Genomic DNA, 57671 nt, shown 5'->3' with positions numbered 1-57671 from the left:
GCCGAGGTTGGAGGTCATCACGATCACGGTGTTGCGGAAGTCCACCGTGCGCCCCTGGCCATCGGTCAGGCGCCCGTCGTCGAGCACCTGCAGCAGGATGTTGAACACGTCCGGGTGCGCCTTCTCGACCTCGTCGAGCAGGATCACGCTGTAGGGCCGGCGCCGCACCGCCTCGGTGAGGTAGCCGCCCTCCTCGTAGCCGACATAGCCCGGGGGCGCACCGACCAGCCGCGAGACGGCGTGCTTCTCCATGAACTCGCTCATGTCGATGCGCACCATCGCGTCGCTCGAATCGAACAGGAACTCGGCCAGCGCCTTGCACAGCTCGGTCTTGCCCACGCCGGTGGGGCCGAGGAACAGGAACGAGCCGCTGGGACGGTCGGGATCCGAGAGGCCCGCGCGCGAGCGGCGTACCGCGTCGGACACCACCTTGATCGCCTCCTCCTGGCCGACCACGCGCGCGTGCAGCGCCTCCTCCATCTTGAGCAGCTTCTCGCGCTCGCCCTCGAGCATCTTGCTGACCGGAATGCCGGTCCAGCGCGCGACCACCTGCGCGATCTCCTCGGCCGTCACCCGGTCCTGCAGTAGCTGGAAGCCGCTGGTCTCGGCCTCCTGCGCGGCCTTGAGCTGCTTCTCCAGCTCCGGCAGCGTGCCGTACTGGATCTCGCTCATCTTCGCGTAATCCTGCTGGCGCTGCGCGGCCTCGAGCTGCAGGCGCGCCTGCTCGATCTGCTCCTTGATCCTGGTCGCGCCCTGCACCGTGGCCTTCTCGGCCTTCCAGATCTCCTCGAGGTCGTTGTACTCGCGCTCCAGGCCTTCGATCTCGGTCTCGAGGTCGGCCAGGCGCTGCTTCGACTCGGCGTCCTTCTCCTTCTTCAGCGCCTCGCGCTGGATCTTGAGCTGGATCAGGCGGCGCTCCTTGCGGTCGAGGTCCTCGGGCTTGGAGTCGATCTCCATGCGGATGCGGCTGGCCGCCTCGTCCATCAGGTCGATGGCCTTGTCCGGCAGCTGGCGGTCGGCGATGTAGCGGTTGGACAGCGTGGCCGCGGCGACGATGGCCGGGTCGGTGATCTCCACGCCATGGTGCACGGCATAGCGCTCCTTCAGGCCGCGCAGGATGGCGATGGTGTCCTCCACCGTCGGCTCGCCCACGAACACCTTCTGGAAGCGGCGCTCCAGGGCCGCGTCCTTCTCCACGTACTTGCGGTACTCGTCGAGTGTGGTCGCACCGATGCAGTGCAGCTCGCCGCGCGCCAGCGCCGGCTTGAGCATGTTGCCCGCGTCCATGGCGCCATCGGCCTTGCCGGCGCCGACCATGGTGTGCAGCTCGTCGATGAACAGGATGATCTGGCCCTCGTTCTTGGCCAGGTCGTTGAGCACGCCCTTGAGGCGCTCCTCGAACTCGCCGCGGAACTTGGCGCCGGCGATCAGCGCGCCCATGTCCAGCGACAGCACGCGCTTGCCGCGCAGGCCCTCGGGCACCTCGCCATTGACGATGCGCTGGGCCAGGCCTTCGGCGATGGCGGTCTTGCCCACGCCGGGCTCGCCGATCAGCACCGGGTTGTTCTTGGTGCGCCGCTGCAGCACCTGGATGGTGCGGCGGATTTCCTCGTCGCGGCCGATCACCGGATCGAGCTTGCCGCTCTCCGCGCGCGCGGTCAGGTCGATGGTGTATTTCTCCAGCGCCTGGCGCGATTCCTCGGCGTTCTCGTCCTGCACGCGCTCGCCGCCGCGGACCTTGTCGATCGCCGCTTCCAGGGTCTGCTTCGACGCGCCCGCGGCCTTGAGCGCGCGCCCGGCCTCGCCGCTGTCCTCCAGCGCGGCGAGCAGGAACAGTTCCGAGGCGATGAAGGCATCGCCGCGCTGCTGGGCCAGCTTGTCGGTCACGTTGAGCAGGCGCATCAGGTCGTTGCCGACCGAGAGCTGGCCGGCCTGGCCGGTCACCTTCGGCAGCTTCTCCAGCGCCTCGCCCAGCCGCTCGCGCAGCAGCGGCACGTTGACCCCGGCCTGGGACAGCAGCGGACGGGTGCCGCCGCCCTGCTGGTCGATCAGGGCCACCAGCAGGTGCACCGGCTCGATGAAGTTGTGGTCGCGGCCCACGGCCAGGGACTGCGCGTCCTGCAGGGCCGCGGTGAAGCGGGAAGTGAGTTTGTCCATCCGCATGGGGAGTTTCCTCAAGGGAAATGGCCGGCCACGCCGGCGATGTCTCCCAGATGCGGGTGGACGGCGGGGATACAAGCCTGTCGGTGCGCGCCCACATCCCCCGGGGGCGGCGCCTGCCCGGCTTGCGGGGAGGGCCGCGCCCGGATCGCCGGCCGCGATGATGCCGTCAGCCGTCCGGCGACGCGGCCCGCGGATGCGCCGCGTCGGCGGCGCGGCTCAGGCCGGCTCCAGCCAGCCGGCGTAGCGGATGACGCGGCCGGCCAGCGGCAGCGTGGCCTCGACCTCGAACCGGTAGCGCTCGTCCTGCTCGTACTCGCGGCAACGCACGCCGTCGAACAGCGAGGCCGGCAGCGGCAGCAGCCCGAACACGCGCACGCCCGCCACCGTCCACCAGATCGCGCCATCGTTGGCGTGCAGGGCGAAGCGGAACTGCAGTGGCCCCAGGCGCTCGCGCAGCAGGCCATCGCGCAGCACCAGGGTCGAGGTCATGCGCGCAGCGCCGAACACGCGGCGCCAGGCTTCGCGGCGCGGTCCGCAGTCGAAGTCGACCACGGTCGCCACATCGCTGCCTGCGGCCGGCAGTCCCGCGCTCCATGCGTACAGCCGGGCCAGCGGGTTGCGCCCGCGTTCGATCGTCGCGCGACCGGCGTAGCGGAAGCGCCCTTGCGCCGCGTGCAGCCTGCGCAGGCTCTGCGGCAGGCGGAAGAACGCGGCGCCGAGCGCCTGTTGGAACACGGAGGGCTGCATGCACGGGATCGGGAGGACGGGGCGCAAAGGATAGCCGCTGCCGCATGCCCGCCAGACCCGTCGGCCGCTACGTCGGGTCTGCGGTCGCGGGATCCCGGCGCTGCAGCGACAGCGCTCCCAGCAGCAGCGCCAGCGCGGCATAGCCGCCGGCCAACTGCCAGGCGATCACCGCCCGCAGGCCCTCCAGGGTCCACGGCAGGTAGATACCGCCGCGCGGATCGACCGAATGGATCACGCCGAACAGGGTCAGCGCCGCGCACAGCAGCAGCACGCCTGCGGCCGCCCGCATCCTCCCCTCGATCATCGCCACCAGCAGGGCCGCCCACAGCATCGCAGTGATGATGAAGCCGTTGCCCAGGGTGACCAGGGCCGCGAGTTCCGGCAGCCCGTGCGCGCCGGTCTCGGCGTACAGCGCGGCGAAGCGGTCCGGCGCGATCCAGGCCGGGTTGCCGAGCTTGATGGCCAGCAGGTAGGCCAGCGAGGGCAGGAAGGCCAACGCCACCGCCGGGGCATGGCGCCCAGGGGTGGCATGGAAGGCCTGGACGGTGATGCCGATGCCCACATAGACGATGATCGGCGCCAGCACCGCCAGCGGCAGCCACTGCACCAGTCCCGCGACCAGGCCCAGCATCCCGCCGAGGCCGACGAACAGGCCGGTCAGCAGCGTGTAGCCGCTGCGCGCACCCATCTGCTTGTAGGCCGGCTGGCCGATGTAGGGCGTGGTCTGGGCCACGCCGCCGCAGACGCCGGCCACCAGGGTCGAGAGGGCCTCGACCAGCAGCACGTCGCGGGTACGGTAATCGTCGCCGGCCGCGCGCGCGCTCTCGCTGACGTTGATGCCGCCCACCACCATCAGCAGGCCGAAGGGCAGCAGCAGCGGCAGATAGGGCACGGTCGCCGGCAGTCCCTCGACAAAGCCGAGCGAAGGCAGCGGCAGCCGCGGCGAGGCGCGCACCGGTTCGGGTAGGGCGAAGCCCGGCACGCCGAGTCCCGCGATGCCGAGCGCGTAGTACAGCAGCGTGCCGACCAGAAAGGCGAGCAGCACGCCCGGGATCCGCAGCGGCAGCGGCCCGCGCGCCACCAGCGCGTACAGCAGCAGGCCGAACGTCACCAGCCCGACCACCGGATGGCGCAACAGTTCGACCAGCGGCAGGAAGCCCAGCAGCGCCAGCGCCGCGCCACCGATCGAACCCAGCAGCGCCGCCCGCGGCAGCACCCGCGTGATCCAGTCGCCGGCGAACGACAGCGCCGTCTTGAGCAGGCCCATCACCACCAGCGAAGCCATGCCCAGCTGCCAGGTGGCGATCGCGGCGGACTGCTCGTCCATCCCGCCCGTCTTGAACGCGACGAAGGCCGGGCCCAGCACCAGCAGCGCCATGCCGATGCTGGTCGGCGCATCCAGGCCGAGCGGCATCGCGGTCACGTCCTCGCGCCCGGTGCGCTGCGCCAGGCGCCGCGCCATCCAGGTATAGGCCAGGTTGCCGAGCAGCACGCCCAGCGCCGTGCCCGGGAACATGCGCGTGAACACCACCTCGGCCGGGAAGCCGAAGATGCCCACCAGGGCCATGGCGATGAAGCCCAGGATCGACAGGTTGTCGACCACCAGGCCGAAGAAGCCGTTGAGGTCGCCGGGGACGAACCACGGCTGGTGGCGGGAATGCAGGGTCTGGGTCATGCCTTGGGATGCTCGGGCGCAGGCGAGGGGATCCGGCCGCCCGTCCCTGGCAGTCGCTGGAAGCTGTCGGGCGTCGCCGCGCCCCCCGGCGCAGGGCGGCGAGGCGACGCGGCGTGCCGTCAGAACCTGGCCGTGAACTCCACGCCCAGCGTGCGCGGCTCGTTGAGGAAGCCGGTGAGATTGTTGAAGTCGATGCCGCCGACCACGCGCAGCTGGTCGGTAATGTTGCGACCGAACAGCGCCACTTCGCGATCGCCATCGGCCCAGTTGTAGCCCAGGCGCAGGCCGCCCTCCAGGCTCGACTTGCCGGTGAACTCCGGCGATTCGTAGAGGAAGAAGTTCACCTCGCTGCGGTAGGCCCAGTCGGTGAACACGAAGAACTCGCCCTGCCCCACCGGCACGCCCCAGCGCGCGGTCAGGTTGTGCACCCACTTGGGCGACTGCGGCAGCGCGTTGCCGTCGATGTAGTAGCGACCGGTCGGCTGGCCGTTGCCGTCGAGCACCGGCGGATCGGTGACCGTGCACTGCGCGCAACCGGCCACCGAGAGGTTGACATCCTCGATCTCGGTGTCGTTGTAGCTGCTGCCCAGGGTCAGCAGCAGCGAATCGGTCAGCCAGGCTTCCAGGTCGAGCTCCACGCCCTGGCCGCTGGTGCGGTCGGCGTTGAGCAGGGTGGCGATATTGGCGCCGCCGCCGACCGCGATGATCTGCTGGTCGTCCACCTCGTAGCGGAATACGTTCAGCCCCAGGCGCGCACGGCGATCCCACAGGTCGGCCTTGATGCCGGCCTCGAACGAGATCACGTCTTCCGAGCTCGCCGTGGTCACGCCGCCATTGGACGCGGACGGATCGGCGAACAGCAGTCGGCCCTGGATCGACGGGGCGCGGAAGCCGGTCGCCACGCGCGCGTACAGGTTCACCGCGTCGGTGGCTTCGTACACGCCGCTCAGGTCCCAGCTCACGTTGCTGTCGTCGACCGAGACGTTGTACGGCCCGCCCACCGGCGCGCCGAAGGGCGCGCCTTCGAACACGGTGGCGCTGAATTCCTTCTCGTCGTTGGTGTAACGCAGGCCGCCGCGCAGCTTGAACTGTTCCGTCGCCGCGAACTCGCCCGAGGCGAACACCGCCCAGGCCTTGTTGCGCTGGGTCTGCACCGCATACCCGGCGCGCGGGTTGCCGGGCGTCAGCGAATCGTAGTTGAAGCTGTCGACGGTCAGGTCCTCGTCGAACCAGAACAGGCCGGCCTGCCACTCGAAGCGGTTGCCGGTGTCGGATTCGATGCGGAATTCCTGGGTGATCTGGCGATGGTCCGGCAGGCCGTCGGCGGATTCGGAGGCGAACGGGATGATGCCCGGGCCGGTCAGCTCCGGCGGCAGGAATACCGCACCGTAGCCACCGTCGATATCGCCGCGGTTGATCGTCTCCACCGTCTCGTAGCCGGTGATCGAATACAGGTTGTAGTCGCCCAGGTCCCAGCGCAGGCGGGCGCTGCCGCCCTGGCTGTCGAGTTCGGAGAAGTTCTGCCCGTCGATGGCCACCCGGTCGCGGTCGAAGCCCGGCACCAGGTCGTTCGTGCCCGGCTGGATGATATTGGCGCGGAACACGCGCGCGGTGCCGTTGAGGTGGCGGCCATGCAGGTTGAACAACGCCTCGAAATCATCGCCCTCGTACAGGAACTGCACGCGCGCGGCGGATTCGTCGAAGCCTTCCAGGCCATCGTTGGCCGCCCCCGGATGGGTGTTCTCCACCGAGTCTTCGCGGCGCTGGTACAGCGCCGACACGCGGAACGACCAGCGGTCGGTCAGCGCCCCGCCATACGCCCCCTCCAGGTTCCACAGGCCGTCGGTGCCGGCTGCCAGGCGCGTGTATCCGCCGGCCTCCTGCGAGGGCCTGGCCGATTCGAACTTCACCACGCCGGCCGGGCTGTTGCGCCCGAACAGAGTCCCCTGCGGGCCGCGCAGCACCTCGATGCGCTCCAGGTCGAACACCGGGAAGCCCTTGAGGATGGGGTTTTCCTGCACCACGTCGTCGTAGACCAGCGACACCGGCTGCGATGCGTTGAGGTCGAAGTCGGTATTGCCCAGGCCGCGGATATAGAAGCGCGGGAAGGCGCGCCCGAACGAGGACTCGATGTTGAGGCTGGGCACGCGCCCGGACAGGAAGCGCACATCGCCCGCGCCCGAGGCCAGTACGCCGAGCTTCTCGCCCGACAGCGTGCTGATCGAGACCGGCACGTCCTGGATGTTTTCGACCCGGCGCTGCGCGGTCACTTCCAGCGCGTCCAGGGTCACCGCGTCCTGGGCCTGGGCGACCAGGGGCAAGGCCAGCGCGAGCGCCAGGAGGCTGGGACGATGGCGACGGAGCATGAAGCTGCGGGAGAGGGAGGTCATGGCGCTGGCCAGCTGGAGGAAGTAAGGAGAGTAAGCCGAGGGGCGCGTCGGCGCCCGGCCGGCCGGATCAGAACGAGACTGTGACCGGCTGGCGCGACCACAGCACCGACTGGTGGCCGTGGGCCTGCTTCCATGCCAGGCGGATGGCCTCGATGTCGGCGCTGCGCTGCGGGCTGTCCTCGTGCAGGATCACCAGGACCTTGGACTGCAGCCGGTTGGGTTCGGGATTGCCGCGGAACAGCCACTGCCCGTAGCCGTCGAGCACGGTCAAGCCATCGGGGAACCGCGGCGTCACCTCCCGATCGAGGAAGTCCCGCCACTGCGCCTCGCCGATCGCCTCGACCGCAGGGTCGATATTGGCCTTGCCGACGCCGAAGTACAGCTCGCTGCGCACCCAGCCCTGCGCCTGCGCCGGCCGCGCCGCGTCGCCATGCAGGCTGGAGGTGGCGGAAGCCGGATCCGCGTCCGGCGTACTCGCGCAGGCGACCAGCAGCGCGCACAACAGCAGGGACAGGGGAACTCGCATACCGGGGCGGCTCGGCGCGGGCGGGGCAGCGTCCTCGCTGCCTGGCGTCGTGGGCAAATAACCTTCAGTCATGAGTCGATGCGGATTGGCGATGCGCCCGGCATATCCGGAGCGGGTGGGACTTTCATACCATATCTCTTCATCCGGATGGATAGGGAGGTTCACCGGCTCGATCTTTGTCCCGGAGCACCTCCATGTCCCTGCACTACCGCCTTCCCCTGGCCGCAGCCATCGGCCTGGCCCTGTCCGCGACCGCCCTGGCCCAGGAGGCCGTCACCACCCTCGACCAGGTGATCGTCACCGGCACCCGCGCCAGCGACCGCACGGCGCTGGAGTCCACTTCGCCTGTCGATGTCCTGAGCGCCGAAGACCTGCGCCGCGCCGGCGCGGCCAACGGCGAACTCGGCAGCGCCCTGCAGGCCCTGCTGCCCTCGTTCAACTTCCCGCGCCAGTCCAACTCCGGTGGTGCCGACCACGTGCGCGCCGCGCAGCTGCGCGGCCTCGCGCCCGACCAGGTGCTGGTGCTGGTCAACGGCAAGCGCCGCCACACCTCGGCCCTGGTCAGCACCGGCAGCAAGATCGGACGCGGCACCACCCCGGTCGACTTCAACGCCATCCCGGTGTCGGCGATCAAGCGCATCGAAGTGCTGCGCGACGGCGCCGGCGCGCAGTACGGCTCCGACGCGGTGGCCGGGGTGATCAACGTGATCCTCGACGACGGCGCCTACGGCGGCGCCATCGAAGCCAGCTACGGCCTGCACCACACCGAGGTCGAGCCCATCGGCCAGACCCTCACCGACGGCCAGACCGCGCAGCTCAGCGGCAAGGTGGGCACCGCCCTGGGCGAGGACGGTTTCCTGCGCGTGGGCGTGGAGTTCAAGGAGCGCTCGGGCACCAACCGTGCCGGCTTCGACCAGGTCCCGCCGTGGGACCAGAGCCCGCCCAACCTGGCCGTACAGGGCCAGCGCAACTACCACCTGGGCGATGGCGATTCGCGCGATATCAACGCCTGGTTCCACAGCGAAGTGGCGCTGGGCGAGGCGTCGACGTTCTACGCCTTCGGCACGTACAACCAGCGCGATACCGAAGGCGCGAACTACTTCCGCTATCCCGACAGCGCCGCAAACTGGCCCGAGGTGTACCCCGACGGCTTCCGTCCGGTCTCGATCGGCGAGAACCTCGATGCCGCCCTGGTCGCCGGCGTGCGCGCGCAACGCGGGGAGTGGGACCTCGACGCGAGCGTGAACCACGGTCGCAACGAGTTCACCTACCGGCTGCGCGACTCGATCAACAGTTCGCTGGGCCCGTCCAGCCCCACCAGCTTCCACACCGGCGACTACGCTTTCTCGCAGACGCTCGCCAATCTCGACCTCAGCCGCGGCTTCGCGCGCCGCGACCAGCTGCACACTCTCGCCCTGGGCGCGGAGTATCGGGTGGAGCGGTACGAGACCGGTGCCGGCGACCCGGCCAGCTATGCCGTGGGCCCCTACGGCGACCGGCCCGCCGGCTCGCAGGCAGGCGGCGGCCTGACCCCGCAGGACCAAGCCGACCTCGACCGGAGCGTGGCCAGCGTCTACGCCAGCGTGGCCAGCAGCATCGGCGAACGCCTGACCACTGACGTGGCCGTGCGCTACGAGGACTACGAGGATTTCGGCGGCGAACTCACCGGCAAGCTGGCCGCACGCTATGCGTTCGGCCCGGGCTTCGCCCTGCGCGGCGCGGTGTCGAACAACTTCCGCGCGCCGTCGCTGGCGCAGGTGGGCTATGAATCGACCAGCACCGGCTACAACGCCGCCGGCCAGATCGTCGAAGGCCGCCTGCTGTCGGTGAACAACCCGATCGCGCGCGCGCTCGGCGCCACCAACCTCGATCCGGAGCAGTCGGTCAACCTGAGCCTGGGCTTCACCAGCCGCATCGGCGAGCGCTTCGACCTGTCCTTCGACCTGTTCCAGATCAGCATCGACGACCGCATCGCCCTGTCCGAGGCGATCACCGGCCAGGCGCTGACCGACTTCGTCGACGCCAACTTCGACGTCGCCCGCATCCAGAGCGCGCAGTTCTTCGTCAACGCCGCCGACACCCGCACGCGCGGCGCCGAAGTGGTCGGCAACTGGCGCGACGCGCTTGCCGGCGGCCAGCTGCTGCTCACCGGCACCTGGAGCTACGCCAAGACCGAGCTGGAGAACGTCGTCGCCACCCCGGCCCAGCTGGCCGCGCTGGATCCGGGCTACATCCTGTTCGGCGTCGAGGAGAGCAACACCATCACCGACGCCGCGCCGCGTACCCGTGCCCAGTTCAGCGCCAACTGGAACAACGACCGCTGGAACCTGCTCGCGCGCGTGCAGCGCCACGGCAGCGCCAAGCGCGTCTTCAACTTCGGCGGCGGTTTCGAGCCCGAACAGGTCTACGGCGCCGAGTTCCAGCTCGATGCGGAGATCGAGTACCGGTTCGGACAACGCTGGGCCGTGGCGCTGGGCGGACAGAACCTGACGGACGAATATCCCGACCGCTCCAACGAAGATATCCATTACTTCGGCAACCTGCCCTACGACGTGCTGTCGCCGATCGGCAGCAACGGTGCGTACTACTACACGCGCCTGCGCTACGCGTTCTGAGGCAGTGCGTCTGCCCGCCGCCGCTCCGGGCGGTGGCGGGCAGGCCCCGGGTGGATGCGGTGTCGCGACCGTCCCGGCGTCGGTGATGGGCCGCCACCCATCCCTCGAGCGAACCCCCATTGCGGACGCAGTTGGCGTCAGCGCGCTGGTTCGAGCCAGGCGACCGTCGCGATGCGCCCGCTGCGGCCATCGCGGCGATGCGAGAAGAACCGGTCCGGCGACGAGATCGTGCAGGCCGCGCCGCCGTGGATGTCCTGCGGCCGCATGCCGGCCGCCACCAGCCGCCGCCTGGCCAGGGCGGGGAGGTCGGCCAGCCAGTGGCCCTCGCGGGACGGCACGAACGCCGCAGCCGCGCCTGCATCCCGGCCCAAGAAGGCATCGAATACATCGCGTCCCACTTCGTAGCGCGCGGGACCCGCGCAGGGACCGATCCAGGCCAGCACCTCCGCCGGACGCGTGCGCATCGCCGCCAGCGTGGCCTCCAGCATGCCTTGCGACAGGCCTGGCCAGCCGGCGTGCGCCGCGGCGATCTCGCCGCCGTCGCGCGCGGCGAACACCACCGGCAGGCAGTCGGCGGTGAGGATGGCCAGCACCACATGGGGCACCGAAGTGACCGCGGCATCGGCCTCGGGCTCTTCGTCGCCCGGGCCGGCGGCCGTTGCGGCCTGCGGAGCGCCTGCCTGGGCGGCGGCGCCCGGGTTCGCCCCGGCCGGCCGCGATCCTGCCTCGTCGATCCGCAACACGCCCGTCCCGTGCACCTGGCGCAGCCAGTGCGGCCAGGACGGCAGCCCGAAGCGCTCGACCAGCTCCGCACGGTTGCGCGCCACGACCCCAGGATCGTCGCCTGCGGCGCCGCGGAAATTGCCCAGGTTGAAGGTATCGAACGGCGCCGCCGACGCGCCCGCGCCGTAGCGCAGGGTGGTGAACGCGCGCACGTTCGCGGGAAACGGCGCGGCCGCCGGGACGCGGTCGCTCACCGGCGTGGGCGCCCGGCCTCGGCCTGCGTGGCCGCATCCACGCGCAGGGCCGCCATCAGTTGCAGCATGTCGCCGGGCACCGGCGCACTGCAGCGCACCGGCTCGCCGTGGGCCGGGTGCGCGAACTCCAGCGTCTCGGCATGCAGGGCCTGGCGCCGGAAGCCGCGCAGCACCGCCACCAGGTCGTCCGACGCGCCCTTGGGCAGCTTGAGCGGCCCGCCGTACAGCGGATCGCCGACGATGGGATGGCGCACATGGGTCATGTGCACGCGGATCTGGTGGGTGCGCCCGGTCTCGAGCCGGCACTCCAGCGCGGTATGCGCCCGGAAGCGTTCGCGCAGACGGTAATGGGTCACCGCCTCGCGGCCGTCCTCCCGCACCGCCATGCGTACCCGGTCGCGGGGATGGCGGTCGATCGGCGCATCGACCGTACCGCCGGCCACCAGCGCGCCGGTGACCACCGCCAGGTACTGGCGATGCACGCCGCGCGCCGACAGCTGCTCCACCAGCGCGGTCTGCGCCTGCAGGGTGCGCGCCACCACCATGACGCCCGAGGTGTCCTTGTCGAGCCGGTGCACCACCCCCGCCCGCGGCACGCTGGCCAGCTCCGGATGGCGGTGCAGTAGCGCGTTGACCAGGGTGCCGTCGGGGTTGCCCGCGCCCGGATGCACCACCAGGCCGGCAGGCTTGTCGATCACCAGGACCTCGTCGTCCTCGTACAGCACCTGCAGCGGGATGTCCTGCGGCTCGGCGCGGGTCTCCTCCTCCAGCCGCGCGCGCAGGCTGACCTGCTCGCCACCGCGCACCGGGTCGCGCGGCCGCGGCTCCCGGCCGTCGAGCAGCACGTCGCCGGAGCGGATCCAGGCGGTCAGGCGCGAACGCGAGAACTCGGGGAACAGCTCGGCCAGGACCGCGTCGAAGCGGCGCCCGGCGGCGGTTTCGGGGACGCGGGCCTCGCGTGGCGGGGTGTCGGCGGGACCGGGATCGGACATGGACGGCTGCGATTCAGGCGATGGACCCGGCGGACCGGGACGGGCTGGTATTATCCGCCCTTCGTGCCTTGCCTGCCCCGGTGCCCATGACCGTCCGCCTGTCTCCGTTCCACCGCACCGTGCTGCTGCTGCTCGTGATCGTCATGACCGCCTCCGGCTGCGCGCGACTGAAGGGCGCGTTCAAGGACGAGGACGAGAACGAGGGCGTCCCGGTCGAGGAGCTCTACGACAAGGGCCAGGGCCAGATGCGCAACGGCAACTGGTCCGGCGCCGCCGTCACCTACCGCCGCCTGCTGGCCCAGTACCCGTACGGCCCGTATACCGAGCAGGCGTTGATGGAAACCGCCTACGCGCAGTTCAAGATGGGCAACAACGAGGAGGCGATCTCCACCATCGACCGCTTCCTGCGCACCTACCCCACGCACAAGAACACGCCGTACATGTACTACTTGCGCGGCCTGGTGAACGCCAACCGCGACACGGTGTTCCTGCAGCGTGTGTGGAAGCTCGACGCCAGCCGGCGCGACCTGGCCACGCCCAACCAGGCCTATTCGGACTTCAACACCCTGATCGAGCGCTATCCCGGCAGCCGCTATGCCGACGATGCCCGGCAGCGGATGGTGGCGCTGCGCAACATGTTCGCCCGCCACGAGATCGAGACGGCGCTGTACTACCTGCGCCGCGACGCCTGGGTGGCCGCGGCCGACCGCGCGACCTACCTGCTGGAAACCTACCCGCAGAGCGAGTTCCAGAACGACGCCGTGGCGGTGCTCGCCGCCGCCTATACCGAGCTGGGCAACGAGACCCTGGCCGCCGACGCGCGCCGCGTGCTGCAGCAGAACGACCCCAGCCACCCCTTCCTCAGCGGCGACTGGCCGAACTATCCCTGGAACATCCGCAAGCTCAACCCCTTCGCGGGCGAAAAGTCGGCGGTGGACAACGACGACCGCGAGCGCGACTGAAACCCGCTGGTGCCGATCGCGCAGACGCCGCCTCCGGGCGGCGTTTTCGCATGCGGCCTGCGGAGCTGGGCTCCGCACGCGGGGTACGCGAGCACGCCGGCATGCCGCCGCCGGGTCGCGTCAACATCGCTGATCCCGGCACGGGCGCTGGCCCGCGCGATGGCGCCGGCGGCGAGGCCAGCGCCGGAAACATGCGGCCCGCGGTTGCGGGCACCGGCCGGCTACTGGCTGGCCGCCGCCTCCCAGTCGAAGCCGCTCAGCCGCGCCAGGCGTTCGGGCGTCAGCACCTCCACGTGGTGCTGGCGCTCGATCACCCAGGTCGGATAGCCGCCCACCCCGGCGCTCAGGCATTCGAACGCGACGCCGCCGTTGCGGCCATTGGGCGAACATTCCACATAGGGCAGGTGCCGCGCCGCCGCGCCGAACGCGTTCTTCTGCTCGTTGCAGACCGGGCACCAGGAGGCGCCGTAGAACTTCGCACCCGATTGCGAGAGATGCTCGGCCAGCGCGCGCAGCCGCGGCTCCTCGCGTCGTTCCAGCAGACCCATGGCCGAGAGCTGCAGCACGGCCAGCAGCCCCAGCGCCAGCAGCGCGTTGCCCAGCCACCAGGTCGGCCAGGGCGTGCCCGGCGCCGCGTCGGGACGGGCGAGGTGCACCAGCACGAAGATCGCCAGCATGAGCGCGAGCGATGCCAGGCACCACGCGCAGACCGCCTGCAGCACGACGAGGCCGGCCACGGTGAGGTACACGCTGATCGCCAGCCCGAGGAAGGACAGGCGCCACAGGCGTCGCCAGCGCTGCAGCCTCGGCCCCGGCCGCCAGGCCGTCCACGCCAGCGCCGCATACAGTGCAAACCCCCACAGCGCGATGGGCAAGCCGAGAAAGCGCGACCAGCGGCTGCCCTGCACGACCTCGCAACCCGAGCCCTGTGCGCAGAACGCCGGACTGCCTCCGCCCCAGCCTGTCCAGGCCAACCAGGCGGTCAGCAGCAACCCGGCAACGGTGAGCACGCGCAGCGCCAGTCCGGTCCGGGACAAGGCCTCCGCCGGCGCCGGGCCCGCGGATGTGGAAGCCGCCGCGTCGCCGCGGCGCGCATCCGGCCTGCGGCGCTTGCCGCTGGATTTCCTGCTCATGCCCTGTGGCCCCCGGCTGCTGTGCGTCGCGCATTATGCAGTGGGGTGGACGCCGGGCGCCTCCTATGCGGGATACCGGTTGCTGATCGGGTACCGGCGCTCGCGGCCGAAGGCCCGTCGCGACACCTTCGGCCCGGGTGCGGCCTGGTGGCGCTTCCACTCGCTGATCCGCACCAGGCGCAGCACGCGGTCGACCGTGGCGGCATCGAAGCCGGCGCCCACGATCTCGTCGCGCGACTGCTCCTGGTCCACGTAGCGGCGCAGGATCGCGTCGAGCACGTCGTAAGGCGGCAGGGAATCCTGGTCGAGCTGGTTGTCGCGCAGCTCGGCCGAGGGCGCGCGCGAAATCACGTCTGGCGGGATCACCGGCGCCCCGCCCACCGTATTGCGCCACCGCGCCAGCCCGTACACCTCGGTCTTGTACAGGTCCTTGATCGGCGCGTAGCCGCCGCACATGTCGCCGTAGATCGTGGCGTAGCCCACCGCGTACTCGCTCTTGTTGCCGGTGGTGAGCAGCAGGCCGCCGAACTTGTTGGACAGGGCCATCAGCAGCGCCCCCCGCGCGCGCGACTGCAGGTTCTCCTCGGTCGCGTCCACGGCCTGGCCGGCGAACCGTTCCGACAGCGCATCGAGGAAGCCCTGGAACGGCTGCTCGATCGGGAGCGTCAGCAGTTCCACGCCCAGCGCATCGCATTGCTCCTGGGCCAGATCGTTGGACAGGCCGGCGGTGTAGCGCGAGGGCATGCGCACGGCGGTAACGTCGCCCGCGCCGAGCGCATCGACCGCGAGCGCCAGCACGATCGACGAATCGATGCCGCCCGACAGCCCCAGCCACACCTTCTGGAAGCCATTCTTGCCGCAGTAGTCGCGGATGCCCCGCACCACCGCGCGCCAGGCCAGCGCGTCCATGCTTTCGTCGCCGTCGTCCATCCACAGCACTGGCGAAAAGCGGCGCGCGGCGACGTCGTAGTCCACCACCAGCCACTGGTCGGTGAACGCGGCCGCGGCCGGATGCACCGTGCCGTCAGCATCGGCCACCAGCGAGGAGCCGTCGAACACCAGCGAGTCCTGGCCACCAACCACGTTGAGGTAGGCGATCGCCGCGCCCGTCTCGCGCGTGCGCTCGGCCAGCATCGCATCGCGCCGCGCATGCTTGCCGCGCTCGAACGGCGAAGCGTTGGCGACCAGGACCAGCTGCGCGCCGGCGCGCACCGTGTCGGCCATCGGCTCGGGGAACCAGGCGTCCTCGCAGATGAGCACGCCCACCGGCACGCCCTTCACTTTGGTCACGCAGCTGCCGCCGTCCGGATCGACCTGGAAGTAGCGGCGCTCGTCGAACACATCGTGGTTCGGCAGCTCGCGCTTGCGGTAGGTCGCCTCGATCCGGCCCTCGCGCAGGACGCTGGCGGCGTTGTACTGGATGCTGCCCAGGGTTTCCGGCCAGCCCACCACCGCGACGATGCCGGTGGCGGACCTCGCGATCTCGTGCATCGCCCGTTCGCAGTCGGCCAGGAACGAAGGGCGCATCAGCAGGTCCTCGGGCGGATAGCCGCTGATCGCCAGCTCCGGGAACAGCACGATGTCGGCGCCGTACTCGTCCCGCGCCTCGGCGACCATCGCCGCGATGCGCGCGGTGTTGCCCGCAACGTCGCCGACCGGGAAGTCGAACTGGGCCATGGCGATGCGGAGGGTGTCGGTCATGTCAGATTCCAGAGATGAGCATGTCGAGTGCCGCCATGATCGCGGCACGTTCATGCGAAAGGTCAGTAACGTCGCTCCCGAATCCCCTGATCGACATGCCGGAGGCCTGGGCGGTCAACATGACGTAATCGGCCGCCTCGACCCGGAGCATCGGCATCAGGCCTGCGAGACGCTTGCCCTCGAACGCGTCAGCTGGCGCCAGCGGCACCATGATCCGGGAACCGAGGCCCTCGATCAGGTCGCTCTGCACATTCAGCAGATAGGGGTAGGCCGCCCTGCTGGCGGCATTTGGATTCGGATAGACGCAGAACTGGCGCATCAGAACGAGCGCACGTGGTCGCCGAAGACGCCTTGCTCGTCGATATGCGCGTTGTAGGCGGCAATCGCTTCCCGGTTTTCCGCCAGCCACTGCTCGCGCTTGCGCACGCGCACTTCCGCTTCCAGCGCCTTTTCGAGCGTCGCCGACAGGTTGATCCCGAGGACCCTGGCCTCGTCCAGCAAGCCCTGGTTGACGCTCACGTTCGTGGCCCGTTTGCCATAGCCGGCGTAGTCTTCACGGATGCGCATGATGGACCTCCCGTCGATGCGCATTGATCATGCGCATCCCGCGGCTCAGTGTCAATCGGCGGGCGCCGGGTCCCCAACGCAGAAGGCCGCCCGAAGGCGGCCTCCCATGAACACCGGTAAAGCGGCAACTCAGCCGTTGAGACGCTTCGCGATCGCCGCGCCCAGGTCGCCCGGGGACTTCACCGTGGTCACGCCCGCCTTCTCCAGCGCGGCGAACTTGCCCTCGGCCGTGCCCGAACCGCCCGAGGCGATCGCACCGGCGTGGCCCATGCGCTTGCCCTTGGGGGCCGAGGCGCCGGCGATGAAGCCGACCACCGGCTTGGTCACGTGCTTGGCGATGTACTCGGCCGCCTCCTCCTCGGCCGAACCGCCGATCTCGCCGACCAGGATGATGCCCTCGGTCTGCGGGTCGCCCTGGAACAGCTTCAGCGCGTCGATGAAGTTGGTGCCGTTGATCGGGTCGCCGCCGATGCCGATGCAGGTCGACTGGCCGAGGCCGGCGTCGGTGGTCTGCTTCACCGCTTCATAGGTCAGGGTGCCCGAGCGCGAGACGATGCCCACCTTGCCCGGCTTGTGGATGTGGCCGGGCATGATGCCGATCTTGCACTCGCCGGGGGTGATCACGCCGGGGCAGTTGGGGCCGATCAGCACCGTGTCCGGATAGCCCTTGAGCGTGTTCTTGACCCGCAGCATGTCCAGCACCGGGATGCCCTCGGTGATGCACACGATCACGCGGATGCCGGCGTCGGCCGCCTCGAGGATCGCGTCGGCCGCGAACGGCGGCGGCACGTAGATCACCGACGCGTCCGCGCCGGTGCGCTCGACCGCATCGCGCACGGTGTTGAAGACCGGCAGGCCGATGTGCTCGGTGCCGCCCTTGCCGGGAGTCACGCCGCCGACCACCTGGGTGCCGTAGTCGAGCATCTGCTGCGCATGGAAGGTGCCCTGCTGGCCGGTGAAGCCCTGCACGATCACCTTGGTGTTCTTGTTGACCAAAACGGACATTTCGTTGAGTTCCTTGCGTATTCGGATGTCGGTCGCTTGGGACTCGTGCCGACAGGGGAAAACCCCGTCGGCTCGCGCAACCCTCCGCGACCCCCACCCCGCCGCTGCGCGCCGGGGCCGCCCCCTTGAGACAAGGGGGCTGGAAAGCCGTTGTGTCAGGCTGCCTGCTTCACCGCGGCGACGGCCTTCTTGGCGCCGTCGTTGATGTCGTCGGCCGGCGTGATCGCCAGCCCGCTCTCGCGCAGCAGCTTCTTGCCTTCCTCGACGTTGGTGCCTTCCAGGCGCACGATCACCGGCACCTTGACGTCCACTTCCTTGACCGCGGCGATGATGCCCTCGGCGATCATGTCGCAGCGCACGATGCCGCCGAAGATGTTGACGAAGATCGCCTTCACGTCCTCGTCGGACAGGATCAGCTTGAACGCCTCGGTCACGCGCTCCTTGTTGGCGCCGCCGCCGACGTCGAGGAAGTTGGCCGGCTCGCCGCCTTCCAGCTTGATCACGTCCATCGTCGCCATCGCCAGGCCGGCGCCGTTGACCATGCAGCCGATGTTGCCGTCCATGGTCACGTAGTTGAGGTCGTGCTGGCTGGCGGCCACTTCGGTCTCGTCTTCCTGGCGCACGTCGCGCATGGCCACCAGGTCGGCGTGGCGGAACGAGGCGTTGTCGTCGGAATTGACCTTGCCGTCGAGCACGGCCAGGTTGCCGTCGGTGAGGATCGCCAGCGGGTTGAGTTCGACCAGCGCCAGGTCCTTCTCGTTGAACAGCTTGTACAGGCCCAGCATGATCTTCGACAGCTGGCCCACCTGCTTGGCGGTCAGGCCCAGCGCGAAGCCGATGTCGCGGCACTGGTAGGGCTGCAGGCCCTGCACGTAGTTGACGTTGAGGGTCTGGATCTTCTCGGGGGTCTCGGCGGCCACCTGCTCGATGTCCACGCCGCCCTCGCTCGAGGCGATGAAGGTGATCGACTGGGTTGAGCGGTCGACCAGCACCGACAGGTACAGTTCCTTGTCGATGTCCGTGCCCTCGGAGATCAGCACCGAGTCGATCGGCAGGGCCACGCCCGCGGACTGGTAGGTCTCCATCCTGGTGCCGAGCATCGCCTTGGCGTACTCGCGCACCTCGTCGAGGCTGCGGGCGAGCTTGACGCCGCCGGCCTTGCCGCGGCCGCCCGCGTGGATCTGGGCCTTGACCACCCAGAGGTCGCCGGGGATGGTCTTGGCGGCATCGACCGCCTCTTCAGGCGAGCGCGCGATGCGCCCGGCCGGCACCGCGATGCCGTAGTCGGCGAACAACTGCTTGGCCTGGTATTCGTGGAAGTTCATGTGGGGTCCGTGCTGGAGAGGATCGCATCGTGCGTCCCGGACCCGGAGGCCAGCAGGCTGCACGCGGCCGCCTATTCTCGCCCATGCGCCGCCATCGGGCAAAACCCGGCGGTTGCCGGCCAGGACGCGGGGGCGAGTTGCGCCCCTATACTCCGGGCTGGCCTTCCCTGCGCCCCGCCTTGCCTGCAGCCCACGCAGCCACTCCTGACCTGACTCCGTCGCCCGACCGCGAGCTGTACCTGTTCGCGCTGTACCGGGTGCTGGTGGCGTCCCTGCTGGCGCTGGTGGTCTTCAGCCCGGCCGGGGCCCTGATCGGCGAGAAGCACTTGCCGGAACTGGCGCGGACGGTCTCGGTCACCTATCTGGCGGTGTCGGTGCTGCTGCTGGTGCACTCGCGCCGGGCCAGCAGCGCGCTGGCCCCGCATGCCGCCGCGGGCCTGTCGATCGACATCACCGTGATGCTGCTGGCCACCCACGCCATGCCCGGCGCCGGCCCCGGCATCGCCCTGATGCTGGTGTTCAACCTCGCCGCCGGCTCGCTGTTCCTGTCGGTGCCCTGGGCCATGACCTTCGCCGCCGCGGCCACGCTGGCGCTGGTGGCCGAATACGCCTGGGACCGGGTCGAACAGGTGCACGCCTACCGGCCGCTGGCCGAAGTCCTGATGTTCGCCGTGGCCTATTTCGCCGTGGCCGCGCTGATGCGCCACCTCGGCAGGCAGATGCGCGAGGCCCGCCGCCTGGCCGACCAGCGCGGTGCGGAAGCGGCCAACCTGGCCGAGATCAACGAGCTGGTGATCCGGCGCATGCGCATCGGCGTGATCCTGGTGGACGGCACCGGCCGGGTGCGCATGGCCAACGAGGCCGCGCAGTCGCTGCTGCGCGACGACAGCGACGCCGATCGCCCCGGCATGCACGGCCAGGCGCTGGCCCAGGTCGCGCCCGAACTCGCCATGCGCCTGGCGGCCTGGCTGCAGGGCGGCCAGCAGGACGACTCGCCCATGGCCTGCGGCCCGGAACAGACCGACGTGCTGCCGCGCTTCGCCCGGCTGCTGGCCACCAGCGACTCCACCCTGATCTTCCTCGACGACACCTCGCTGGTCTCGCGCCGGGCCGAGTCGATCACGCTCGCGGCGATGGGCCGCTTTTCCGCCAGCCTCGCCCACGAGATCCGCAACCCGCTGGCCGCGATCAGCTACGCCACCCAGCTGCTCGAGGAGTCGCAGGACCTCAGCAGCAGCGACCGCCGACTGCTGCAGATCATCCACCAGCAGTGCATGCGCACCAACGGCATCGTCGAAAGCGTGCTGGGCCTGGCCCGCCGCGAACGCGCCAAGCCCGAGCACATCGAGCTGGTCGGTTTCATGCGCGGCTTCATCGACGACTACCGCATGATCGTCCCGGAAGAGAACGCACAGTTGCGCCTCACCGACGGACCGCCGCGGCTGCCGGTGATGTTCGACCCGCGCCACCTCCAGCAGATCATCACCTCGCTGGTGAACAACGCCGTGCGCTACGGCCACATGCCCGGCGAGATGCCGCGCATCGCGATCCACGTCGAAGGCAGCCAGCGCGCGCCCGTGATCAGCGTGCTCGACCGCGGGCCGGGCATTCCCGACAGCGTGGCCAGCCAGTTGTTCAGGCCCTTCTTCACCACCTCAGAAAACGGCACCGGCCTGGGCCTCTACATCGCCCATGAACTGTGCCGGGCCAACGAGGCCACGCTCGAATACGTGTCCGTACCCGGCGGCGGCGCCTGTTTCCGGATCACCCTCCCGCCGCAGCACGCCCTGCTGCAGGGCTAGCGCGCGGCGCACCCGGCCAACCGGTCCCGTAGCGGCCATGCGCCGCGTGCCGACGCCACCGCCGTCGCAAAACAGGCCCTCGTTGCGCGCCGCCGCACCAAGGCACCCATTCCGATGCGCACCCTTCGGGCATACCCGGACGCGGCGGTCCCATGCCGGCCGGACCGTTGCGCCAGGGTCTGCCCCCACCGCACGCGCCCTCGTCACCCACGTCAAAAACTGTCAATATTGGTCACCTTGAGACTTCCGCCTCAGTTCCCATGAATGAAGCCCGCAGCGCCCTGATCGTCGATGACGAGCAAGACATCCGCGAACTGCTGGTGCTGACCCTGGGGAGGATGGGGCTGCGCACGGATACCGCGCCCAACCTGCACGCGGCCCGGCAGATGCTGGCCACCGTCTCCTACGACCTGTGCCTGACCGACATGCGCCTGCCGGACGGCTCCGGCCTGGAGCTGGTCAGCGAGATCTCCACCCGGTTTCCCTCCACCCCGGTGGCGGTGATCACCGCCTACGGCAACGTCGAGGCCGCGGTCGAGGCCCTGAAGGCCGGCGCCTTCGATTTCGTGAGCAAGCCGGTCGACATCAACGTGCTGCGCGGCCTGGTCCGCCAGGCCCTGGAACTCAATGCCAAGCGCCTGGCCCAGCCGGAAGACAGCGGTCGTCTGCTCGGCACCTCGCCGCCGATGGTGTCGTTGCGCCAGACCATCGCCAAGGTCGCGCGCAGCCAGGCGCCGGTGCACATCCTGGGCGAGTCCGGTACCGGCAAGGAACTGGTCGCGCGCACCATCCACGCTCAGGGGTCGCGCGCGGGTGGGCCGTTCGTGCCGGTCAACTGCGGCGCGATCCCGTCGGAGCTGATGGAAAGCGAGTTCTTCGGCCACAAGAAGGGCAGTTTCACCGGCGCCACCAGCGACAAGCCCGGCCTGTTCCAGGCCGCCGACGGCGGCACCCTGTTCCTCGACGAGGTGGCCGAACTGCCGCTGCCGATGCAGGTCAAGCTGCTGCGCGCCATCCAGGAGAAGAGCGTGCGTCCGGTCGGCGCCCAGGGCGAGGTGCCGGTGGACGTGCGCATCCTCTCGGCCACCCACAAGGACCTGTCGCAGCTGGTCGCCGAGGGCCGCTTCCGCCACGACCTGTATTACCGCATCAACGTCATCGGCCTGCTGGTGCCGCCGCTGCGCGAACGCGACGGCGACCTGGCCCTGCTCTCGGCGGCCGTGCTCGACCGCCTCTCGCGCGCGATGAAGCGCCAGCCGCCGACGCTCGCGCCCGACGCCATCGCCACGCTCGAGGACTACCCCTTCCCCGGCAACGTGCGCGAACTCGAGAACATCCTCGAACGTGCCCTGGCCCTGGCCGACGGCAATACGATCCACGCCGACGACCTGCAGTTGCCCACCGGCAGCACCTTCCCCGGTCCGCAGCCGGGCACGGCGTCCGCCGCGCCGCCGTCGACGCCTGCGGCCGCCTTCCCCGGCGCCGCGGGCGCCCCCGCCGCCGACCCGCGCAGCCTCAACCCCTTCGACACGTCCAGCAGCGCCCTGCCCTCCTACATCGAGGAGATCGAGCGCACCGCCATCCAGCAGGCGCTGCAGGAAAACCGCTACAACAAGACCAAGACCGCCGCGGCGCTGGGCATCACCTTCCGCGCGCTGCGCTACAAGCTGAAGAAGCTCGGAATCGACTGACGGCCTGCCCGGGCGCACGGGCAGGAGGCCCCGCCGGCGAACCTGCGACCGCCCTCCTGGCCGGCGCCTCCGCGGCCCGTCCGGCGGGTCGCACCGGCCGCCCACCTCTGGCAAGATGCGGATGCGCCAGGACGGCGCATCGGGGATCGGCCATGGAACGGGCAAAGCTCGAGGAATTCGTCGCAAGCGCCGCGCTGCTCGCCGCGCATCTGACGCGACAGTGCGAAGAGTCGATTGCGGGCCAGCGGAGCGCGGCCGAGGACCTGCGGCGCAGCGCCGAGGCGGTCGGCCAGCGCGTACTCGGGGGCAGTGCGGAACTGCAGCAGCAGGCCAGGGGCGCGATCCACGAAGCCCTGTCGGACGAGCTTCCTCCCGCCGCACGCATGCTGCGCGACACGGCGACGCAGCTCCAGGCGATGGCCGAACAGCTGCGGCGCGAGCAGGCGGCGACCGCGACGCGGATGCGCACGCTGGGCTGGAACACGGTGGTGGCGTCGGGGCTGGCCGCCGCGGTCGTCCTCGCGGGCAGCGGCTACGCCGCATGGCACAACATGCGGCGCGCGGAACAGGCACAGGTGCGGGCGGAGGTGCTGGAGGCGCTGCAGCAGGTCACCATCACGTCCTGCGACGGCCAACCCTGCCTCAAGCTGGAGGACGGAACCCCGCGCTGGTCGAAGAACGCGGACTACGTCCTGGTCCAGCAAGACCGCGTCGCCGCCGGCACGCACGCGAGTTCGCCGTGAGCAGGCGCGCGCGGCCGCGGCGCATGGCGGGAGCGACGCGATGAACGGCGCCCGTCACCTCGCTGCCCTGCTGCTCGCAGGGTTCGCGCTGCTGGCCGGCGCCTACCTGTCGGCGTGCCTGGCGCTGCTGTTCCTCGGACTGGACGCGGGGATGGCCGAGGCCACGACATGGTTCGGATACCTGCGTCACCTCGAGCATCCCCGCGTGGCGCCCTATGCCGGGCGCATCCGCACCGCCGGCGCGATCGGTTTCGGACTTCCGCTGCTGGCCTGGGTCGCGGCGCTGGTCATGATCTACAAACTGCGCAGCCATCGCGACATCCACGGACGCGCGCGCTTCGCCGGCCTGCTGGAGCTCGCGCGCAGGGGGTTTCTGGCGCGCCGCGACGACGGCATCGTGGTGGGGCGCATGAACGGAAAGCTGCTGCGCCTGTCGGGGCAGCAGTTCGCGATCCTCGCCGCGCCCACGCGTTCGGGCAAAGGCGTGGGCGTGGTGGTCCCGAACCTCCTCGACTACCGCGAATCGGTAGTGGTGCTGGACATCAAGCAGGAGAACTTCCAGCTCACTTCCGGCTGGCGACGTGCGATCGGCCATGAGGTCTACCTCTTCAATCCCTTCGCCGAGGACCGGCGCAGCCATCGCTGGAATCCGATGTCCTATGTGTCCTCGGATCCGGCGATGCGCGTGTCCGATCTGCAGGCGGTCGCCGCGATGCTCTATCCCGACGGCGAGGACCGGGACCGCTTCTGGTCGAGCCAGGCCCGCAATGCCTTCCTGGCCTTCGCGCTCTACCTGTTCGAGCGCCGGGACCACCAGCTGCGTACAGGATCCGCACAGGACGCGGCGACGCCCACGATCGGCGCCCTGCTCCGGCTGTCGGCCGGCGACGGCGGCGAGCTGCGCGCCTGCCTGCAGCGGCTGGCCGAGGCGCCCTTCCTGGGGCCGCAGGCCCGCACCGCGTTCTCGGGGCTGCTTTCCCAGGCGGACGTGACCTTCGCCTCGATCATGGGCTCGTTCCGCGAGCCACTCAACATCTGGCTCAACCCGGTGCTGGATGCCGCGACCAGCGGCGACGATTTCCGGCTCGACGATGTCCGGCGCCGGCGCATGACCATCTACGTCGGCATCCAGCCCAGCAAGCTCGCCGAGAGCCGCCTGGTGGTGAACCTGTTCTTCAGCCAGCTGATCAACGCCAACACACGCGAGCTTCCAACGCAGGACCCATCGCTGCGCCATCAGTGCCTGCTGCTCATGGACGAGTTCACCGCCATCGGCAAAGTCGACATCATCGCCCGGGCGGTGGCGTACATGGCCGGATACAACTTGCGCCTGCTTCCGATCGTGCAGTCGATGGCGCAGCTCGACGCGGTCTACGGCAAGGAACTGTCGCGCACCATCCTGACCAACCATGCCCTGCAGATCGTGTTCGCGCCGCGCGAGCAGCAGGACGCCAACGACTACTCGGAAATGCTCGGCTATACGACCGTGCGGCGCCGCGCGCGCACCCGCGCCCACGGCCAGGGGCGCGGCGTGTCGGACAACGAGGTTCTCGAACGGCGGGCCCTGATGCTGCCGCAGGAACTCAAGGCCCTTGGCGCCGGCAGGCAGATCCTGCTCTACGAGGGACTGGCCCATCCGGTGCTGTGCCGCAAGATCCGCTACTACCGCGACCGCTACTTCACCCGTCGATTGCTGCCGGCGATCGACATTCCGCCGCTGCGGACCGAAAGCGAACCGACCACGCGCGAAGCGCCGCTGCCGAGGACGCAGCCGCAGGTCGGCACGACCGGCTGAAGGTTTCTGCGGCAACAGACATCCTGCGCCGGCCCAGGGGCGCCCGTTATAGTGCCCGTCCCATTCCACCGGACGCCGCATGGCTTCGAACCGCTCGCCCGCCAGCCGATCCCTGGCCGCGCGCCTCGGCGCACTGGCGTTCGCCGCATGGCTGATGGCGGGCTGCGGCCGTGGCGATGCCCCGGACATGGGCGCTGGCGCCGCTCCGCTGCAGGTCTTTGCCGCGGCCAGCCTGAAGGAGTCGATGGACGAGGCGGCGGCGACCTATGGCGCGGCACGCGACCAGCCGGTACAGGTCACCTATGCCGGCAGTCCGGCACTGGCCCGGCAGGTCGAGCAGCGCGCGCCGGCCGATGTCTTCGTCTCGGCCGATGGCGACTGGATGGACTGGCTGGACGAACGCGGGCTGGTGGACGCCGCCTCGCGCCGCGACCTGCTGGGCAACACCCTGGTGCTGGTCGCGCCCGCCGCAAGCGCGGCGGCTCCGCTGACGCTCGCGCCCGGTGCCGGGCTGCTGCCCCTGCTGGGCGAGGACAGGCGGCTGGCGCTGGCGCTCACCGACAGCGTGCCGGCCGGCAAGTACGCGCGGTCCGCGTTCGAATCGCTGGGGCTGTGGGCGGAGCTGCAGCCGCGCGTGGCCGAAACCGAGAACGTACGCGCGGCGCTGCTGCTGGTCGCGCGCGGGGAGGCGCCGCTGGGCGTGGTCTATGCCAGCGACGCCCAGGCCGAGCCGCGGGTGCGGGTGCTGGCGACCTTTCCGGCCGGGTCGCACCCGGACATCGTGTACCCGGCGGCGCGGGTGGCCGCGAGCCGGCATCCGCAGGCCGACGCCTTCCTGGACTGGCTGGCCGCGGACGAGGCGGATGCGATCTTCCGCAGGCATGGCCTGGCGCCACGCTGAGGCCCATCGCGCGTGTTCACCCACGAAGAAATCACCGCCATCGCGCTGAGCCTGAAGGTGGCCGTGGCCGCCTCGCTGGCCAGCCTGCCGCCCGGCATCGCGGCCGCCTGGCTGCTGGCGCGGCGGCGCTTCTTCGGCAAGTCGCTGCTGGATGCGCTGGTGCACCTGCCGCTGGTGCTGCCGCCGGTGGTGGTGGGCTATGTGCTGCTGGTGGGGTTCGGGCACGGCGGACCGCTGGGCCGGCTGCTGGCCGAGCACTTCGGCATCACCCTCGCCTTCCGCTGGACGGGCGCGGCGCTGGCCAGCGCGATCATGGGCTTTCCGCTGATGGTGCGCGCCATCCGGCTGTCGATCGAATCGGTGGACCGTCGCCTCGAGCGCGCGGCCTCCACCCTGGGCGCCAGTCCGCTGCGGGTGTTCTTCACCATCACCCTGCCGCTGGCCTGGCCCGGACTGGTGGCGGGCGCGGTGCTGGCCTTCGCCAAGGCGCTGGGCGAGTTCGGCGCCACCATCACCTTCGTATCCAGCATCCCCGGCGAAACGCGCACGCTGTCTTCGGAAATCTACGGGCTGATGCAGGTTCCCGGCGGCGAGGCCGGCATCTGGCGCCTGGCGGTGGTCGCCGTGGCGATCTCGCTGTCTGCGCTGCTCGCCTCCGAATGGCTGGTGCGGCGCGGCCGCCGCGAGGAGCACGACTGATGCTGGACATCGACGTGCTGCTGCAGCGCGGCGGATTCCGCCGCCAGGTCCGCATCGCCGAGGCGGCACGCGTGCTTGCGCTCACCGGCCCGTCCGGCGCGGGCAAGACCTCGGTGCTCAACGCCATCGCCGGCCTGCTGCGGCCTGCCTCGGGCCGCATCGCGATCGACGGCCGCGTGCTGTTCGACAGCGCCGCGCGCATCGACGTGCTGACGCACCGGCGCCGGATCGGCTACGTGTTCCAAGACGCGCGCCTGTTCCCGCACCGCGACGTACGCGGCAACTTGCTCTACGGCAGGCACGCGGTGCGCGGCCAGGCGGCAGCCTTCGAACTCGACGCGGTGGTGGACCTGCTGGGCATCGGCCCGCTGTTGCGGCGGCGCCCGGCCAATCTGTCCGGCGGCGAGGCGCAGCGCGTGGCGATCGGCCGGGCGCTGCTGTCGCAGCCGGCGATCCTGCTGTTCGATGAGCCGCTGTCGGCGCTCGACCAGGCGCGTCGCGAGGAGCTGATTCCCTGGCTGCAGCGCGTGCGCGACGAGGTGCGCCTGCCGATGGTGTACGTGAGCCACACCGAGGACGATGTGCGCCGCATCGCCGAAGCGGTGCACGCGCTGGCCTGACGACGCGGCGTTCGCACGGGCATGCGCATGCTGGGTCACGGAACCGTACGCGAGACGCCGATGAAGCCTGTCAGCAAGCGCGCATTTCCCGTCGACAAGGCCCGGTACTGGCTGGAACCGGGCCCCGTGCTGCTGCTTTGCACGCAATGGAAGGACGAGCGCGCGATCATGACCCTGGGCTGGCACATGATGCTGGGCTACGACCTGGTTGGCACCTACCTCTGGGACGCGAACCGCAGCCACGCGCTGGCGCGGCGCAGCCGCGAGTGCACGCTCAACCTGCCCACTGCCGACCTGCTCGACACGGTGGTGCGCATCGGCAACTGCTCCAGCCGCGAGGGCGACAAGTTCGAGCGCTTCGGGCTGGACGCCGAAGCCTCGCGCGACGTGGCGGCGCCGTCGATCGGCCAGTGCCACGCCAGCTTCGAATGCCGCCTGCACGAGACCCGCATCACCCGCGAGTATCCGTTGTTCGTCTGGCGCATCGTTCATGCGAAGGTGGCGCCGTCGCCGAAGCGGCCGCGCACGGTGCACTACCGCGGCGAGGGACGCTTCATGTGCTCGGGCGAGGAGGTGTCGCGGCGGCGGCTGTTCCGGCCCGACATGCTGGCGCAGTGAGCGAAGCCGACGATGGCACGCCCTGACAGCGAACTCGAAGCGGCGGTCGGCTGGATGCTGGAGCGGCTGCCGCGCGAGCTGCACGTCGGCGCGCCGCTGGGCATCGGCAAGCCGCATCGCCTGCTCAACGCGCTGTATGCACGCGTGGCCGCGGATGCCTCGCGCCCGATGACGCTCTATACGGCACTGTCGCTGGATCCGCCGCGCGCCACCGGCGGCCTCGAGGGGCGCTTCATGGCGCCGTTCGTCGAACGCCATTTCGGCGCCGACTTCCCGCGGCTGGACTACGTCGATGCGCAGCGTCGCGACGCGCTGCCCGCGCATGTCCGCGTGGAGGAGTTCTACCTGCAGTCGGGCGCCCTGCTCGGCTCGCGGCAGGCGCAACGGCGCTACGCCAGCCTCAACTACACCCATGTCGCGCGTGCGCTGGCCGATCGCGGGGTCAACTGCATCGTGCAGAAGGTGGCGGCGAACGCCGATGGCTCGCGCCTGTCGCTATCGAGCAACACCGACCTGACTTTCGATGCGATCGACGCCATCGTCGCCACCGGCCGGCCGCGCCCGCTGCTGGTCGCGGAAATCGACCCGCAGTTGCCGTGGATGGATGGCGAGGCCGCGGTCGAGGCTGGCTGGTTCGACCTGGTGGTGGCGCCGCCCCCGCCCTGGCCGAAACTGTTCGCACTGCCGCGCGAGCCGGTGGGCGACGCCGAACACGCCATCGGCCTCTACGCCAGCGCGCTGGTGCGCGACGGCGGCACGCTGCAGATCGGCATCGGCGCGCTGTCGGACGCGCTTTGCCATGCGCTGGCGCTGCGCCACACCGACAACGCGGCCTACCGGCGCGTGCTGGCCGCGCTCGATCCGGACCTGCCCGCGCATCCGGCAGTCGTCGCCAGCGGCGGCCTGGACCCGTTCGAGCAGGGCCTGTACGGCTGCAGCGAGATGATCAACGAGGGCTTCCGGCGACTGGTCGAGGCCGGGGTGCTGCGGCGAAAGGTGGTCGACAAGGCCGCGCTGATGCAGCGCATGAACGACGGCAGCGCCGATGCCTCCGAGCGCGCCCTGGTCGAGCGCGACGGCCAGTTCCTGCACGGCGCGTTCTACCTCGGCTCGCAGGCGTTCTACGACTGGCTGCACGGCCTGGACGAGTCAACGCGCAGCGGCATCGGCATGAAGCGCGTGAGCCAGGTCAACGCGCTGTACGGGCAAGACGAGCCGCTCGAGCGGCTGCAGCGTCGCGACGGGCGCTTCTTCAACACCTGCATGATGGCCACCGCCCTCGGCGCAGCGGTGTCGGACGGACTCGACGACGGACGCGTGGTGTCCGGCGTCGGCGGCCAGTACAACTTCGTTTCGATGGCGCATGCGCTGCCGGGCGGGCGCTCGGCCCTGCTGCTGCGCGCCACGCGCGCATCCGGCGGAGGCACCGGTTCCAACATCCGCTGGAACTACGGACATGTGACCATCCCCCGCCACCTGCGCGACCTGTATGTCACCGAGTACGGAATCGCCGACCTGCGCGGCAAGGCCGACGAAGACTGCGTGATCGCGATGGCGGGAATCGCCGACGCGCATGCCGTGCCGACGCTGCTCGAGGAGGCCATGCGCAGCCGCAAGCTGCGCTCCGACTTCCGGATGCCGGCGGCCTGGTCGCGCAACAGCGCGACCCACGTGCGCGCGGCGCTGGCGCCGTTCCGCAAGGACGGCACCCTGCCCGACTACCCGCTGGGCAGCGATTTCGACGACACCGAACAGCGGCTGGTGCGCGCCCTGGCGTGGCTCAAGCGCCACACCGGCTCGCGGCGCGCAAAGCTCGGAACGGTTGCGGCCGCGCTGCTGCAGCATGGCGCCAACGATGGCGACGCGCTGGCGCGCATGGACCTGGCCAGGCCGCGGAGCGCGGGAGAATGGCTGCAAGCCAGGCTGCTGCGGCTCGCGCTGGCTCGCAGCGCGAGACCGGCGACGTGAACGCGCAACGCTGCAGTGCGCAGGCGCAAGGCTTCGCGCGCGGCCTCCGGCGTATCATCCACGCATGACCAGCAAAGCCGACCGCCTCCGGGAAAGCCTGCGGACACTCGACCCCGTCCACCTGGACGTGGCCGATGAAAGCCACATGCACAGCCGCGGCCTGGAAACGCACTACAAGGCCGTGATCGTGGGCGACGTGTTCGCCGGGCGGCGCGCCGTGCAGCGACACCAGCTGGTCTATCGCACGCTCGGTCCGCTGATGCAGGAAATCCACGCGCTCGCCCTGCATACCTACACGCCGGACGAGTGGGCCGCTTCGGGCGTCGCGCCGGACTCGCCGACCTGCCGCGGCGGCAGCAAGCACGATCGATCCTCCGGCTGAGGCGGTGCGCAGGGTGGAAACCTTGGCTCCGCCCGTCGTCAACGAACGCGGCGAACGACTGCTCGCATTCCACCCGGCGCAAGGCGCGGCTCTTCCGGTGACGGTGGATTTCTCGCTGGCGCTGGCGGTGCGGCAATCGCACGTACTGCTGGTCCGCAACGCCCATCGCGGGGTCTGGGAGATCCCGGGTGGCTGGGTGGATCCAGGGGAGTCGGCGCAGGACTGCGCGCTGCGGGAACTGCAGGAAGAGACGGGCATTCCCGTCGCGCGCCTGTCGCTGCGCGGATGGATCGTGATCGAATCGATCCGTGCGACCGGAGCGCGCACCCTGACCGGCGCGGTCTTCACCGCAGAGGTCGATGGCACTGCGGCGGTCGTTGCTGGCGATGAAATCGCGGCCGCGGCGCAGTGGCGTGTCGACGCACTTCCGCCCGGAACATCGGCCATCGATGCCTGGCTGGTGTCGCGGCTGGCGGCAGCAGGATGAACAAGGGGCGCCGGAGCGCCCCTCGTCCCGAGCTGCAGGCGCGCCGACGCGGCGCGCACTGCCTGCGTTACAGCGCCTTCGCCGCCGCGACCACGGCCTCGACCGTGATGCCGAAGTGCTTGTACAGATCGCCCGCCGGCGCGCTGGCGCCGAAGGTGTCGATGCCGACCACCGCGCCGTCCAGGCCCACGTACTGGCGCCAGAAGCCGGTCACGCCCGCTTCCACCGCCACCCGCTTGCGCACGGCCCTGGGCAGCACCGACTCGCGATAGGCCGCGTCCTGGCGGTCGAACACGTCGGTCGAGGGGATCGACACCACGCGCACGCCATCGCCAATCTGCTCGGCGGCGGCCGTGGCCAGCTCCACTTCCGAGCCGGTCGCGATCAGGATGATCTCAGGCGTACCTACCGAATCCTTGAGCACGTAACCGCCGCGCGCGATGTCGCGCACCCGCTGCTCGTCGCGCGGCTGGTGCTTGAGGTTCTGGCGCGAGAACACCAGGCACGAGGGGCCGTCGCGGCGCTCGATCGCCGCCTTCCACGCCACCGCCGTCTCGACCGCGTCGCAGGGACGCCAGACGTCGTTGTTGGGGATGTAGCGCAGCGACGCCAGGTGCTCGACAGGCTGGTGGGTCGGGCCGTCCTCGCCCAGGCCGATCGAGTCGTGGGTATAGACATGGATGCCGGGCGACTGCATCAGCGCACTCATGCGCACGGCATTGCGCGCGTAGTCGCTGAACACCAGGAAGGTGGCGTCGTAGGGCAGGAAACCGCCGTGCAGCGAGAGCGCATTGGCGATGGCGGTCATGCCGAACTCGCGCACGCCGTAGTTGATGTAGTTGGCGTCGGGCGAGGTGCCGGTCACCGGCTGGCTGCCCTTCCACAACGTCAGGTTGGAATGGGCCAGGTCGGCCGAACCGCCGATCAGCTCGGGCAGCAGCGGCGCGTAGGCCTCGATCGCCATCTGCGAGGCCTTGCGCGAGGCCACCACCGGGCCTTCGGCCTGCATCTTCGCGATGTAGGCGTCGGCCGCGGCGGAAAAGCCTTCCGGAAGCTGGCAGCGCATGCGGCGCTGCAGTTCGGCCGCCTGCTCGGGGAACTGCGCGGCGTAGCGCTCGAGCAGCGCGTTCCACTCCGCTTCGCGCCTGGCGCCGGCCTCGGTGGCGCGCCAGGCATCGGCGACCGGCTGCGGCACGACGAAGGGTTCGTGCGCCCAGGACAGGCCCTGGCGCGTGGCCACGACCTCGTCCTTGCCCAGCGGCGCGCCGTGCGACGATTCCTTGCCGGCCTTGGCCGGGGAACCGTAGCCGATCGTGGTGCGGCAGCAGACCAGGGTGGGCTTCTCGCCGTGCGCGAGCGCGGATTCGATCGCGGCCTTGATGCTGTCCGCGTCATGGCCGTCGACGTCGCGGATCACGCGCCAGCCGTAGGCCTCGAAGCGCTTCGGCGTGTCGTCGGTGAACCAGCCTTCGACCTGGCCGTCGATCGAGATGCCGTTGTCGTCCCAGAAGGCGACCAGCTTGCCCAGGCCCCAGGTGCCGGCCAGCGACGCGGCCTCGTGCGAGATGCCTTCCATCAGGCAGCCGTCGCCCATGAACACCCAGGTGCGGTGGTCGACCACGTCGAAACCCGGGCGGTTGAAACGCTGCGCCAGCAGCTTCTCGGCCAGCGCGAAGCCGACCGCGTTGGCGAAACCCTGGCCGAGCGGACCGGTGGTGGTCTCCACGCCCGGGGTCATGAAGTTCTCGGGATGGCCCGGCGTCTTCGACTCCAGCTGGCGGAAGCGCTTGAGTTCCTCGATCGACAGGTCGTAGCCGCTCAGGTGCAGCAGCGCGTACTGCAGCATCGAGCCGTGGCCGTTGGACAGCACGAAGCGATCGCGGTTGCTCCACTTCGGGTTGGCCGGATTGTGGCTGTGGTAGTCGTTCCACAGCACCTCGGCGATGTCGGCCATGCCCATGGGCATGCCGGGGTGGCCGGACTTGGCGGCTTCCACGCCGTCGATGGCGAGGAAACGGATGGCGTTGGCGAGCTCTCTGCGGCTGGGAGTGGTCATGTGGGGACGGGCAGCGAAGGGAGTGGCCCCGGAACCGGGGCCGGCCATTGTCCCATGCCCGGCCGGCGCTGTGTCCCGGATCCGGCGCGATCGCCTGGTTTCGTCCGCAACCGGCGCGCCTTGCTGCGCGGCCGGGTGGGGGAGGCTGCCGGCTCAGGCCCGGGCGATGTCGGGCTCGGCGTCGCTCTCGCCGCGCGAGACCAGGGCCGCGATGCCGAGATCGCCGGCGACGTTCACCGTGGTGCGGCACATGTCGAGGAAGTGGTTCACGCCCAGTACCAGGCCGATGCCCTCCGGCGGCACGCCCACCATCGCGCAGATCAGCGCCACCACCGGCAGCGAGCCCGAGGGCACGCCCGCGGTACCGATGCCGCCGAGGATGCACACCAGCATCACCATGAACTGCTGGCCGAGCGTCAGATCGACGTTGAAGAACTGCGCCAGGAAGATCACCGTCACGCCTTCGAACAGCGCCGTGCCGTTCTGGTTGGCGGTGGCGCCGATGGTCAGCACGAAGCGCGAGACCTTCTTCGGCAGCTTGAGGTTCTCGTCGGCCACCTTGAGCGCGGTCGGCAGCGTGGCGTTGCTCGATGCGGTGGAGAATGCCATCAGCATCGCCTCCTGCACGCCCCGGAAGAAGGCCAGCGGCGACCAGCCCGCGACCAGGCGCAGCGCGAGCGAATACGTCACCAGCATGTGGATCGCGAGCGCGCCGACCACCACCAGCACGAACTGCCCGAGCTTGATCAGCAGGTCCCAGCCGAACAGCACGGCCAGGTTGAACATGAAGCAGAACACCGCGTAGGGCGCGAGCCGGATCACCAGCCCGATCAGGGTCATCGAGATCTCGAACAGGCCTTCGATGCCGCGCTTGAGCACCGCGGTCTGCGGCGTCCGGGTCAGCACCAGGCCGACGCCGAACATCAGCGCGAAGAACATCAGCGCCAGGATGTTGGCGTTGTTGCTGGCCGCGCCGATCACGTTCTGCGGCACGATCGACAGCAGCATCTCCATACCCTTGGGCTGCTCGGCGCTGTCGCGCACGATCGCCTGCGCGCGCTCGGCGCCTTCGGTGAGCAACTGCTGGGCGAGCGCGGGATCCACGCCCGCGCCCGGCCTGAACAGGTTCACCATCACCAGGCCCAGCAGCACCGCGATGCCGGACAGCGCGACCGTCCAGGCCAGCGTGCGCCAGCCGATGCGGCCAAGCGAGCCGATATCGCCCATTTCCGACACACCGACCACCAGCGCCGAGAACAGCAGCGGGACGATCAGCATGAAGATCAGGCTCAGGAACAGCTGCGAGAACGGCGTGGTGACGTAGCGCGTAAGCGCCTGCACCCAGCCCACGTCCGCGCCGATGCCATAGTGGACGAACATCCCCAGCACCAGGCCGACGACAAAGCCGATCGCGATCTTCCAGTGCAACGGCATCGGTGTCCGGGCCCCGCGGGTCGGTTCGCTCATCGGCGCTGTCTCGTCTGCAACAATCGCCGAAGCTTAACAAACCCGGCGAGATGCCCCCGCCGTGGGGCGCGCCCCACGCTGCCGCAATGGCTCAACGTCGCCCGGATCCGGGATAGAGCGGCGGCAGGAGCTCCTCGCCCGGTTCGGCGGGCGCGGCTTCCCGGCGCCACGCGGGCCCGTTCGCGAAGGCCGTGCGAAGCGCGGCGCGTGCCGCTGCGAGGTCGCCGTCGGCCCAGCGCGCAAGCTGCAGCCCACGCAGTGCCGCCTGCTGGGCAGGATCGTCCAGCGATCGCGACAACGCGTCCAGGCTCGGCGCTGGCGGCGAGGCCAGCGCGCGCAACGCCTGCTCGACCTCTCCCGGGTCGCCGACCTGCAGTACACGCTGCAGTTGGCGCACATCCATCGGCTGCGTCGCAGGCGGCGACGGCTGGAGGGCCTCGCTCGCGCGGTGCGTGCGCCGTCGCAACGCCCACGCCAGCGTCGCCAGCCACAGCAGCGCGAAGCCCAGCGCGATCCATGGCCATGGGCTGGCGCCGGCGAGCGGCGCCGCCTGCCTGCCGTCGGCCGCAGGCAGTGCCTGCATGTCCACCGGCTTTGCCGTGCCGGGCGACACGTCCAGCCGCAGCGCAGGCAGCGACGCGCTGCGGGCCACGCCGGCGCGCACGTCCCACCACGCCATCCGCGGCCCCGGCACCTCCAGCCGCCCGGCAGCAGCCGGCACCACCGCGAAACGGCGGGTCACCCGCGTGCGCAGCCGGCCGCGCTCGAAGCTCTCGTCCACCTGCGCAGGTTCGGGCAGCACCTGCGCGCCGTCGACGGGCGGCAGCAGCAGCTCCGGCAGCTGGCTGGCGGCGGCGCCATCGGCCACGAGTTCGACATCGATGGTCATCGCCTCGCCCGCGCGCGCGACGTCCGGCGTGGCGAGATAGCGCAGTTCCAGCCCGTGCAGCGGCAGCCACGGCTGCGGCGCGCCATCTGGAACGGGTCGGACCTGCAGGATCCTCGGCGGGCCGTCCGCGCGCAGCGCCCGGCGACCGCTGCCGAACATGTCGTCGAAGAACCCGCCCACGCCGGTGCCTTCGAAGCGCGCGCCAGGAATGGTCAGGGTGCCGCTGCGTTCGGGCACGATCACGAAGCGCCGCTCGACCACGGTGTAGCGGCGGCCGCCGGCCTCGCGCGTGTATTGCAGATCGCTGCCGACGCGCTGCATCGCCGCGCCGTCGGGCTGCGGCTGGTCGAGCTGGCCGGACACGAGCGGAGTGGCGTAATACAGCCGCAGCGTGTAGCCGATGGACTGCTGCACATAGGGCTGCTGGCTGTCCGCCTCGCCTTCGATGAAGGCGGGCTCGCCTGCGCGCGCGGGCGCGGTGGGGGCCGGCGCCACGGTCAGTTGCAGCGGGGCCGTGGTCTCGTTACCCACGCGCAGCGCCGGCACCGTCATCAGTCCGTCCCGGCGCGGCCTGAGCGCGACCGCGAACAGCACCCGGTCGCGCTGCGAGCCGTTCGTCCGCTCGGTGCCGCGACTGCTGCTGTGGCCGCTGAGCACGAAGTCGGGGAGCAACGCGTCGAAATCGGGCATGCGCGCGGCGGCCTGGTCGGTCTCGATGTTGAGCGTGGTGGTTTCGCCGACTTCGATGCGGTCGCGGTCGAGCCAGGCGCGCGTGGCGGCGTGCGCATCCCCTGCCAGGATCGAGAGGACGGGCAGGACGATCGCACAGGCCAGCAGGCGCAGCAGGAATGGGTTCATGGCGATGGCTCTCCGCCGTGGCGACGCTGGTGTTCCAGCCGGAAGCGCGCACGCAGCAGGCCGCCCGGGTCGTCGGGCACGCGCCGCAGCCAGGCATCCGCGGCCTGGCGCCGCTCGCGTTCGGCCGCGCTCTCCGCGCGCTCGGGATCGCCGGCCTGGCGTTCGCCGCTGTCGCTGGCGCGTTCGCCCTCGCCCAGGGCCTGCTGCATGCGCTGCTGCTGGGCGGCATCGGCCTCGCGCTGGGCCTGTTCGCTGGCGGCGGGCTGCGGCGCGGCGGGGTCGCGATCCGGACCGTCGTCCCGGGGCGGTGTCTGCGGCGAGGCCGCCTCGCTCTGCGTGGCTGCGTCGGGGGGCTCGGATGACGGCCACGCGGTCTCCTCGCCCGGCGCGTCCCCGGCGCCCTCGCGCTGTTCTCCATCCTGCGGACGCTGTCGCCGCTGGCCGTCGCCCGAAGGCGGCTGGCGCCGCAGTTCTGCCTCCACCACGGCGCGGTTGGCGATCGCATCGTCCATCCCGGGCTGGCGCCGCAGCGCTTCGTCGTAGGCCTGCAGCGCTTCCTCGAGGCGTCCCGCACGGGCCAGTGCATTGCCGCGGTTGTAGGCGGCGTCCGCTCCCGGCAGCGTGCGCCAGGCCTGCGAGGCCTCGTCGAAGCGACCGGCCCGATAGGCGTCCAGCGCCTCGCGCATGCGCCCATGTTCCACCTGGTCGGCGCGGCGCCAAGGCGTTGCGGTGGCCGGTCCGGCTGCCTGCAGCGCCGGCAGCGGTAGCAGCAGGCATACCGCCAGCACCGCCACCATCGCGCCGCGGCGGAATGCCAGCAGCCCCAGCAGCATCAGCGGCGGCAGCAGCCACCAGCCCTCGTCGCGCGCAATCCGCGCGTCCCCGCGCGAAGCCGCGCTGTCCGTGGCGCCGGCCGCGGCCGACAGCACGCCAAGCGCAGCCAGATCCCCGCCGTCCGCGGACAGCGGCGCGTAGCGCCCGGCACCGGCCTGCGCCACGCGCTGCAGCGACGGTGCATCGAGATGGGTGGAGCGCAGGCTGGCGTCGCGGGCGCGGAAGGTGGCGCCTCCCGGCCTGCCCAGGCCGAGGGTGGAGACGCGGAAACCCGCGGCCGAGGCGCGCGCCGCGGCTGAGACCGTCGCCGCGTCCGCGGCATGGGTAAGCAGCAGGATGTCGCCACCGCCATGCCCGGCCTGCTGCAGCAGGCGCATCGCCGCGAAGATCGCACGGTCGGGCCGATGGCCATCCACCGGCATCACGTCCGGCGCCAGCGCATCGAGGAACAGCGCCACATTCGCCGCATCCGCCGTCAGCGGCGCGACGGTATAGGCATCGTCGGCAAACGCGACCAGCGCCACCTCACCAGCCGCGCGCGTGCCCAGCAGAGCGGCAAGCTTGGCCCGCGCCTGCAGCATCCGCGAAGGCGGTAGATCGGATGCCAGCATCGCGTCGGACAGATCCAGCGCGACCACCAGGGCGCGGCCCTGCGGTTGCAGCGGCACCTCCCCCTGGCGCCAGCTGGGGCCGGCGAGCGCCAGGATCGCCAGGGTCCATGCCAGCAGCAGCGCGCACAGCCCTCCAAGGTGAGCCCGTCCTGCGGCTGGCACGATCAGATGGGGTAGCAGGTGCGCGTCGACATGTTCGCGCCAGACGCTGGCGCGACGCTGGCGCCACCACCATCCGACCGCGAGCAGCGGCAGCAAGCCCAGCGCCCACAGCCAGGCCGGACGCAGGAACTGCAGCTGGGCGAGGGCCTCGCTCATGGCGCTGCGTCCACGCCGCGCCCGGCGCCCTTCAGCGACGACCACGGCGCCAGCGCCAGCAGTGCGGCCAACAGGGCCGCAGCCAGCGGCCAGGGATAGCGCTCCACGACGGGCCGCAGTTGCTCGCCGGGGCGGGACACCGGTTCGAGCCGGTCGATCTCGGCATAGATGCCGGCCAGTTCGTTCGCATCGCGCGCGCGGAAGGCGCGACCGCCGGTCGCTTCGGCGATGCGGCGCAGCGCGGCCTCGTCGATCTCGACGTCGCCAGTCGGCAGGCGGATACCGAACATCGTGCGCGCGTCGTCGCCACCGAAGGCGACGGTATGGATGCGCACACCCTGGTCGCGCGCCAGCTCCGCGGCTTTCATGGGGTCGAGCTGGCCGGCGGTGTTGACCCCGTCGGTCAGCAGCACCAGCACACGGGTTCCCGGTGCGCGCCTGCCGGAGGCGTCGGCATCGGCGCCGCGCAGGCGCTTGACCGCAAGCCCGATGGCATCGCCGATCGCGGTTTCGCGACCGGCCAGCCCAACCACGCTGTCGAGCAGCTGCTGGCGCACGCTGTCGCGGTCGAGCGTCATCGGCGTGAGCGCATAGGCGCGTTGCCCGAACACGATCAGCCCGACACGGTCGCCCACGCGCCTGTCCAGGAAATCGGCGATCACGGCTTTCGCGGCGGTGAGCCGATCGACCACCGACGCACCCAGGCGCATGTCCTGCTCGCCCATGCTGCCGGACAGATCCACCGCCAGCATCAGCTCGCGCCCGGAAGCAGGCGGCTGCAGCGGTTCGCCCGCCTGCTGCGGACGCGCCGCGGCCACGCACAGCAGGCACCATGCGAGCAGCGCCAACCGCGGCATCGCGCGCAGCGGTACCGGATCGCGCTGGGCGATGCCCTCGATCCGCGGGCCCCACGGCACCCGCAGCGCCGCCAGCGACGAACGCACCGGTGGCAGCCAGCGTCGAGCGAGCCATGGCAGCGGCAGCGCCAGCAGCATCCACGGCCAGGCCAGCTGGGGCAGATGTTCGAGCCAGCCATTCATCTCCGCACCATCCAGTCGACGAAGCGCGCGCGCGCGATCCGCCGTACCGCTTCCACCTCATGCGGGTCGAGCCGGGCGCGGAACGGGCCTTCCAGCAGCAGCCGCCCGGCGCCGCCGGCGAATTCGTGCGACTGCAACCCCTCGTCCAGCAACTGCAGCCAGGCCTCGCCCTGCAGCGTGGCCGCATCCGGCGTACGGCGCCGGGCCGCGCGACGCAGCAGCGCCGACATCGCGGCCACCTGCCCGGGGCCTGCCTGCGCGGCGGCCACCGTGCGGTCGAACAGGGCTTCCGCCCGCAGCGCCCGCCAGCGTCGGCGCCAGCGCACCCAGGCCAGGGCCAGCGCGACCAGCAGCACCACGCCGAACACGATCCACCATCCCGGCGCCGGCGGCCACCAGGCCGGTGCCACCGGCTCGTGCACATCCCGCAGCGGCAGCTGCAGTGGACTCACGCCGCGTCCCCGGGCCGGCTGTCCGGCACCAGCCAGGACTGGCTCGGAGCGCTGGCCGGCAGGAGACGGGCCCGCACCCCGCGCGCGCGCAAGCGTGAAGCCGCCTGTTCTGCCGCACCGCCGAAAGCGTCATGCCAGCGCTGGCGCTGCGCCGCGCCGGCGAGATCGGGTTCGACCCGGCGACCGTCCACCAGCATCGGCAGACGCTGGCGCGGCGGGTCTCGCTCCAGCGCGTCGTCGATCAGGATCACGACCGCCTGGTGATGCATGGCCAGCGCCGCCCATGCGGCGTCGGGCACGTCGTCGAGGCTGCCGGGTTCGGCCAGCACCACCAGCCGCGAACCCGGGCGCAGCAGGCGCCGCGCACGCGCGAGGCCATCGACCAGCCCTTCGTCATCGGTCGGCGCATGCGCGTACCAGCGCACCAGCGCATCGAGTACGCGGAGCGCACCGCGCGTGCCTCCCGCGGGGGGAATCGCCGGTTCGAGCCGGCTGCCGCGCAGGGCGGCAACCCGGTCACCCTCGCCGATCGCCGCCCAGGTCGCGACGGCACCCGCGCGCGCCGCCTGCACCGACTTGAAGCGCACGCGCGTGCCGAAGTACAGCGCGGGCGAGGTGTCGGCCAGCACCAGGGTCAGGCGCTCGCGCTCGGCCTGGAACAGTTTGGTGTGCATGCGGCCGCTGCGGGCCGTGAGCCGCCAGTCGACGTGCCTGGCATCGTCGCCGCGCGTGTACTCGCGCGACTCGGCGTATTCCATGCCGCGGCCGCGCTGCGGGGACGGTGCCTGTCCAGCCCCGCCGAGCCGGCCGCGACGGGGCGGGCGCCGCGCCTGCGCGACGCCGCGCAGGGCGACCAGTTCCGCCAGCGAGGGCACGACACCGTCCGCGGAAGCGGGTCGTGGCCCCGGCTCGGCGGACATGGCGGCGGCTCTGCGCTCGGCGTCCACGCTCAGGGCAACGGCACCCGGTCGAGCAGCGCCGCGACCAGGCGCTCCCCGTCCCAGCCCTCGGCGGTGGCTTCGTAGCTGGGCAGCACGCGATGGCGCAGCACGTCGGGAGCCACGTCGCGCACGTCGTCTGGGGTGACGAAGTCGCGGCCGGCCAGCCAGGCCTTCGCCCGCGCACAGCGCTCAAGCGAGATCGAGCCGCGCGGACTCGCGCCCCAGGCGATGCGCCTGGCCAGTTCGGCGTCGTAGCGGCCCGGTTCGCGCGAGGCCAGCACCAGTTCCACCAGGTAACGTTCCACCGCCGGCGCCACGTGCAGGTCGAGCACCGCGGCGCGCGCGGCGAACACGTCCGCCTGCGGCATGCGCTGCGGCTCGTGGCTTCCGCCGCGCAGGCCCTCGCGTGCGCGCTCGCGCGCCAGCTGCAGGATCGCGGTCTCGGTGCCCGCCTCGGGGTAGCCGATGCGCACATGCATCAGGAACCGGTCGAGTTGCGCCTCGGGCAGCGGGAAGGTGCCTTCCTGCTCGATCGGATTCTGCGTCGCCATGACCAGGAACAGCGCCGGCAAGGCGTAGGTCTGCCGTCCCACCGTGACCTGGCGCTCGCCCATCGCCTCCAGCAGCGCGGACTGCACCTTCGCGGGCGCGCGATTGATTTCGTCGGCCAGCAGCAGCGAATGGAAGATCGGGCCGGGCACGAATTCGAAACGCGCCTCCTGCGGCCGCCAGATCTCCGTGCCGGTGAGGTCGGCGGGCAGCAGGTCCGGGGTGAACTGGACCCGGGCGAAATCGCCCTCGACCCGCGCCGCGAGCGCCCGGATGGCGGTGGTCTTGGCCAGGCCGGGCGCGCCTTCCACCAGCAGATGGCCGTCCGCCAGCAGCGCGATCAGCAGCCGCTCGACCAGCGCCGCCTGGCCCAGGATGCCGCTGGCCAGGTCGTCCCGCAGCGCGGTGAAAGCCGCGTGCAGGCGTGGGATGTCGTCGCGCGAGGTATCCATGGACCGCCGGGGGCTGCCGAGTCAGGTGGCATTGGACCAGACCCGGGCGTGCAGGTTCAGTGTCGGAGGGCACGGCCCCCGCGCCCGGCGCCGCAAACGAAGACGGGGCCCGAAGGCCCCGTGGATGGTCGTGACGCCCGCCTCAGCGCTGGGCGACGCGCATGACCTTCGGCGTCACGAAGATCAGCAGCTCGGCCTTGTCCCGGGTGCGGCCGCGATTCTTGAACAGGTTGCCGAGGATCGGCAGGTCGCCGAAGAACGGAACCTTGGCCAGGTCGCTGCGCTCGCGGAACTCGTAGACGCCGCCAATGGAGACCGTCTGCCCGTCCTCGATCAGCACGGCGGTGGTGATCTCCCGCTTGTTGATCTGCGGCACCTGGCCCAGGCCGGAGCCGACGTTGATGAAACCGTCGATCTCGTCCTTCTTCAGCGCCATGTTGAGGAACACGCGGCCGTCGTTGGTGATCGTCGGGGTGACCTTGAGCTCGAGCAGCACGTCCTTGAACTCGACGGTGGGGATGCTGTTGCTCTGCCCACCGGTGACCGTCAGGTAACCGACCTCCTGGCCCTGGCGGATCACCGCTTCCTTCTGGTTGCTGGTCACGATGCGCGGGTTGGACACCACCTCGCCGCGGCCCTCTTCCTGCAGCGCCGAGATTTCCAGATCCCAGTTGATGGCGTTGCCGAGGATGGTCAATGCCAGCGCGCCTGCCCCGCCGCCGACCGGGTTGTTGAACACCAGGCCGCTCGGGAACAGGTGTGCGGGAATCACATCGCTTGTGCCCTCGTTCGCCAGATCGTTGGCACGCTCGGCAAGGTCATTGATGTAGTTGACGTTGCTGTCGAGGGATCCCGAGCCGATCACCCGGTCCTTGCCGCCCGTAATGCCGAACCGCGCGCCGAGGTCCCGCGAGAACGACTCGTTGGCGATGACGATGCGGGCCTCGATGACGACCTGGTCCACCGGCTTGTCCAGCGCCTGCACCAGGCGCTTGATCTCTTGCACCCGCTGCGGAATGTCGATCGCCAGCAGCGTGTTGGTGCGCCGGTCGAAGCTCAGGCTGCCGCGCGCGGAGAGGAAGCCCCGGCTCTGGTTGCCGCCGCCGGTCGCACCACCGCCGGCGCCCTGCCCGGTCTTGCTTTCGTCGGTCAGCAGCTTGGCGATGTCCTCGGCGTTGCCGTAGCTGATCGGGATGTACTCGGTCACCATCTCCGCCCGCTCCTCGAGCGCCAGGCGGGCGTTTTCCTTGTCCTGTTCGAACTGCGCGATCTCCGACTGCGGAGCCACCCAGACCACGTTGCCGTTGCGTCGCTTGTCGAGCTGCCTGGCCTGCAGGACGATGTCCAGCGCCTGGTCCCAGGGCACGTTGATCAGACGCAGGGTCACGTTGCCGGTCACCGTGTCGCTGGCGACGATGTTGAGGTTGGACTCCTCGGCGATCAGCTGCAGGACGGTGCGCACCGGCACGTCCTGGAAGTTGAAGGTCACCGGGCGGCCGCTGTAGGCGCGGGCCGCCGTGGCCTGCGCGGTCGTGGTCGTCGTCGCCGGAGTGCTGGCGCCCACGGCGCGGTCGGTGGCGGCCGCGGCACGCGGCACGATCTCGACCACGTAGTCGCGGCCGCTCTGGTAGGCCATCGATTCGAAGTTGCCCTGGTTGCTCAGCACCAGTTGCGCACCCTCGCCGCCCTGGCGTGCGTCGATGCGCTGCACAGGCGTGGCGAAATCGGTGACGTTGAGCGGACGCTGCAGCGAGGCGGGCAGCGAAGCGTTGCCGATGTTGACGATGACGCTGGAACCCTGCGTGCGCAGGTCCGGGTTCGCACCCTCGCCGTCGAAGCGGAGGATCAACTTGCCCGCGCCACCGTCGCCGCGCTTGAAGTCCACGGCGGAAACCGAGACGACCCCCGGCACCTGCTTGGCAGGATCGATGGCGGCAGCCTGCGCCATCGCCAGCATTCCCGGCGCGTAGGCATGCGGCTGCGGCGCGCCCGCGGCGGCGGAGGCCGACAGCAGGCCTGCGCAGAGGCCGATCGCCAAAGCCTTGACGGGGATGGCTCGCCGGGCCGGCTGCCGATTACGCACTGTGGTGACGGTCATCTTTGACTTCCCCTGATCAATTGTCTTCGAGCGCAACCGAAGCCGGCCGTTCCAGCCAGCCACCAGCGCCATCCGGCACGAGTTCGACGAGATCGATTCTATCTTCCTGCACGCTGGTCACCCGGCCGTCGTTCTGGCCCATGTAGACGCCCGGAGAAACCCGATAGGTCACCTTGTCGGGCGCCATCACCAGCGCAATCATGGATGCGCCGGTATGCAAGGTACCGACCATGTCCAGACTGTCGAGCGGGAACGCTTCGAGCACCTGCTTGCGGCGATTGGAGTCGGGACGCGGGCCACTGCCGCTGCCGTCGTCGCCGAAGGCCACGCTGAAGGGGTCGCGCAGGTCCTGGGCCGCGTATTCGAAGGTCTCGAACTGCTGCATGACCGGCAGCGGATCGAGCGGAGGCGCCGGACGCGCCTTCACGTTGGCGACCCATTCGTGCAGGTTGGGGGCATCGCCCGGCGTGCTGGCCACCCCGCGGATGCAGCCGGTGAGCGCCAGCGCCAGCACGCATGCCACGGCGCCGGCGGCATTCCTGGAAATACGCATCACTGAGTCCCTCCCGCGGCCGCCGCGACCTCTTCCTGCGCCGCGGCCTCTTCCTCGTCGAGGTAGCGGTAGGTCTTGACCGTGCCGGCCAGCTCCAGGCTCGAGTTCGGGCCGATCCCGGCGAGCGTGTTGTTGTTCCCGGCACCGCGCGGACGCAGCGAGATGTCATGCATGGTCATGATGACCACGCGCGGCAGCGAGGCCACGCCGCTGACGAAGGCACCGAACTGGTGGTAGGAACCCACCATCTTCAGTTCGATCGGCTTCTCGGCGTAGAACTCCTTCGGCGCTTCCGGACCCGGCTTGAACAGCTCGTTATGGATGCCGGTGGCCAGCGCGGTCTGCGAGATGTCGTTGATCAGCGCCGGCATCTCGGTGCGGCTCGGCAACTGCCGCAGCATCTGCTGCAGCTGCTGTTCCATCTGCGCGAGCTGCTGCTTGAGCGGCTCCAGGTTGGCCGCGCGCCCCTGCTTGGTCTCGAAATCCGTGCGCAGCTCCGCCTCGGTGCGCTCCAGACCCTTGAGCTCCGCGCCCTTGGGCCGGGTCACCACGTACCAGAGCAGGCCGAAGATCAGGACGGCCAGCAGCACGCAGAACCCGATCTTGTACTCGCGCGGCCACGAACCCATGTTGTTGAAGTCGAGCTCGCGCAGCGACACCTTCTTCTTGCTCACTGGGCAGCTCCTTCGGCAGGCGCGGACTCGACCGCGGGCGCGTCCGCGACGGCCGGCTCGGCGGCCTGAGCCGCCGCAGCCTCGTCGGCGGGAGCCGCCGCGGGCTCTGCATTGACCGGCGGCACCGGATCCGGCACGCCGTCGCCGTCCTCGTCCTTGGGCGCGTTGGGATTGGCGAGCTGCACCGACAGGTTGAACGCGTAGGGCAGGCCGGCGACGCCGTCGCGCGCCTCGATGATCGACAGGTCCGGACGGGTCATCCAGCCCGAACCTTCCAGGTTGCGCATGTAGGTACTGACGCGCGAGTTGGACTGCGAGCGGCCTTCCAGGGTGAGCTTCTCGCCCTCCTGCTTGATCCCGGTGAGGATCACGCCGTCGGGGATGGTGCGCACCAGCGAGTCGAACAGGTGCACCATCTGCGAGCGGTTGGCCTGCAGTTGCTCGATCACGTCCTTGCGCGCCAGCAGGCGGGCCCGCTGCTTGTCCAGCACCTCGATCTCGACGATCTTCTCGTCGACCTGCGCGATCTCCTGCTCGAGGAAGCGGTTGCGCTCCTTCTGCCCGTCGATCTGGGCGTTGTAGTACATGTTGAACAGGAACCAGAGCAGCAGGCCGGCCAGCGCGGCCATGCCCAGCATCACGCCGAATTCCTTCTGGCGCTGCTTGCGGCGCTCGGCCCGCCACGGAAGTAGGTTGATCCGGGCCATCAGTCGAAGCTCCTCAGCGCCAGACCGCAGGCGATCATCAGGGCCGGTGCGTCCTGCGCGAGCGCATGCGCCTGGACCCGCGCGCCCAGCGTCATCTGCGCCAGCGGGTTGGCGATGATGGTCTGCACGCCCAGTTGCTCCTCGACCATCTCGGAGATGCCCGGGATCGACGCGCAGCCACCGGCCAGCACGATCTGGTCGACGCGGTTGAATTCGCTGCCGGCGTAGAAGAACTGCAGCAGGCGGCTGATCTGCTGGACCAGGGCCTCCTTGAACGGTTCGAGCACCTCGATCTCGTAGCTCTCGGGCAGCCCGCCCTGGCGCTTGGCCAGGCCCGCTTCCTCGTAGCTCAGGCCGTAGCGGCGCATCACCTCGTCGGTGAGCTGCTTGCCGCCGAACACCTGCTCGCGCGAGTACAGGCTGCGGCCGTTGCGCAGGATGTTGAGCGTGGTCATGGTCGCCCCGATGTCGACCAGGGCCACGATGCCGTCGCGCGGGATGTTGAGCGTGTTGGCCAGCAGGCCGAAGGCGTTCTCGATGGCGAAGGCCTCGACATCGACCACCTTCGCGGTCAGCCCGCCCAGCTCGAGCGCCGAGGCGCGCATCTCCACGTTCTCCGAACGCGAGGCCGCGAGCAGCACCTGCACCATCTCGGTATTGCCCGGCATGCCGCCGAGCACCTCGAAATCGAGGTTCACTTCCTCGATCGGGTACGGGATGTAGTTGACCGCCTCGAGTTCGACCTGGGATTCCATGTCGTCGTCGTCCAGGTCGGCCGGCATGGGGATGATCTTGGTGATCACCGCCGACCCGGACACCGCGGCCGCGGCGAACTTGGCCTTGGTGCCCGAGCGCGAGACCGCGCGGCGGATGGCCTCGCCCACCGCCTCGACCTCGACGAGGTTCTTCTCGACCACGGCGTTGGGCGGCAGCGGCTCCACGGCGTAGTGCTCGACCCGGTAGCGATCACCGGATCGCGACAGCTGCAGCAGCTTGACCGCAGTCGAACTGATGTCGACCCCGACAAGCGGCGCTTGACTTTTTGTGATCAGCCCCACGGTTTTTCCCCTTTGCCACGGGCGCTTACGTGCGCAACGTGCCCCGGCGCATTAAATAACGGACTTTTCATCCGGTGGCAACAGTGGGGTTCCCGTAGCGTGCCGGATTGCCCGCCTTGGGCCGGTGCGCCCTTCCCGGCGCCACCCCCGGGCGGCTCCGCCCGCCCGCTGGGGCCCCTGCCCGTGCCGACAGGCGACGCGCCGCCGACCTCTATACTTGCGCCCCTATGTCCGCACCCGCCCCCGCCCCCCGCAAGAAGTCCCGGCCGCTGCTGCGCATCCTGCGCTGGGCGCTGCTGGCCTGCCTGGTCCTGGGCCTGGCCGCCGCCACGGCCGGCGCGATCGCCTATTACACGGTGTCCTCGAAGTTGCCGGACGTGCAGAGCCTGCGCGACATCGAGATGCAGGAACCGATGTACGTCTACGCGCGCGACGGCAAGCTGATGGCGCTGTTCGGCGAAATGCGGCGCTATCCGGTGCAGATCGAGGACGTGCCCGAGCGCCTGAAGCAGGCCTTCCTCGCCACCGAGGACGCGCGCTTCTACGAGCACGGCGGGGTGGACTACAAGGGCGTGTCGCGCGCGATCTGGCTGCTGGCCAAGACCCGGGGCCGCGAACGCGTGGCCGGCGGCTCCACCATCACCCAGCAGGTCGCCAAGCAGTTCTTCCTCAGCTCCGAATACAGCTTCCGGCGCAAGTTCGCCGAGATGCTGCTGGCGCGCAAGATGGAGCAGGAGCTGAGCAAGGACGAGATCTTCGAGCTGTATCTGAACAAGAGCTTCTTCGGCAACCGCTCCTACGGCATCGCCGCGGCCGCGGAGTTCTACTACGGCAAGACGCTCGACGCGCTCGACCTCGACGAGATGGCCTCGCTGGCGGCGATCCCGAAATTCCCCTCCAGCGGCAATCCCGTGAGCAATCCGGAGCGCGCCCGCGAACGCCGCGACGACTACGTGCTGGCGCGCATGCACGAGCTGGGCTTCATCAGCGAAGCGGAGTACCGGCAGGCGCGGGCCACGCCGATGCATGCCAAGCCGCACGAGCGTCCGGTCGAGGCCTACGCCCCCTATGTGGCGGAGATGGTGCGCCTGGAGATGGAGGCCCGTTTCGGCGGAGACGTGCTCAGCCGCGGCTACCACGTCACCACCACCATCGACCCGGTGATGCAGGCCGCCGCCGATCGCGCGGTGCGCAGCGGCCTGTCCGCCTACGACCACCGCCACGGCTGGACCGGCGCGGAGCAGACTTTCGAACTGGCCGCGGACGAGGACGCCGCCACGGCCAGCGCGCGCCTGCGCGGGATTCCCGCGCAAGGGGGCTTGCTGCCCGCCATCGTGCTGGGCACCGGCAGCGGCACCGCCGAGGTCGTCCTGGCCGACGGCGCCACCCTCACCCTGGATGCCGCGTCCAGCCGCTGGACCGGCAAGACCCCCTCGGCCTTGCTCGAACGCGGAGACCTGGTGCGGGTGGCGCGGATCGAGAAGCCGGCCAAGCCCGCCGCCGACGAGGCGGCGCCGACGGTCAGCTGGCAGCTCGACCAGCTGCCGCGCGGCCAGGCCACCCTCGTGTCGCTGGAACCCGACACCGGCGCGCTGCGCGCCCTGATCGGCGGCTTCAGCTTCGCCGGCAACAAGTTCAACCGCGCCACCCAGGCGCGCCGCCAGCCCGGCTCGAGTTTCAAGCCCTTCATCTATGCGGCGGCGTTCGAACGCGGGTTCAACCCCGCCTCGATCGTGCTCGACGCGCCGGTGGTGTTCCGCATGCGCCGCGGGCAGGAATGGCGTCCCCAGAACGACGACGGCAAGTTCGCCGGTCCGATGCGGCTGCGCGAGGCGCTGGTGCGTTCGCGCAACCTGGTCTCGGTGCGCCTGCTGGACGCGGTCGGCGTCGACTACGCGCGCCGCTACATCAGCCACTTCGGATTCGAAGAGTCCGAACTGCCTCCCAACCTGTCGATCTCGCTGGGCACGCCCTCCCTAACCCCGCTGTCGGTGGCGCGCGGCTACGCGGTGTTCGCCAATGGCGGCTTCCGCATCGACCCGTGGTTCATCGACGAGGTCCGCGATCGCAACGGCGAGCTGGTCTACAAGGCCAATCCGCCAGTGGCCTGTCGCGGCTGCGCGGCCAACGAGCGTGGCGTGCAGGTGGCCAGGTCGAACGTGGTCGATGGTTTCGACCTCGGCCCGGCCCGCCCGGTCACCGGCGCGACCGGGAGCGAGGACACCGCGCCCGCGGCGCCGGTGGAACTGCCCGAAGACGCGATCCTCGCGCCGCGCGCGATCGACGAGCGCGTGGCCTACCAGCTGATGTCGATGATGCGCGACGTGGTGCAACGCGGCACTGGCAGCCAGGCCAAGGCCCTGGGCCGGGAGGACGTGGGCGGCAAGACCGGCTCGACCAACGACCATCGCGACGCCTGGTTCTCCGGTTTCGGCGGAAACCTGGTCACCTCGGTCTGGGTCGGCCGCGACGACAACCGTTCGCTCGGCTTCCGCGAATACGGCGGCCGCGCCGCGCTGCCGATCTGGATCGACTTCATGCGCGTGGCGCTCGAAGACGTGCCGCTGGCGCGCAACGATCCGCCGCCGGGCATGGTCAAGGTCGCGGTGACGGCGGGTGGGCAACTGCTGCCGACCACGTCGGAAGGCGGCATCGGCGAATACGTGAAGGTCGAGGACCTCGAGCGCATGGAAGCGGTGAGCGCGTTCGACCTCGACGACCAGCCTGCCGAAGAAGCGTACGACATCTTCTGACCCGGGGCGCCGCGGTCGCGGCGCTTCACGTTGACCTTTCCCCGGCGTGGGTTACAGTCCTGTCGTCGCAGGACCGGGGGATCGTGATGCACCGCGCCCGCCAGCATGCCGAGACCCGCACCCGCGAGCGCCGCCATCGGCTCGCCCACGAGGCCGCCCGGCTGATGGCCGAAGGCGGCATCCGGGACTACCAGCAGGCCAAGCGCAAGGCCGCCGACCGCCTCGGCATCCACGATGACGCCTCGCTGCCGCGCAATCGCGAGATCGAAGAGGCGCTGCGCGAGTACCAGCGCCTGTTCCTCGGCGACAGCCATGTCGACGAACTGCGCACCCGCCGCGAGGCCGCGCTGCGCGCGCTCGAGTTCTTCGAGCGCTTCGACCCGCGCCTAGTCGGGCCGGTCCTGGAGGGCACCGCCGATGCACGCACGCCGATCGGCCTGCAGCTGTACAGCGACGACGCCGATGCAGTGACGCGATTCCTGGACGAGGCCGGCATTCCCGCCGAATCGCGCAGCCGCCATGTGCGGCTGGACCGGACCCGCGAGGGCGACTTTCCGCTGTGGATGTTCACCGCCGAGGAACTTGGATTCGAGCTGACCGTCCTGCCTGCGGTGGCGCTGCGCCAGGCGCCGCTGTCCGCCGTGGACGGCAAGCCGATGAAACGCGCGTCCGCCGCGCAGCTGCGGCAGCTGCTGGTCGAGGACGAGATCGCAGGCTATGACCCGGCGGGTACCGGACGCGGTTGAGCCCCCGCCGCATCGGTGGGTTGGTGCGTCACGGAGCGTCTTGCGCCCGCCCTGCCCTCCCGGGCGCCGCAACCCGGTTTCGGACCCGACGCGTCCGCTGCCACGCCGATCGCAAGCAGGCGGGCGCCCCCCTGCAGGGGCCTGCCCGGTCGCTTGCCGCACCGCCGCGAGACCGCCCGACGCATCCTCGAACGCCATGACGAAAAACGCCCCGCGATGCGGGGCGTTTTTCCTGCGACAGCTGGCGCCGGATTCAGCGTTTGCCGGCAGGCAGGTAGTCGCGCACGTCGCTACCGGTATAGATCTGGCGCGGGCGGCCGATCTTGGCTTCCGGATCGACCTGCTGCTCCAGCCAGTGCGCGACCCAGCCGGCGGTGCGGCCGATCGCGAACATGACGGTGAACATCTCGGTCGGGATCTTGAGCGCCTTGTAGATGATGCCGCTGTAGAAGTCGACGTTGGGATACAGCTTGCGCTGGATGAAGTAGTCGTCCTTCAGCGCGGCCTCCTCGAGGCGCATCGCGACGTCGAGCAGCGGGTCGTCGATGCCGAGCTCGCCCAGCACCTTGTGGGTCATCTCGCGGATGATCTTCGCGCGCGGGTCGAAGTTCTTGTAGACGCGGTGGCCGAAGCCCATCAGGCGGAAGCCCGACTCCTTGTCCTTGGCCTTGGCGACGGCGGACGCGACGTTCTTCGCATCGCCGATCTCCTCGAGCATCTTGAGCACGGCTTCGTTGGCGCCACCGTGCGCGGGACCCCACAGCGCGGTGATGCCGGCGGCGATGCAGGCGTAGGGATTGGCGCCGGTGGAACCGACCAGACGCACGGTCGAGGTCGACGCGTTCTGCTCGTGGTCGGCATGCAGGATGAACAGCAGGTCCAGCGCCTTGGCCACCACCGGGTTGAGTTCCAGCGGTTCGCTCGGCACCTCGAACATCATGTGCAGGAAGCGGTCGACGTACTCGAGGTTGTTGCGCGGATAGCGGATCGGCCAGCCGATCGAATAGCGGTACGCGGCGGCGGCCAGGGTCGGCACCTTGGCCAGCAGGCGGATCGCGGCCTGGTGGCGGTGCTGCGGATCGTCCAGGTCCAGCGTGTCGTGGTAGAACGCCGACAGCGAGGCCACCGTGCCGGCGAGCATCGCCATCGGATGCGCGTCGTAATGGAAGCCGTGCAGGAAGTTCTTCAGCGACTCGTGCATCATCGTGTGATGCGTCACTTCGTGCTCGAACTTGGCGAACTCGGCCTGGTTGGGCAGCTCGCCGTTCATCAGCAGATAGGCCACTTCCAGGAAGCTGGAATGCTCGGCCAGCTGCTCGATCGGGTAGCCGCGATAAAGCAGCACGCCGTTGTCGCCGTCGATGTAGGTGATCGCCGACTTGCAGCTGGCGGTGGCGGTGAAGCCCGAGTCGTAGGTGAAGAGTCCCGTCTCCCTGGTCAGCTTCGAGACGTCGACACAGTCGTTGCCGAGCGTGGGTTTCAGGATGGGCAGGTCGACGGACTTGTCGCCGGCGTTCAACACGACTTTGTCGGACACGGATACGCTCCTCATGGTTCAGACGTACGGACGGGCCCGAGGAGCCCGGCGACGGCGGTACTGCAACTACCGCAACGCAGCAATTATCGCACAGCCGGTCCGCGGGCCGCCTCGGACTTTGGTCCTGTGCGGCGACGGCACCCCGACCGACCATGCATGGGCAGCCGCCCCGCAACGCAAACGGCCGCCCGAAGGCGGCCGTCTGGAACTTGCCGGAACGGAACGTTCCGTCCGCGATTACTTCGCGTAGCGACGCTTGAACTTGTCGATGCGACCGCTGGTGTCGACGATCTTGTTCTGGCCGGTGTAGAACGGATGCGTCGCGGACGACACTTCGATCTTGACCAGCGGATATTCCTTGCCGTCGTCCCATTTGATCGACTCCTTCGAGGAGGCGGCCAGGGTGGAGCGGGTCAGGAACTTGAAATCGGAAGTCACGTCCTGGAAGACGACTTCGCGGTATACGGGATGGATGTCGGCCTTCATGGCGGCACACCGTTGAGATTGCGCAGGGAAGCCCGGCATTGTAGCGGCAACCGCCAGCGCGGCGCAAGCCGCCTCAGCCCGCCGCCAGCGCGCGGCGGATCCACACCTCGAAGGCCGCCTGGTCGTAGCGCAGCAGGATTCGCGCCGCGTCGGGACGTCCGCTCTGCCGGTTCCAGTCCACGATCGTCGCGCCCCGCGCCGGGCCCCGTTCCAGGCAGACCTCCAGCGGGCGCGTGGCCAGCTCGGTCGCGCCGTCCGGGGCGAGCGCGAGGGCCATCGCCAGCGCGTCGGCCGCGAACCAGCGGTCGCCGCGCCGGTCCGCCGACCATTCGCGGGTCTGGCGCGAGATCTCGGCGAAGAAGCGCCCGCGGGCCGATCCGGCCGCCAGCCAGTCCTCGACCTGGGCGTGCGGCAACCCGTGCGTCAGCGTGGCGTCCCAGTCGGCCAGATCGAACTCCGGGAAGGCCTCGAACACCAGGTGCGCCGCTTCCGGGTCGAAATAGACGTTGAACTCGGCCGCGGGCGTGATATTGCCCCGTCCGTGCACCGAGCCGCCCATCACCACCAGCCGCTGGATCCGCTGCGGCAGGCTCGGATCGAGCTTGAGCGCCAGCGCCAGGTTGGTCAGCGGACCCAGCGCGACCAGCACCAGCCGCCCGGCATGTTCGTGGGACAGGCGGAGGATGGCCAGCGCGGCGTGCTCAGGGGACGCCTCGCGGCCTGCGGGCACATAGCCGGTGTCGCCGAAGCCGTCCTGGCCGTGAACGTAGGCCGCGTCGGGGGCGGCATGCAGCAGCGGCGCCGCGCAGCCGGCGAATACCGGCACGTCGTCGCGCCCGGCGACTTCGCACAGCTTGAGCGCGTTGGCCACGGTGTGGCGCAGGCCGACGTTGCCTGCGGCGATGGTGAGGCCGACGATCCGGTGCGCCGGGTCGTCGAAGGCCATGAGCAGGGCGAGGGCGTCGTCGACACCGGGATCGGTATCGATGAGGAGCGGGATGGGGTCGGTCATGGCGCGTTTCGAGGTGGGAATCGGAAAGGGAATCGGACAGCCTAAGGCGTTGCCGTCCCGCGTGCAGGGGCGGCCCGGTGCCGCCTGGTTTGGGAACGCGACTGTCCTCGCGGGATCGGCGCAGGGCAAGCCTAGCTGGACGGACCGGCCGATGACGGCGGCCGCGAGGCAGACCCTGGTGCGGAAAGCCTGCTCGGCGACGCGCTCCGGCGCGGACTCCTGCCGCGCAAGGCGGGGTCCGCACGCGGCCGCTCAGGCGCCGGCGTAGCGCGCGGCGCCACCGATCCAGCGGTCGACGATGCGGTCGGCCACCTCCGGCGTCGCCTGCATCAGCGCCCCGGCGATGCGATGCACGTCCGGCAGCAGGTCGGCGTCGCGGGCCAGATCGGCGATGCGGAAGCCGACCAGGCCAGTCTGTCGCGTCCCCAGCAGTTCGCCCGGCCCGCGCAGCTCCAGGTCCTTCTCGGCGATCAGGAACCCGTCGCTGGTGGTGCGCATGGTGTCCAGCCGCTGCCTGGCCATCTGCGACAGCGGCGGCTGGTAGAGCAGCACGCAACTGGAGGCGCGGCTGCCGCGCCCGACCCGCCCGCGCAGCTGGTGGAGCTGCGACAGCCCGAGCCGTTCGGCGTTCTCGATGATCATGAGCGAGGCGTTGGGCACGTCCACGCCCACCTCGATGACGGTGGTGGCGACCAGCAGGTCGAGCTCGCCGCGCTTGAACGCGAGCATCGTGGCCTGCTTCTCCCCCGCCTTCATGCGGCCGTGCACGAAGCCCACGCGCAGGCCTGGCAGCGACGCGGTCAGTTGTTCCCAGGTGGTCTGGGCGGCCTGCGCCACCACCTCGTCGCTCTCGTCGATGATCGTGCAGACCCAGTACGCCTGCCGCCCTTCCGCGCAGGCGGCGCGGATGCGTTCGATCAGCTCCGGCCGTCGTCCGGCGCCCAGCACCACCGTCTGCACGGGCGTACGTCCGGGCGGCAGTTCATCGATCGCGGAGACGTCGAGGTCGGCGTAGGCGGCCATGGCCAGGGTGCGGGGGATCGGCGTCGCGGTCATCACCAGCTGGTGCGGAACCACGCCGGCGCCGGCGCCCTTGTCGCGCAGCGCCAGGCGCTGGTGCACGCCGAAACGATGCTGTTCGTCGACGATGGCCAGGGCCAGGTCGCGAAACACCACGCCGTCCTGCATCAGCGCGTGCGTGCCCACAACCAGTTGCGCCGCGCCGCTGGCGATCTCGGCCAGCACCGCGCTGCGCGCGCGTCCGGACACCTTGCCCGCCAGCCAGGCCACGCGCACGCCGAGCGGTTCCAGCCAGGCGCGCAGGTTGGCCAGGTGCTGTTCGGCCAGCAGCTCGGTCGGGGCCATCAGTGCGGCCTGCCGCCCGCCGCCGATGGCGGTCAAGGCCGCCATCGCGGCGACCACGGTCTTGCCGCTGCCCACGTCGCCCTGCACCAGGCGCAGCATCGGGGCCGCCTTGCGCAGGTCCGCCCGGATCTCGGCGAATACCCGCGCCTGCGCGCCGGTGAGCGCGAACGGCAGCGCCGCGCGCAACCGCGCCGGCAGGCCGCCGTCATCGTCGAGGGCCGGAGCCGCGTGCGCCTGCAGCGCGATGCGCTGGCGACGCAAGCTCAGGTGATGGGCCAGCAGTTCCTCCAGTGCCAGGCGCCGCTGCGCAGGATGGGTGCCGGCAAGCAGCGCCGCGACATCGGTGTCGCGCGGCGGCCGGTGCAGGGTCAGCAGCGCGTCGCGCAGGCCGGGCAGGGGTCCGGCACCGCCGCGCAGCAGCGACGCAGGCAACAGCTCGAGGACATCCTCGCCCGGAAGCCGGTCCAGGGCCTGCGCGATCAGGCGACGCAGCGTGACGGGCCCGATGCCCTCCACCGCCGGATAGACCGGATCGAGCGCATCACCAAGCTCGCCCTCCTCCGCATCGCCCAGCACCCGGTAGCTGGGATGCACGATCTCCAGCCCCTGCTGCCCGGGCCGCGGCGTGCCGTAGGCCCGCACCCGCGCACCGACGCGGAACTGGTTGACCTGCTGCGAACGGAAATGGAAAAAGCGCAGCACCAGCGTGGCGCGCGACTCGTCGGCGACCGCCACGCGCAGCATCGGACGGTAGCGGAAGCCGCGCTCCACCGCCTCCACCCTCGCCTCCACCTGCGCCGGCACGCCCGGCTGCAGCTGGCGCACCGGCGTGATCCGGGTGCGGTCCTCGTACTGCCGCGGCAGGTGCAGCCACAGGTCCTGCAGCGTCAGCAGGCCGCGCGCGGCCAGCTTCTCCGCCACCGCCGGCCCGACCCCGGCCAGCGTCTTCAGTGCCAGGTCGCCGCTGGCCGCCAGCGTGGGCGCAAGCCTGGCCATCGCGTCGCCGCGATCAGCCCAGCACCATCACCGCGTCGACTTCGAACAGCACGCCCTTGGGCAGCGCCGACACCTCGATGGTCGAGCGGGCCGGGTACGGCGCCTCGAAGTAGTCCGCCATCACCGCATTGACCGCGGCGAACTGGGACAGGTCGGTCAAGTACAGGCCGACGCGGACGATATCGGCCATCGAGCCGCCTGCGGCGTCGGCGACGGCCTTGAGGTTGTCGAACGCGCGCCGGGCCTGGGCCTCGATGCCGCCGGGCACCACCTCGCCGGTGGCGGGATCGAGCGGGATCTGGCCCGAGAAGAACACGGTGTCCCCGGCGCGCGTGGCCTGCGAATACGGGCCGATCGCGGCGGGCGCCTGGTCGGTCTGGATCGGAGTGCGTGGCATGGGGCGTCTCGGGTCGGAAACCCCGGATTATAGGTCGCCGCGCGAGCCGGGCGCCGCGCTACATCCGCTGCACGCCGTGCACGGCTGCCAGCCGTCGCGTGCGACGGATCACGTCGGCCAGGTGCTGGCGGTTGCGGACCTGGATCGAGAAGCGGATCACCGCGATGTTGGTGTCGCGTTCCAGGTATTCCACGCCTTCGATGTTGGAGTTGGCCTTGGCGATCGCCGCCGCCACTTCGGCCAGCGAACCGGGCCGGTTCTCGGTCTCGATGATCAGGCCCACCGGATACTCGCCGATGACCTCGCGGTCCCAGCCGATCGCCACCCAGCGGTCCGGCGACTTGCGGTATTCGGCCACGTTGGGACAGTCCAGCCGGTGCACGACGATGCCCTTGCCCGCGGTGTGGTAACCCATGATCTCGTCGCCGGGGATCGGCATGCAGCAGTTGGCGAAGCTGATCACGCCGCGCTCGTGGCCGCTGATGAGGATGCGCTCGCCGGGGCGCTGCACGCGCTCGCCGCCGGGGGCGGTGGCCGTCGCATCGGCCTGCGCCAGCGCCACCGCCACCTGCGAAGGCATGCGGTTGCCCAGCGCGATGTCGGCCAGCAGTTCCTCGAGCCGCGGATAGCGCAGCTCGCCCAGATAGGCGTCCAGGCGCGCCTGCGGCAGGCGGTCGAGCGAAGTGCCCGTGTCCTCCAGCGCGCGATCGAGCATGCGGTGGCCCAGGGTCACCGCATCCTCGTGCTCGAGCTGCTTGAGCTGCGCGCGGATCGCGGTGCGCGCCTTGCCGGTGACCACGAACTCCAGCCACTGCGGCTTGGGCAGCGAGGACTTGGCGGTGACGATCTCCACCGTCTGTCCGCTGACCAGCTTGGTGCGCAGCGGTACCAGCTTGCGGTCCACGCGCGCGGCCACCGCCGTGTTGCCCACGTCGGTATGCACGGTATAGGCGAAATCGAGCGCGGTGGAATTGCGCGGCAGCGACAGGATGTCGCCCTTGGGCGAGAACAGGTAGACCTCGTCCGGGAACAGGTCGACCTTCACGTTCTCCAGGAATTCCAGCGACGACCCGGTCGCGCGCTGCGACTCGAGCAGGTTGGCGATCCACGAATGCGCGCGCGCCTGCGCGCCGCTGGCCGCGGTGCCATGTTTGTAGGCCCAGTGCGCGGCGATGCCGCGCTCGGCGATCAGGTCCATTTCCTCGGTGCGGATCTGCACCTCGATCGGCGAGCCGTAGGGGCCGAACAGCACCGTGTGCAGGGACTGGTAGCCGTTGGCCTTGGGGATCGCGATGAAGTCGCGAAAACGCCCGTCCAGCGGCTTGTACACCGAATGCGCGACACCCAGCGCGTGGTAGCAGTCGGCCACCGACGTCACCACGATGCGGAAGCCGAACACATCCATCACCTGGGCGAAGGTCTTGCCCTCGCTGCGCATCTTGCCGTAGATGCTCCAGGGCGATTTCACCCGGCTCACCAGCCGGTACTTGAGCCCTTCGCTCGTCAGGCGCTGCGCGAGCTGCGCCTCGATCTTGGCCATCGCCTCGCGCCGAAGCATCGGCTGGCTGCGGATGTGCTTTTCCAGGATCAGGTGTCGCAGCGGATGCAGCGCGTGGAAGCCGAGATCCTGCAGTTCGGCCTTGATCAGGTTCATGCCCAGCCGCTGCGCGATCGGCGCGTACACCTCCAGGGTCTCGCGCGCGATGCGCTCGCGCGCCGGCCCCGGCTGCGCGCCGAGGGTGCGCATGTTGTGCAGGCGGTCGCTGAGCTTGATCAGGATCACGCGCAGGTCGCGCGCCATCGCCAGCATCATCTTGCGGAAGCTCTCGGCCACCGCTTCCTGGCGACTGCTGAAATACAGCTTGTCGAGCTTGGTGACGCCATCGACCAGCTCGGCCACCGTCTCGCCGAACTCGCCCGCCAGCTGTTCGCGGGTCAGGGGCGTGTCCTCGATCGTGTCGTGCAGGATCGCCGCGACCAGGGTTTCGACGTCGACCTTTTGCTCGGCCAGCACCTGGGCCACTGCCACCGGATGGGTGATGTAGGGCTCGCCGGACTTGCGCGTCTGTCCCGCGTGGGCGGCGGCGCCCACCACCCAGGCCCGCCGCAGCAGCGTGCGCTGGTCGGCCGGCAGGTAGGCGGCCGCGCGCTCGAAATCGCGTACGTAGTCCGGCACGTCCTGTTCGGAGGACGGCACGGGCAGGATCAGGGCGGGAACACCGGAAGTCATCCCGGGAGCCTAATTGGAAGGCGCCAAATGGGGAATAGGGGTGGAGCCGGGATTCGGGATTCGGGATTCGGGATTCGGGATTCGGGATTCGGGATTCGGGATTCGGGA

At 70.3% G+C, this 57671-nt stretch carries 46 protein-coding genes and 1 pseudogene (1 of these 47 running past the window's edge); 15 read left to right on the top strand and 32 right to left on the bottom strand.

The window, feature by feature from the left end:
* The 5 genes from clpB to ACQYVW_RS14265 form a co-directional block, all read right to left on the bottom strand.
* Positions 1–2163, bottom strand: the 5' portion of a protein-coding gene (clpB, locus tag ACQYVW_RS14285; protein ID WP_434947449.1) for an ATP-dependent chaperone ClpB. 423 nt of this gene lie to the left of the window's left edge; 2163 of the gene's 2586 nt are visible here — the first part of the coding sequence; its start codon is at positions 2161–2163; its stop codon lies off the left edge, out of view.
* Between the two features lie 216 nt (positions 2164–2379).
* Positions 2380–2910, bottom strand: coding sequence for a DUF4166 domain-containing protein (locus ACQYVW_RS14280; protein ID WP_434947448.1), 531 nt, complete (start codon positions 2908–2910; stop codon positions 2380–2382).
* Between the two features lie 67 nt (positions 2911–2977).
* Positions 2978–4585 (bottom strand): SulP family inorganic anion transporter, encoded by a 1608-nt coding sequence (locus tag ACQYVW_RS14275; RefSeq protein ID WP_434947447.1) that lies wholly within the window; start codon positions 4583–4585, stop codon positions 2978–2980.
* Between the two features lie 119 nt (positions 4586–4704).
* Positions 4705–6975, bottom strand: coding sequence for a TonB-dependent receptor (locus ACQYVW_RS14270; RefSeq protein WP_434947446.1), 2271 nt, complete (start codon positions 6973–6975; stop codon positions 4705–4707).
* A 67-nt stretch (positions 6976–7042) separates the two neighbouring features.
* Positions 7043–7501, bottom strand: coding sequence for a DUF3574 domain-containing protein (locus ACQYVW_RS14265; protein WP_434947445.1), 459 nt, complete (start codon positions 7499–7501; stop codon positions 7043–7045).
* Positions 7502–7695: 194 nt separating this feature from the next.
* Between ACQYVW_RS14265 and ACQYVW_RS14260 the strand changes: the two genes are divergently transcribed.
* A complete protein-coding gene (locus ACQYVW_RS14260) occupies positions 7696–10116 on the top strand; it encodes a TonB-dependent receptor plug domain-containing protein (protein WP_434947444.1) in 2421 nt (806 codons plus the stop codon).
* A gap of 137 nt (positions 10117–10253) precedes the next feature.
* Here the strand turns inward: ACQYVW_RS14260 and pgeF are convergent, their stop codons facing one another.
* Both pgeF and rluD read right to left on the bottom strand, forming a co-directional pair.
* On the bottom strand, positions 10254–11093 hold the full coding sequence (gene pgeF, locus ACQYVW_RS14255) for a peptidoglycan editing factor PgeF (RefSeq protein ID WP_434947443.1): 840 nt from the start codon (positions 11091–11093) through the stop codon (positions 10254–10256).
* Positions 11090–12085 (bottom strand): 23S rRNA pseudouridine(1911/1915/1917) synthase RluD, encoded by a 996-nt coding sequence (gene rluD, locus ACQYVW_RS14250; protein WP_434935706.1) that lies wholly within the window; start codon positions 12083–12085, stop codon positions 11090–11092. The genes pgeF and rluD overlap by 4 nt, the downstream gene beginning before the upstream one ends.
* An 86-nt stretch (positions 12086–12171) precedes the next feature.
* On the opposite strand from rluD, the gene ACQYVW_RS14245 reads away from it, so the two are divergent.
* On the top strand, positions 12172–13047 hold the full coding sequence (locus ACQYVW_RS14245; RefSeq protein ID WP_434935708.1) for an outer membrane protein assembly factor BamD: 876 nt from the start codon (positions 12172–12174) through the stop codon (positions 13045–13047).
* A gap of 221 nt (positions 13048–13268) precedes the next feature.
* On the opposite strand, the gene ACQYVW_RS14240 is transcribed toward ACQYVW_RS14245, so the two are convergent.
* From ACQYVW_RS14240 to sucC, 6 genes are all read right to left on the bottom strand, one after another.
* Positions 13269–14084, bottom strand: coding sequence for a vitamin K epoxide reductase family protein (locus tag ACQYVW_RS14240; RefSeq protein ID WP_434935710.1), 816 nt, complete (start codon positions 14082–14084; stop codon positions 13269–13271).
* A gap of 159 nt (positions 14085–14243) precedes the next feature.
* On the bottom strand, positions 14244–15881 hold the full coding sequence (locus ACQYVW_RS14235) for an NAD+ synthase (RefSeq protein ID WP_434935712.1): 1638 nt from the start codon (positions 15879–15881) through the stop codon (positions 14244–14246).
* A 1-nt stretch (position 15882) separates the two neighbouring features.
* Positions 15883–16200 carry a CcdB family protein gene (locus tag ACQYVW_RS14230; RefSeq protein ID WP_434935713.1) on the bottom strand — a complete coding sequence of 106 codons (318 nt, stop codon included), beginning with the start codon at positions 16198–16200 and terminating at the stop codon, positions 15883–15885.
* Positions 16200–16448 (bottom strand): type II toxin-antitoxin system CcdA family antitoxin, encoded by a 249-nt coding sequence (locus ACQYVW_RS14225; RefSeq protein ID WP_434935715.1) that lies wholly within the window; start codon positions 16446–16448, stop codon positions 16200–16202. The genes ACQYVW_RS14230 and ACQYVW_RS14225 overlap by 1 nt, the downstream gene beginning before the upstream one ends.
* Positions 16449–16577: 129 nt before the next feature.
* Positions 16578–17453: a succinate--CoA ligase subunit alpha gene (gene sucD, locus ACQYVW_RS14220; RefSeq protein ID WP_434935717.1), complete on the bottom strand. Its 876-nt coding sequence runs from the start codon at positions 17451–17453 to the stop codon at positions 16578–16580.
* A 155-nt stretch (positions 17454–17608) separates the two neighbouring features.
* Positions 17609–18778, bottom strand: a complete 1170-nt coding sequence (sucC, locus tag ACQYVW_RS14215; RefSeq protein WP_434935719.1) for an ADP-forming succinate--CoA ligase subunit beta — start codon at positions 18776–18778, stop codon at positions 17609–17611.
* A 179-nt stretch (positions 18779–18957) separates the two neighbouring features.
* Here sucC and ACQYVW_RS14210 point away from each other — a divergent pair, with 179 nt between their 5' ends.
* The 11 genes and pseudogenes from ACQYVW_RS14210 to ACQYVW_RS14160 all read left to right on the top strand — a co-directional run bounded on the left by ACQYVW_RS14210 (position 18958) and on the right by ACQYVW_RS14160 (position 30484).
* Positions 18958–20580 (top strand): sensor histidine kinase, encoded by a 1623-nt coding sequence (locus tag ACQYVW_RS14210; protein WP_434947442.1) that lies wholly within the window; start codon positions 18958–18960, stop codon positions 20578–20580.
* 260 nt (positions 20581–20840) lie between these two features.
* The gene (locus tag ACQYVW_RS14205; protein ID WP_434947441.1) at positions 20841–22271 is read left to right on the top strand and encodes a sigma-54-dependent transcriptional regulator; all 1431 of its coding nucleotides are present in this window, start codon (positions 20841–20843) and stop codon (positions 22269–22271) included.
* A 152-nt stretch (positions 22272–22423) separates the two neighbouring features.
* A complete protein-coding gene (locus ACQYVW_RS14200) occupies positions 22424–23014 on the top strand; it encodes a hypothetical protein (RefSeq protein ID WP_434947440.1) in 591 nt (196 codons plus the stop codon).
* A 40-nt stretch (positions 23015–23054) separates the two neighbouring features.
* A pseudogene (locus ACQYVW_RS14195) lies at positions 23055–24734 on the top strand (type IV secretory system conjugative DNA transfer family protein); the annotation flags it as partial.
* 229 nt (positions 24735–24963) lie between these two features.
* Positions 24964–25710 (top strand): molybdate ABC transporter substrate-binding protein, encoded by a 747-nt coding sequence (gene modA, locus ACQYVW_RS14190; RefSeq protein WP_434935334.1) that lies wholly within the window; start codon positions 24964–24966, stop codon positions 25708–25710.
* 12 nt (positions 25711–25722) lie between these two features.
* Positions 25723–26409, top strand: a complete 687-nt coding sequence (gene modB / locus ACQYVW_RS14185; RefSeq protein WP_434935317.1) for a molybdate ABC transporter permease subunit — start codon at positions 25723–25725, stop codon at positions 26407–26409.
* Positions 26409–27029: an ATP-binding cassette domain-containing protein gene (locus tag ACQYVW_RS14180; protein WP_434935319.1), complete on the top strand. Its 621-nt coding sequence runs from the start codon at positions 26409–26411 to the stop codon at positions 27027–27029. Before modB ends, ACQYVW_RS14180 begins: the two co-directional genes overlap by 1 nt.
* Positions 27030–27089: 60 nt before the next feature.
* Positions 27090–27647, top strand: a complete 558-nt coding sequence (locus tag ACQYVW_RS14175; protein WP_434935321.1) for a flavin reductase family protein — start codon at positions 27090–27092, stop codon at positions 27645–27647.
* A 12-nt stretch (positions 27648–27659) separates the two neighbouring features.
* Positions 27660–29615: an acetyl-CoA hydrolase/transferase C-terminal domain-containing protein gene (locus tag ACQYVW_RS14170; RefSeq protein ID WP_434935322.1), complete on the top strand. Its 1956-nt coding sequence runs from the start codon at positions 27660–27662 to the stop codon at positions 29613–29615.
* Positions 29616–29679: 64 nt separating this feature from the next.
* A complete protein-coding gene (locus tag ACQYVW_RS14165; protein WP_434935324.1) occupies positions 29680–29997 on the top strand; it encodes a BolA family protein in 318 nt (105 codons plus the stop codon).
* 22 nt (positions 29998–30019) lie between these two features.
* Complete coding sequence (locus ACQYVW_RS14160) at positions 30020–30484, top strand: NUDIX hydrolase (RefSeq protein ID WP_434935325.1); 465 nt, start codon at positions 30020–30022, stop codon at positions 30482–30484.
* 67 nt (positions 30485–30551) lie between these two features.
* On the opposite strand, the gene tkt is transcribed toward ACQYVW_RS14160, so the two are convergent.
* From tkt to ACQYVW_RS14095, 13 genes are all read right to left on the bottom strand, one after another.
* Positions 30552–32540: a transketolase gene (gene tkt, locus ACQYVW_RS14155; RefSeq protein WP_434947439.1), complete on the bottom strand. Its 1989-nt coding sequence runs from the start codon at positions 32538–32540 to the stop codon at positions 30552–30554.
* Between the two features lie 153 nt (positions 32541–32693).
* The gene (locus ACQYVW_RS14150; RefSeq protein ID WP_434947438.1) at positions 32694–34007 is read right to left on the bottom strand and encodes a dicarboxylate/amino acid:cation symporter; all 1314 of its coding nucleotides are present in this window, start codon (positions 34005–34007) and stop codon (positions 32694–32696) included.
* Between the two features lie 91 nt (positions 34008–34098).
* Positions 34099–35754, bottom strand: a complete 1656-nt coding sequence (locus tag ACQYVW_RS14145; protein ID WP_434947437.1) for a BatD family protein — start codon at positions 35752–35754, stop codon at positions 34099–34101.
* Complete coding sequence (locus ACQYVW_RS14140; protein WP_434947436.1) at positions 35751–37517, bottom strand: VWA domain-containing protein; 1767 nt, start codon at positions 37515–37517, stop codon at positions 35751–35753. The genes ACQYVW_RS14145 and ACQYVW_RS14140 overlap by 4 nt, the downstream gene beginning before the upstream one ends.
* On the bottom strand, positions 37514–38572 hold the full coding sequence (locus tag ACQYVW_RS14135) for a vWA domain-containing protein (RefSeq protein ID WP_434947578.1): 1059 nt from the start codon (positions 38570–38572) through the stop codon (positions 37514–37516). Before ACQYVW_RS14135 ends, ACQYVW_RS14140 begins: the two co-directional genes overlap by 4 nt.
* Positions 38554–39009 carry a DUF4381 domain-containing protein gene (locus ACQYVW_RS14130; protein ID WP_434947435.1) on the bottom strand — a complete coding sequence of 152 codons (456 nt, stop codon included), beginning with the start codon at positions 39007–39009 and terminating at the stop codon, positions 38554–38556. The genes ACQYVW_RS14135 and ACQYVW_RS14130 overlap by 19 nt, the downstream gene beginning before the upstream one ends.
* The gene (locus ACQYVW_RS14125; protein WP_434947434.1) at positions 39006–39929 is read right to left on the bottom strand and encodes a DUF58 domain-containing protein; all 924 of its coding nucleotides are present in this window, start codon (positions 39927–39929) and stop codon (positions 39006–39008) included. The genes ACQYVW_RS14130 and ACQYVW_RS14125 overlap by 4 nt, the downstream gene beginning before the upstream one ends.
* 29 nt (positions 39930–39958) lie before the next feature.
* Positions 39959–40951: an AAA family ATPase gene (locus ACQYVW_RS14120; protein ID WP_434947433.1), complete on the bottom strand. Its 993-nt coding sequence runs from the start codon at positions 40949–40951 to the stop codon at positions 39959–39961.
* A 142-nt stretch (positions 40952–41093) separates the two neighbouring features.
* Positions 41094–43049 carry a type IV pilus secretin PilQ gene (locus ACQYVW_RS14115; protein WP_434947432.1) on the bottom strand — a complete coding sequence of 652 codons (1956 nt, stop codon included), beginning with the start codon at positions 43047–43049 and terminating at the stop codon, positions 41094–41096.
* 16 nt (positions 43050–43065) lie between these two features.
* Positions 43066–43602, bottom strand: a complete 537-nt coding sequence (locus tag ACQYVW_RS14110) for a pilus assembly protein PilP (protein ID WP_434933351.1) — start codon at positions 43600–43602, stop codon at positions 43066–43068.
* Positions 43602–44276: a type IV pilus inner membrane component PilO gene (locus ACQYVW_RS14105; protein ID WP_434947431.1), complete on the bottom strand. Its 675-nt coding sequence runs from the start codon at positions 44274–44276 to the stop codon at positions 43602–43604. The genes ACQYVW_RS14110 and ACQYVW_RS14105 overlap by 1 nt, the downstream gene beginning before the upstream one ends.
* Positions 44273–44983: a PilN domain-containing protein gene (locus ACQYVW_RS14100; RefSeq protein WP_434947430.1), complete on the bottom strand. Its 711-nt coding sequence runs from the start codon at positions 44981–44983 to the stop codon at positions 44273–44275. The genes ACQYVW_RS14105 and ACQYVW_RS14100 overlap by 4 nt, the downstream gene beginning before the upstream one ends.
* Complete coding sequence (locus ACQYVW_RS14095; protein ID WP_434947429.1) at positions 44983–46041, bottom strand: pilus assembly protein PilM; 1059 nt, start codon at positions 46039–46041, stop codon at positions 44983–44985. The genes ACQYVW_RS14100 and ACQYVW_RS14095 overlap by 1 nt, the downstream gene beginning before the upstream one ends.
* Before the next feature lie 227 nt (positions 46042–46268).
* Here ACQYVW_RS14095 and ACQYVW_RS14090 point away from each other — a divergent pair, with 227 nt between their 5' ends.
* Together ACQYVW_RS14090 and ACQYVW_RS14085 are read left to right on the top strand one after the other, a co-directional pair.
* A complete protein-coding gene (locus ACQYVW_RS14090) occupies positions 46269–48794 on the top strand; it encodes a penicillin-binding protein 1A (protein ID WP_434947428.1) in 2526 nt (841 codons plus the stop codon).
* 86 nt (positions 48795–48880) lie between these two features.
* The gene (locus ACQYVW_RS14085; RefSeq protein ID WP_434947427.1) at positions 48881–49540 is read left to right on the top strand and encodes a hypothetical protein; all 660 of its coding nucleotides are present in this window, start codon (positions 48881–48883) and stop codon (positions 49538–49540) included.
* 253 nt (positions 49541–49793) lie between these two features.
* On the opposite strand, the gene ACQYVW_RS14080 is transcribed toward ACQYVW_RS14085, so the two are convergent.
* From ACQYVW_RS14080 to ACQYVW_RS14055, 6 genes are all read right to left on the bottom strand, one after another.
* A complete protein-coding gene (locus tag ACQYVW_RS14080; RefSeq protein WP_434947426.1) occupies positions 49794–51092 on the bottom strand; it encodes a citrate synthase in 1299 nt (432 codons plus the stop codon).
* A gap of 222 nt (positions 51093–51314) precedes the next feature.
* Entirely contained in the window at positions 51315–51563 is a 249-nt protein-coding gene (locus tag ACQYVW_RS14075; protein ID WP_434933338.1) for a type B 50S ribosomal protein L31, read from the bottom strand.
* A gap of 73 nt (positions 51564–51636) precedes the next feature.
* Positions 51637–52575, bottom strand: a complete 939-nt coding sequence (locus ACQYVW_RS14070; RefSeq protein WP_434947425.1) for a nucleoside hydrolase — start codon at positions 52573–52575, stop codon at positions 51637–51639.
* Positions 52576–52827: 252 nt separating this feature from the next.
* On the bottom strand, positions 52828–54936 hold the full coding sequence (recG, locus tag ACQYVW_RS14065; RefSeq protein ID WP_434947424.1) for an ATP-dependent DNA helicase RecG: 2109 nt from the start codon (positions 54934–54936) through the stop codon (positions 52828–52830).
* A 13-nt stretch (positions 54937–54949) separates the two neighbouring features.
* Positions 54950–55333: a RidA family protein gene (locus tag ACQYVW_RS14060; protein ID WP_434947423.1), complete on the bottom strand. Its 384-nt coding sequence runs from the start codon at positions 55331–55333 to the stop codon at positions 54950–54952.
* Positions 55334–55391: 58 nt separating this feature from the next.
* The gene (locus ACQYVW_RS14055; protein ID WP_434933330.1) at positions 55392–57563 is read right to left on the bottom strand and encodes a RelA/SpoT family protein; all 2172 of its coding nucleotides are present in this window, start codon (positions 57561–57563) and stop codon (positions 55392–55394) included.
* Positions 57564–57671 lie beyond the last annotated feature (108 nt).

Source organism: Luteimonas campi (genome assembly GCF_051162505.1).
Taxonomy (GTDB): Bacteria; Pseudomonadota; Gammaproteobacteria; order Xanthomonadales; family Xanthomonadaceae; genus Luteimonas.
This window is presented reverse-complemented; position numbering and strand designations above follow the sequence as displayed.

Coding starts and splice junctions, on each gene's coding strand:
- ACQYVW_RS14280 (WP_434947448.1), bottom strand. CDS start 2,910: ATGCAGCCCTCCGTGTTCCAACAGGCGCTCGGCGCCGCGTTCTTCCGC.
- ACQYVW_RS14275 (WP_434947447.1), bottom strand. CDS start 4,585: ATGACCCAGACCCTGCATTCCCGCCACCAGCCGTGGTTCGTCCCCGGC.
- ACQYVW_RS14270 (WP_434947446.1), bottom strand. CDS start 6,975: ATGACCTCCCTCTCCCGCAGCTTCATGCTCCGTCGCCATCGTCCCAGC.
- ACQYVW_RS14265 (WP_434947445.1), bottom strand. CDS start 7,501: ATGCGAGTTCCCCTGTCCCTGCTGTTGTGCGCGCTGCTGGTCGCCTGC.
- ACQYVW_RS14260 (WP_434947444.1), top strand. CDS start 7,696: ATGTCCCTGCACTACCGCCTTCCCCTGGCCGCAGCCATCGGCCTGGCC.
- rluD (WP_434935706.1), bottom strand. CDS start 12,085: ATGTCCGATCCCGGTCCCGCCGACACCCCGCCACGCGAGGCCCGCGTC.
- ACQYVW_RS14245 (WP_434935708.1), top strand. CDS start 12,172: ATGACCGTCCGCCTGTCTCCGTTCCACCGCACCGTGCTGCTGCTGCTC.
- ACQYVW_RS14235 (WP_434935712.1), bottom strand. CDS start 15,881: ATGACCGACACCCTCCGCATCGCCATGGCCCAGTTCGACTTCCCGGTC.
- ACQYVW_RS14230 (WP_434935713.1), bottom strand. CDS start 16,200: ATGCGCCAGTTCTGCGTCTATCCGAATCCAAATGCCGCCAGCAGGGCG.
- ACQYVW_RS14225 (WP_434935715.1), bottom strand. CDS start 16,448: ATGCGCATCCGTGAAGACTACGCCGGCTATGGCAAACGGGCCACGAAC.
- sucD (WP_434935717.1), bottom strand. CDS start 17,453: ATGTCCGTTTTGGTCAACAAGAACACCAAGGTGATCGTGCAGGGCTTC.
- sucC (WP_434935719.1), bottom strand. CDS start 18,778: ATGAACTTCCACGAATACCAGGCCAAGCAGTTGTTCGCCGACTACGGC.
- ACQYVW_RS14205 (WP_434947441.1), top strand. CDS start 20,841: ATGAATGAAGCCCGCAGCGCCCTGATCGTCGATGACGAGCAAGACATC.
- ACQYVW_RS14200 (WP_434947440.1), top strand. CDS start 22,424: ATGGAACGGGCAAAGCTCGAGGAATTCGTCGCAAGCGCCGCGCTGCTC.
- modA (WP_434935334.1), top strand. CDS start 24,964: ATGGCGGGCTGCGGCCGTGGCGATGCCCCGGACATGGGCGCTGGCGCC.
- ACQYVW_RS14180 (WP_434935319.1), top strand. CDS start 26,409: ATGCTGGACATCGACGTGCTGCTGCAGCGCGGCGGATTCCGCCGCCAG.
- ACQYVW_RS14175 (WP_434935321.1), top strand. CDS start 27,090: ATGAAGCCTGTCAGCAAGCGCGCATTTCCCGTCGACAAGGCCCGGTAC.
- ACQYVW_RS14170 (WP_434935322.1), top strand. CDS start 27,660: ATGGCACGCCCTGACAGCGAACTCGAAGCGGCGGTCGGCTGGATGCTG.
- ACQYVW_RS14165 (WP_434935324.1), top strand. CDS start 29,680: ATGACCAGCAAAGCCGACCGCCTCCGGGAAAGCCTGCGGACACTCGAC.
- tkt (WP_434947439.1), bottom strand. CDS start 32,540: ATGACCACTCCCAGCCGCAGAGAGCTCGCCAACGCCATCCGTTTCCTC.
- ACQYVW_RS14150 (WP_434947438.1), bottom strand. CDS start 34,007: ATGAGCGAACCGACCCGCGGGGCCCGGACACCGATGCCGTTGCACTGG.
- ACQYVW_RS14145 (WP_434947437.1), bottom strand. CDS start 35,754: ATGAACCCATTCCTGCTGCGCCTGCTGGCCTGTGCGATCGTCCTGCCC.
- ACQYVW_RS14140 (WP_434947436.1), bottom strand. CDS start 37,517: ATGAGCGAGGCCCTCGCCCAGCTGCAGTTCCTGCGTCCGGCCTGGCTG.
- ACQYVW_RS14125 (WP_434947434.1), bottom strand. CDS start 39,929: ATGTCCGCCGAGCCGGGGCCACGACCCGCTTCCGCGGACGGTGTCGTG.
- ACQYVW_RS14120 (WP_434947433.1), bottom strand. CDS start 40,951: ATGGATACCTCGCGCGACGACATCCCACGCCTGCACGCGGCTTTCACC.
- ACQYVW_RS14115 (WP_434947432.1), bottom strand. CDS start 43,049: ATGACCGTCACCACAGTGCGTAATCGGCAGCCGGCCCGGCGAGCCATC.
- ACQYVW_RS14110 (WP_434933351.1), bottom strand. CDS start 43,602: ATGCGTATTTCCAGGAATGCCGCCGGCGCCGTGGCATGCGTGCTGGCG.
- ACQYVW_RS14100 (WP_434947430.1), bottom strand. CDS start 44,983: ATGGCCCGGATCAACCTACTTCCGTGGCGGGCCGAGCGCCGCAAGCAG.
- ACQYVW_RS14090 (WP_434947428.1), top strand. CDS start 46,269: ATGTCCGCACCCGCCCCCGCCCCCCGCAAGAAGTCCCGGCCGCTGCTG.
- ACQYVW_RS14085 (WP_434947427.1), top strand. CDS start 48,881: ATGCACCGCGCCCGCCAGCATGCCGAGACCCGCACCCGCGAGCGCCGC.
- ACQYVW_RS14080 (WP_434947426.1), bottom strand. CDS start 51,092: ATGAGGAGCGTATCCGTGTCCGACAAAGTCGTGTTGAACGCCGGCGAC.
- ACQYVW_RS14075 (WP_434933338.1), bottom strand. CDS start 51,563: ATGAAGGCCGACATCCATCCCGTATACCGCGAAGTCGTCTTCCAGGAC.
- ACQYVW_RS14070 (WP_434947425.1), bottom strand. CDS start 52,575: ATGACCGACCCCATCCCGCTCCTCATCGATACCGATCCCGGTGTCGAC.
- recG (WP_434947424.1), bottom strand. CDS start 54,936: ATGGCCAGGCTTGCGCCCACGCTGGCGGCCAGCGGCGACCTGGCACTG.
- ACQYVW_RS14060 (WP_434947423.1), bottom strand. CDS start 55,333: ATGCCACGCACTCCGATCCAGACCGACCAGGCGCCCGCCGCGATCGGC.
- ACQYVW_RS14055 (WP_434933330.1), bottom strand. CDS start 57,563: ATGACTTCCGGTGTTCCCGCCCTGATCCTGCCCGTGCCGTCCTCCGAA.